Origin of the sequence: Mesotoga sp. H07.pep.5.3, assembly GCF_002752615.1 — a bacterium.
GTDB classification, from domain to species: domain Bacteria; phylum Thermotogota; class Thermotogae; order Petrotogales; family Kosmotogaceae; genus Mesotoga; species Mesotoga prima.
Genome location: NZ_AYTV01000012.1, coordinates 461,373 through 517,701, shown reverse-complemented (window position 1 = coordinate 517,701; position 56,329 = coordinate 461,373). Strand labels below are relative to the sequence as shown.

The following is a 56,329-nucleotide window of genomic DNA, read 5'->3' as shown; positions in this document are numbered from 1 at the left end:
GATTATCTTTAGGGCCGCGATAGGATCTACATCCTCAACAGTTAGCACTGCCGTTGTACCGCTTATCGAGTCCTTCCATTCGCTTTCTTCGAATCCGGCCTTGTTAAGAGCGAGTCTTACCAGCGTATTCTTTTTTATCGTGAACTGAGCTCTCTCTTTGTAGTTTTCATAGAGCTTGTCTCTAAAAGTAGTTATGTTCTCTACTTTCATGCCTTTATAGTCCGCGAATAGAATCAATGATGAATCCTTGTAAGCTTTTGTAAGACTCTCGACGATTTCTTCTTTTCTCTCTCTTGTTAGCACTTTCGCACCTCCTTTCAGAAAAGCGGCCCCAAAACGAGGCCGCAGAAGGGTAGATCTTCTACACGCCTCGGTAGGTGGCTTACGCTCTTAAATACCTACTGTCTCTGGCACTGAAAATATATCTCAGTTTAGACTAGTTATTTCTCGGTTTCTCTTGCAAAATCGACTTTTATACCTGCACCCATCGTTGTGGTCAGGAATACCCTCTGCACAAATCTCCCCTTGGAACCAGCCGGTTTCATCTTCATAATCTGATTGAGTGCAGAGACAAAGTTCTCGCGCAGTTTTTCCTTGTCAAAAGACTTCTTCCCTATGGGAAGATGAAGATTTCCAGTCTTGTCGTTCTTCACTTCTAATCTTCCCGCCTTGAAACCCTTAACGGCATCTTCAACGTCAGCGGTCACAGTTCCAGCCTTGGGTGACGGCATTAGTCCGCGTGGCCCTAGGACTTTTCCAAGTTTTCCAATATCTCTCATCATGTCCGGAGTTGCTATTGCAACATCAAAATCAGTCCAACCACCTTGAATCTGCTGAACAAGATCATCTGATCCTACAAAATCCGCACCACACCGTTTTGCAGTCTCAGCCTGTTCCCCCCTGGCGAAGACCAAAACCCTGACGTCTTTCCCGGTGCCATTTGGCAATGCAATCGTTCCCCTAACCTGCTGATCAGATTTTGCGGGGTCGATGCCCAACTTCAAATGCATCTCGACTGTCTCGTCGAATTTCGTCGGTGGAAAGTTTTTCAGTAAATCTATGCTCTCATCCACTGAATAACTAACGTTTCTATCAACGGACTTTCTTGCCTGAATGTACCTCTTTGATCTAACCGGCATTCAGATCCCCCCTCAACCTATTATTTCGATGCCCATATTACGGGCTGTACCTGCAATTATCTTTGCAGCGGCATCGACTGTTCTGGCATTGAGATCGGGCATCTTAATCTTAGCAATTTCCTCAAGCTGAGCACGGGTAATCTTACCTACTTTGTCTCGATTGGCAACTCCCGAGCCTTTCTGAATACCCGCAGCCCTGAGTAGCAAGAAGCTTGCTGGCGGGGTCTTGAGGATGAAACTGAAGGATCTGTCTGCGTAGACAGAGATAATTACTGGAAGCACCATACCGGCCTTGTCGGATGTTTCCGCATTGAACTGCTTACAGAAACCCATAATATTCACTCCATGCTGACCGAGAGCCGGTCCAACAGGAGGTGCCGGTGTAGCCTTTCCCGCTTCAAGCTGGAGCTTGATTTGGGCTATCACTTTCTTAGCCATATTTGCCTACCTCCTTGTGGTCAACGGGCTTAGCCCTCCCACTCTTTCTCAGAATCAAACAATCTTTTCTACCTCAGATAAACTGAGAATAACGGGTGTTTCTCTTCCAAATATGCTGACAACAACCTTAAGTTCCTGTCTGTCCGGATCTAGATCCGTTACCTTTCCAACGAAATCTTCAAATGGGCCAGAGTTTATCCTTACAACTTCGCCAACGTCAAATTCGACTTCAATCTTTACCGGCCCGCCCATGTGTTCTTCATACTCTTCAATGCCAACCAATCTAAGAAGAGCCTTGATTTCCTTTTCCTTAAGTTGAACGGGTTGACCGCCAACTGAAACAAAATTGACTACGTTCGGAGTATTCTTGACGAGATTCCATGTTTCCTCGTTCATTATCATTTCAATAAAAACATATCCGGGATAAAGCCTTGTCCTGGTTATTTTGAAGATCTTGATCTCTTTGCGTCCTGGAAGGTCGGAGATCTCTACTCTACCTTCCGTCTTAGAGAATATTCTCCTCGTCTCACCAAACATCTGACCACGCTTCACATGGTTGCCTTTCTTTGCGACTTTGGCGTCATAGCTATCCGGATGAACAAGATAGACGTCTTCTTCTCCGTTCTCTTTGTCGACAACAATCCGTTTCATCTTCTGCGTATAGACGATCTTTCCGTCAAGCTCACAGAAATATTCACCCTGCTTTGCCAGAGGCATCCCTTGCCTTATTCTTGCGCCCGCCTTAATCCCGGTCTCTATCTTTGCGCTCTCAGGAATGTAGTAAGTCTTTGTGTAACGCCTGTCGGCAGTTTCAATGAATATCACGCGATAATTCTTGACTTCAGCGACTGTACCATCATTCTTGACCTTTATCTCAACTTCTTCGGCGACGGGATCCCCCTTGGCCACATCTTCATTATCCTTAACGAGAAGCCTTGCGTTTGCGGGAACTATGTATTTTTCTGCCGCGACATTCGTTCTATCAAGCTTCGTCTCCTCTGGAACTAGGATTTTACCAAACATGTGCGAAAAACCGAAAGACTCTATCTTAATCTGAATTGCCTCTCTGATAGAGTTTTCAAGGCCTGAGTATGTTTGAATTATGAACCATTTCTTTCGCACAATTAATCACCAACATCGAACAGCATTAAGCGCCGCCTGTCAAAAAATTCAAAAGTGATCCGATCGCATTAGTGAAGAGAACATCTAGAAGTGCTAAAAACGCACCTACTGCAATCAGTATGACGAGCACGGCACCGGTAGAAGAGATCATCTGCTCCCTATTAGGCCATGTCACCTTCTTAACTTCGTTCTTCACTTCGGAAAGGAACTTCCAAAACTTTGCCTTGGCCATGGGATTCCTCCTGACTCAGTTGAGCCGACTCAACCTTACTTGGATTCTTTGTGCTCGGTATGTTTCCTGCACTTTGGGCAGTATTTACTCGAGTCCAATTTGTACTTTTTTTGGCGGTTCTTGAACCTGTAATAGTTTCTAGTACCACACTCGGAACACTTCAATGTTACAAGGACCTTATTTCCCTTTGTTTTCTTTGCCATTGCATGCACCTCAACAGTAGCAAAATTAATGGTGGTAAGGGGTGGGTTTGAACCACCGAAGGCGTTCCGCCAGCGGATTTACAGTCCGCCCCCTTTGACCACTCGGGCACCTTACCACCGATAGTTAACCTATGGAGCCAACGAAGGGACTTGAACCCCCAACCTGCTGATTACAAATCAGCCGCTCTTCCGATTGAGCTACGTTGGCCCGACGCACGATACCTATTATATCTAATCACTTTATCCCTGTCAACAACTCAAATAAAGAATCTCTTTATCTGCGAAGCGAGTCCACACTACTAATAGTTTACTTAACCTTCGGGACGAGAATCATTAGCATTTCTTCATTTCTTATTCTAATGTAGCCTTCTTCAAGTTCCTTCAGGGCTATCGTGATCTTATCCCCGGCAGCCCTTACAGTAGAAGGATCAAGCTTCGGTCTACCGAAGTCCTCCAGATCCTCCGCTCTCTTGGCAGCGGCTACTGGAATAGCGTACTTGTGCCTTATTCTCTTAAGAAGCAAATCGTAATTAATTATCATATGTTTTCTCCTCAAACAAGAATCTTTCTCCCTTTTCTCTGACCATTCTATCAACACGCAACCTTTCGGCGGTGATGATTGCTTCAAACTGACTTACCGAATGCTTTAAATTATCATTAATAACGAGATACTGAAAGTTCTTCACCTGTTCAAGTTCCCATTTTGCATCTTCAAGCCTTGTTCTTAGAGACTGAGTGTCTTCTGTTCCCCTTGACTGAAGGCGACTGATCAGCTCTTCGTAAGATGGCGGTGCGACAAATATATAGACGGCGTCTCGGAGTTTGCTCATTAATGACATGGCCCCCTGAATGTCCACATCAAGCAGAATATCTCTGCCCAAATCTACGCTCTTGCTGACCTGATGTCTAGAGGTCCCATAATAATTCCCATGGACTTTTGCCCATTCTAAAAACTCATCTTCTTTCTGAAGTCGTTTGAATTCCTCCAGAGTGACAAAAAAATAATCCTTTCCCTGAACTTCCTCAGGTCGTCTTTCCCTCGTAGCATAAGAAACTGAAAAGTCGAGATTATTGTTGGATCGGAGTATTTCTCTGAGTATAGAGGTTTTTCCGGCCCCTGAAGGACCGCTCATCACAAAGACTATACCTTTCATTCTTCGAAATTCTGTCCAGAAACTCTGATATCTTCCAGAAGCTTCTCGATATCGCTGAAAGTCTGCATAAATCTGGAAGCAATTGTCTCGGGCTGAATCGCAGAAAGTATTATGTGATTGCTATCAGTTATTACAATCGCTCTGGTCTTTCTTCCATATGTAGCATCAATCAGTTTTCCTTCGTCCTTCGCAACTTCCTTCAACCTCTTCAGTGGCGCCGATTCGGGGTTCACTATCGCAATGACTCTGTCTCCGATGATAACATTCCCGAACCCGACGTTAATGAGTCCGTACAAGTGAAACACCTCCTACTCTATGTTCTGAACTTGCTCCCTAATCTTGTTTACTAGCGTCCTTCCTTCAACTGAGAGATTTGTTATGGCCAGCTTCTTTGACTTTGAAGCAATTGTCGAGAGTTCACGATGCATTTCCTGACAGATGAAATCGAGCTGCACACCGCTTTCCTTCTCAGAAGCCATGACTTCTCTAAATGATTCAATGTGTGAGATAAGCCTTACAATTTCCTCAGAAATATCTGCCCGTTCTGCAAGGAGCGCCACCTCTTGCTCCAGTCTGTTATCGTCGAGCTGACTATCAGAAATCTGCTCTACCTTCTTCTTCAGAAAGTCACGATAATAGAGAACCATATCCTTAGAACTATCCTGCAGTTCCCTTCCAATGGACTCGAGCTCGCACAGGTATTCATTCAATGCTGAGGCGAGATTCTCACCTTCTCTTTCTCGATCACTGTTGAGGACACTAATTGCCTCCATTAGGAGTTCTTCAATTACACTCCAGATTTTCTTCGCGAGATCTTCCGATGGCTTGCTTCGCATAATTTCTTTGAACCTCGCCATTGAATCAACAGTCACGTCCCCCGCAAGCTCAAAGCGCTCTTTTATTGATTTCAAGGAATTATAGACAGAGGAGGCTATTCCGAAATCTGGTTGAAGAAGATCATCACTGTTGACCAGAGAAATATCGATTCTCGCCCTTACAGTTCCCCGCTTGAGATTCTCTTTAATAACCCTGGTAACATTCATTTCAAGCTCAGAGAAAGCATCTCCTATGTTCACATCCACGTTCAAGTACTTTGAATTGACTGTCTTCAACTCAACAAATACATTTACATCGCGAACGGTCTTCTCGACCCTCGCAAATCCGGTCATGCTTCTGAGCAATTATTATCACCTCAAAGGCGTTTAGGTCAAACTACAGTCAATTATAACCGTTTGTGGCTAAAATTTCAAAAGAGGAACCGTTTTCTTCAGTTTTTCTATCAAAAACGCCACATCTTCCTCGGTTGTGAACCGTGACATGCTGATCCTAATTGAACTGGAGGCAAGTGAGAAATCAAGTCCCATAGAATCGAGAACGTACTGGCCTCCATCTCCTCTAGAAGAACATGCCGAAGAAGTACCAACAAAGACACCTTCTTCAGAAAGCGCGTTAACCAGAACCTCGGATCTGATTCCTGCGAAAGAAGCGTTGACTGTATTGGATATAGAGTTTTCCGGTGTATTCACAACTCCATCTAGTTCCTCAACGGTTTCTTTTATCCTATGCTGATACTCTCTCAACCTGGAAGATGACTCTTGTGTGCACTCAACGGCTCGCTGCAAGGCTGTAGCGGCTATAGCTGTACCGGGGACGTTCTGTGTTCCCGAACGCATTCCCCTCTCCTGACCGCCACCGGTAATTAATGGTCTAATGGGCGCTCCCTGCCTAATATAAGTGACTCCGACACCTTTGGGACCATGAAACTTGTGCGCAGAAAAAGAGGCGTAGTCACAGAAGCAGCTAACGAAATCAATGGGGATCTTCCCAATCGTTTGAACGGCATCCAGATGAAAGAGAACGTTCCGTTTCCTAAGCTCTTCGCCAATCTCCTCATAGGGTTGAATAGCGCCGGTTACGTTATTTACTGCCATCAAGGAGACAAGAAAAGTCTCTTCGTCAACCTCGTCGAGAAGCTTTGCAACTTTGACAATTCCGTTTCTCTCGGGTCCGACCGTTGTATAATCAATGTCTGAACTTGCTTTTAAGTCTTTCAAAGTATTCAGAACTGCTTTGTGTTCGATCGATGTAGTAACGATTCTCTTTTTTCTTCCTTTGAAAAGAACGCTGGATCTTAGAATCCAGTTAATGCTTTCCGTTGCGCAAGAAGTGAAATAGATTTCCCTAGGATCTGAAGAAAGCGAGCGGGCAATCTTTCGGCGTGCTTCCTCGAGGTACCGAGCCTCTCTTAGCCCAAAAGAGTGCATGGAATTCGGATTAGCATACTCTTCGACGCACAGTTTTGCGAATCTCTCCGCGAGATCACTTTCCATTTTGGTAGTGGCATTGTTGTCGAAATAACGCATTAGGATTTTATCATCTCCTCGAAATCTCTTTCATCAATGATCTTGATTCCGAGGTCGCGCGCCTTCTGTTCTTTTGAACCGGGATTTTCACCTAAGAGCAAGAAATCGGTATTCTTTGAGACCGACGAAGCAACTTCTCCACCCAGTTTGATAATTTTCTCCTGTATTTCCTTTCTAGAGTATCCCGGAAGCGTTCCCGTAACCACAAACTTCATTCCCTTCAACGGTTTTGACCCACGTGAATCTTCATCCTGAATGTTAACGTATTTCAATAGCTCCTCGACCTCTTTTTTGACTTCCGGAGAAGAGAAGTACTTTTTGATATCTTTGGCCAGCTGGTCACCGATGCCTGAAACGTTTCGCAGTTCCTTTTCGTCTGCAGAGACAAGTCCACGAAGACTGCCAAAGTAGTTCGCAAGATCTTTTGATGTCTTTGATCCCACTCCTGGAATACCCAGGCCGGTTATCAGCTTGAAGAGGGGATTGCTCCTGCTCTTCTGGATGGCTTCAATCAGATTGCTTGCCGTCTTCTCACCAATGCCCTCTCCTAGACTAAGAAGATCATCCTTGTTAAGCTTATAGAGATCCGATGGGTTTTTCACAAGGCCCGCCTCAACAATTCGCTCGACCAGTTTCTCGCCCAGTCCCTCGATATCCATCGCATCCCTGGAACAGAAGAACTGTATTCTTCTGCTTAATTTCGCTGGGCAGGTGGGGTTCAGGCACTTCAGAGCAACATCCTCTTCTTTCTCTCTCCCCACTTCTCCGCCACAAACAGGACATCTAGAAGGCGGGGTTATCCTTTTTTCTTTACCCGTCCTCTTTTCCGGAATACTTTTAACGATTTGCGGGATGATCTCTCCAGCTTTTTGGACTATTACTGTGTCAAAGAGTCTTATGTCCTTCTCACTAATAAAATCGAAGTTGTGCATGCTTGCTCTCTTTACGGTAGTACCTGCAAGTTGAACCGGTTCGAGCTCAGCAACCGGTGTTATAGTTCCAGTCCTGCCAACCCCGAAGGTAACATTAATCAACTTTGTCATAGCCTGCTCGGCAGGGAATTTGAACGCTATAGCCCATCTAGGTGCTTTTGTCGTGTATCCTAATTCCTCCTGAGCATGGAGATCGTCAACTTTTACTACCGTGCCGTCTACCGCGTAATTGAGACTAGATTTCGACTCCGACCATTTCTTCCAAAACGCTATCACACCATCTGTACCTTCAGCTAATTCACTGTTTGGCTCAACTCTCATGCCGATACTCTTCAAGAATTGGAGCTGTTCGCTCTGACTTTTCAGTTGAAACTTTGATGGCTCAACGACATGATAAAAGAAGGCATTTAATCGTCTCTTAGCGACCTCTCTGGGATCGAGTTGTCTCAGAGTTCCGGCCGCCGCATTCCGAGGATTGGCGAAGACCTGAAGTTCACCTTTCGAACGAGCTCTGTTGATCTCGTGAAATACATCCTTTGGAAGATAGACTTCACCCCTCACTTCAATTGAAAGATCTTGCCTGAGACGCAAGGGAATAGATTTAATAGCCCTGATATTCTCGGTGACATCCTCTCCAACAAAGCCATTTCCTCTTGTGGCACCTCTCACAAGAAGGCCATTATCGTACTTCACTGAGATTGAAAGGCCATCGATCTTCAACTCGCACATATAGCGTACTATCTCGATCTGGAGCTCTTCCCTTACTCTTTTGTCAAACTGAAGCACTTCCTCTTCCGAGTATGTGTTATCGAGAGAAAACAGTCTATATTCATGAACTACTTCCTTGAAAGAAGCAACGGGTTTCAAACCAACTCTAATGCTTGGCGAATCAGGCGTTTTAAGCTCAGGGTACTGCTCTTCAAGATCAATGAGTGTTCTAAGAAGGCTATCGTATTCGGAATCAGGGATTTCGGGATCGTCCAAAACGTAATACCTGTAAGCATGATAATCTATTTCCTTTCTCAACTCGTCGATTCGCTTTCTAGCTTCTTCAAACGTTATCATTTTGATCCCTCCCGAAAAGAATAACAATCGAGACCGCGTACTCGCGTTCATGGGATATGCTTACTGTAAGGTCAGAGTTCTTTATCAATTGCTTCAGTTCATCGGACGGAATTGGTCTCCCTCCTTCATCAGTGAGAAACTGAATCTTGGAGAATTCGATGTCTTTTCTACCAAGAGCCTTTACAAAGGCTTCTTTAGCCGCAAAACGACCGGCGGCAAACTCCATTCTCCTCCGTTCTCCGCCTAGAGAATCATAGATAACTTTTTCATCTTTACCGAGAATTCTTTGTGCTATAGATTCAGTCATACGAGAGATTTCTACTATGTCGATTCCTGTTCTAATATTCAGGTTCAAACCTCCACAACTGTCACACCGCTTCCGCCTTCTGAGGGTGTTCCGATCCTGAAACTCTTCACCCCTTTTGAACGCCTAAGGTAAGCCCAGACACCTTCGGCAAGTTTGCCCGTCCCTTTCCCATGAATTATGTAGCCTTGTTTCTTCCCGCTGGCTTTTAGCATCTGAAGAAAATCATCAATGAGAATTGGAACATCCTCAGTGATATTGCCTCGAATATCTATCTCCTGGCTCGAGTTTCCACTATCTAATTCAAACGAAGACATTTCTGATTCGACTACCGGCTTTCCGACCAATCGGACACGTGATAACGGAACTTTCAGGGTAATCTTGCCCGAATCTATCACTACCCTGTCACCATCTATTTCGCTAATGATCCCTTCAGCTCCGCTTTCCAGAAGCTTAACTTTGTCGCCAACTTCCGGAATCTGAGAATCGGTTTTTTCTGGATAAGATGCCCCAAAATTCCTGACCTCTCTTCTCAGGTTGTTAAGTCTCTTCACAGCTTCAACTTTCTCTCTTTCACCGGGAGCCCTTGAAAGGCTTATAGCCATCTCAACATCCTTAATGATCGATTCCAGCTTTTTTTCCAGTTCATCGATTTCCTTACTTACTTCTCTGTATCTCTTCTCCTTTATCATCGATAATTTTTCTTCGAACTCCTTTGTCCTTCCTTCTAGTTCTCTTTTAGTTTTGCCGAGATCTCTTCTTTCCTCTTCCAGTAAAGATCTCTCTCTATGGAGCTTTCCAATTACAGCTTCGAGATCTCTGGCTTCACTATCGATATAGGAGCGGGCTCTATCAACTATTTCTTGTGGGAGGCCAAGCCTGCTCGAGACTTCAAGAGCATTTGAAGAACCGGGAATACCCATTAATAAACGATAAGTAGGTTTAAGAGTGGATATATCGAATTCAACACTGGCATTAACAACATCGGGACGCTCCATTGCATAAAGCTTGATTGGGGTCAAGTGAGTGGTAAGGATCAGCCTGGATCTCTCCAGTAGTCTTTCAATGATTGCTATTGATAGAGCCGATCCCTCAACGGGATCGGTACCTGCACCCAACTCATCGAGCAAAACCAGCGAATTTTCATCGGCGTTTCTAATTATTCTGATTATTCTGGATATGTGTGATGAAAATGTACTCAAACTCTGCTCAATCGATTGCTCGTCTCCAATATCGGCGAATAGTCTACTAAAGAGTGGAATCTTCGACAACCCATCTGCAAGAACAGGAAGACCGCATAGCATCAGGAGGACCGAAAGACCTATCGTCTTCATTGCAACAGTCTTTCCTCCAGTATTCGGTCCGGTAATAAAAACACCGTTAACCCCCTCTTCCATGGTGAAGGTGATCGGTACCACCACTTCATCATCGATCAACGGATGTCTCGCATCTTTAAGAAGAAAATGTCTTGAAGGGGACGGCTCTATGAAGACACCCCGTCGACTCTTTGAGTATCTACATGCTGCGTAAAGACCGTCAAGAACGCCAAGTGCCTCAAGCGAAGGCTCAAGCCTTTCAAATGTGCTAAAGAAAAGAGTCGTCAATTCTCTCAGTATCCTTCTGATTTCCTCCTCTTCCCTGGATAACAGAATCCTCATAGAATCATTTAGAGTGATAAGCTCCTGAGGCTCGAAATATACCGTCGCACCGCTACCGGAGGCACCATGAATAACTCCTTGATGCTCATTCTTCTTGCTCGCCGAAAGCGGCAAGACATAGCGGCCTTCTCTGGTCAAAATAAGACTATCAGTTAAGCTATCTTTGTATCTGTTCATTATTGAATCAAGTCTTCCCCTGAGGTTTCTGTTAAGGTTTTTCAGTTCGTTTCTGATTTCTTTTAGTAAAGGAGAAGCATTATCCTTGATCTGACCATCCTCAGAAATCTTCTTTCTTACCTCACCTATAAAACCACGTTCGCAGGATAGAAGAGCGGCAACCTCATAAACTGCGGGGAAATCTGGAGAGACCCGATCGAAGAACTCTCTTAAACGGCAAACGTTATCCATAGTCACGGCGCTTCGGAAAAGCTCTTCGGCACCAAGGCTGAATCCGCGTTTCACTTTTGTAATATAGTCGCTGAGATCGTGAAAAACCGTGAAAGGCGGTTCCGCTTCCCTAAGAAGTATTTCGTTAAACTCACTAGACCTTGTGTATAGAATTTCTGCGTCCTCAGCCTTAGGTCGCAGAGATTTCACTCTCTCTTTGCCGTATTTGGAAGTTGCCTTCTGAGCGATGTCAGCAAGAACTGAATCGAATTCCAGCAGCCGGATCGAATCATCGAACAATGAATCCATCGGGCAGTTCCACCTTTCTGACAATCTTTGGCATCAGTTTCTCTCTGTTCTTTCTATCGTAGAGTGCGATTAAAGCATAGACAACGGCAATAGAAGCAAAGGCAACTACAAGAGCCAATCCTTCAGACTTCAAGACCATATTCATTACTATCAAAGTAACGAGAAAGACTGCCAACGGAATACCGTAAACTATCATGGATACTCTAGTAGCACTCATGTTGCTCATCTCAATCTCAACGGTGTCACCTGGATTAACCTCCACACCGTTATGCAAAGCCCTTATCGTAATCTTTTTGTCGCTCGAAGAAATACTGCAACTGCTCCTTGATCCGCAAGTAGAACAGGCCTCTGTACGAGCTTTTTCAAGGAGCACGACATCTCCCTTAAGCTCCTTCACAATAGCTAACTCTCTCATGTCCACCTCCGCTAGAAGCGGTAACTAATCTCACCACCTGCGTGAAAAACTGGAAGTGTTTCCATTCCGAAGAACTTCTCCAGTTCCAGGCCAACTGCTGCTCCGAAGGAGAGAAATCCGACCCGAACGTATGCAATGGGAGTAATCGAGAAGAAAATACCAAACTTATCAACGTTAGTTGTTATCAGACCCGCTCTTGAAACAACTCTTAGTCCGACAGCCGACTCCTCTGTCAAATCATATGCTTGACCGGCAAAGAGCTTGAGCAATGTATTGAAGTGACCATTTATGTAGAAATCCTCTGATGAAACTGGAGAAACAAAGGAGAAATTGCCTCCCAGCTCAAGAGAATTCTTCCCTGTCTGGCTTAATACATAAGCCACATTGATTCCATCATATACCAGTTTATCTTCAGAGCCGAACCCCGAATAGTGAATTCCATCTATAATTAACGAAGCTAGACCTAAAGAGCTCATCAGAAATACTATCAGCAAAGAAATTACAGCCTTCACACGACACCTCCAGTTCATCGAAATTATAGCATGCTATTTGGTGGTGTTGCGAAGGCAACGCGTTCTCTCTTACCATTTCCAAAGTATTAGCTGAGCAGGGCCGCAACATATCCCACGGTCCTGTACCTGTCTCCCATCACCTCACCGCTCGTTGTACTACAAAGCACTTCCATCGATTCAAAAGAATTTCTCACTGCTACAATTGGTCCAAGCCCACAAGCCGTTATCCTCTTTTCTTGCGAGAGTTCGTAGGACTCTCTGTACTTCCCATCCAAAATTAGGCTTAAAAGCTCATTGTCCTTTTCCATCGTTACCTCATGGGCCTCGTAGTGGTTCAAATCAGAAGAGGCAATCACCAAAACATCATTCCTCCTACTCAACTCTTTCTTTATGATCTCCGACAGACTCAAAGCAACTTCTACTCTCTGATCCGTCATTATCAAAGGAACAATCTTGAAATCCGAGTAAAGAAACTGCAGAAATGGTAGCTGGACCTCAATAGAGTGCTCATATAAATGAGCAGAAGTATCTGGCATTATCATTCCATTTGACTCAGCCATCAGTGATCTGCCAAACTCGTGATCTATCTCGACGCTGCCCAGAGGCGTTTCCCAAGCCCCTTCGAGCCACAACGACAGCTTCGTACCCAAGCCCGTGTGGTTTGGTCCAACAATCAAGACCGTTGATGGTTTAACGAGCGCGCCCGCCCTCCAGTATGACCATGCGGCTACCGGACCACTAGCCATATAACCGGCGTGCGGCACAATCAGACCGATAGGTCCTTCATTCTTCTCCCAGCCATGTGGAAGACTTCCCGGTCCAACAGGATAGAAAAAGCAGTTCCTTATCTGACTTTTGAGTTCCTCTTCGTTATCAGCGTAGAACTTACCGCTAACAACGGGTCTCCTTATCACGGCTCAACCACCTCCGCTGTGATGAAGATAACCAGTTCTCTCTTATCAGAGGTCTTGTTCTCGGTGGTGAACAGCTTTCCAATAAAAGGTAGATCACTAAGAAAAGGCATCTTGTTGACCGTAACGGTATCCTTATTTGCAACAAGACCTCCAATTGTCAGTGTGTTTCCGTCTGAAATAATCAGCCTGCTGTTTGCCTCTCTAGTCTTCTCACCATAAAGAGTTCTAGTCCCGTCAACGTATTTCTCCGGTTCGCTTACCTTAATGAAAAGATCAAGGAGTATCTTCCCATCATCATTTACCGTAGGAGTTATTCTCAGCTCCACCCCTGTATTCAGGTATTCAATAGTCTCTATCTCCACTGGGTTACCATCGACATACTCAATTGTGCGCACGAGGTAAGGAATCGTATCTCCAATGTGAATCTTGGCTTCTTCACCACTCATCGAAACTATAGAAGGACTTGATATAAGGTCAGAATCGTTGTCTCTATCGCTGAGATCAGCCTCTATCTTCACAGTTCCGGTATTCACAAGATCATCGATCAGCTGTGTGATATCTAGATAATCGATAATGCCAAAATCAAGATCGACGGAACCGTTTTCGATGAGGATCTCGGGAGCGTTGATTCCGATAGAAGTTTTGATCTCTCGCTGTATTTCGTCAATCAGGGACTCATCAACAAGCCTTGTTTCTATTCTCACCTGCTTCTTCGGCTGTGAAAGGGCTGAACCGATTTCATCGAAGATGTTGTCCACTCTAGACTTTGCAAGCCCTCTGACGACTATATAACCGTTTACGGGATCGGAAAGGACTTCTCCCCCATAGAACTCAATGAGTCTCGTTAACTCTTCGACATTATGATAGACGCGGTAGACGAGCTCGACATCCGTCGGTTCCTCTCCGGCTTTCTGCTCCTTCTTGGTTACAGCATAAATATCATCGATTCTGACTATTTCGACTGGCTTCGTGGCATTGATCACCTTGACCAGTTTATCCCAGCTGAGGTCTTCTATCGACATAGTGATATTCTCGACGATTTTGTCAACGAAAAGAAGCGATATTCCCAGTTTTTCAGAAACAGTTCTCAGAAGTGCTTCCAGATCTTGATCAGTCACCCTTATGCTCACCATCGAATCTTTAACAACAACGCCTTTCTCGAGAGGATCGATCGCCTTTCTAGACTCCTGAACGTCTCTTACCATCTCTTCGGCTGCGTCTAGCAGGGCCGAACTCTTTGACTTGATAAGCAGCATCTGGAGATCTGCGAAGGTCTGAACGGTGATTCCTTCGATTGACTCTCTCAAAAGATCTGCAAGTTCTTGCGGATTGACGGTCAGATCGGTAATATATCTCGAGATCTCTCTATCGGCGGCAGCCTCTTCAATCGTCCTAGTAATTATCATCAGCGACTCGGGATCGCCTATAAGTAACCACTGTCTGTCGAGGTCGATGTAATCAACTTCAAGACTGAGCTTTGAGATTATCTCCTGAAGCTGATTATCTGAAACAAGGCTCTTTTCGACTCTCACCGACTCTCTCTTCGAATCAACTGCAAGTATACTCAAAGCCTCTCTCGCATTTTCCAGACCCACCTGCGTTCCTATTCCGATAAGCCTTCCAGAGTATTCGATAATCGATCTCAGTTGAATCTCTGCAGCCTCAAGGAACTGTGTTATCTGTTCTATGCTCCAACCGCTGACGGGTGGAAGATCTTCGATCCTCACCTTTTCAGTTCCTTCAGTGCTACCAATGGTCTGATTCAACTCCGTTATCAACTGTCTTGCAAGATCGACATGTACGCTTTCTCCAACCACTAGAAGCCTATTGTCGAATTTGCCTATGAAAACCGATACTCCAATGCTCTCCAGTGCGTCTTTCAGATCGTCCATTCCAGACCTTTGACTGCCTTCAGGTCCATACACTCTTGACAAATCGTCATTAAAGGCTTGCCCGACGACTACAATTGAATAAGACAGGAATTTAGTATCCTCTGTCACCGCTTTGGCAAGTATGTCCCTGAAACTTTCTACATCCTCCATATTTCCGACAAATAAATACCTCGTTGGCGTTATCTGGGCAAATGAGATCTCAAGTAGAAGGTCATTAGCGATCGCCTGGAGGATCTCAGGAGTTATGCTTGCAGGTAGATCGATGTAAGCGAAATGGACCTGCTGGTTATCCAGCAAGTAGTCGATTATGCTTTGTGCACCGTCCAATGAGTCTGCGCTTCCTATCAGGAGGTATCCTCCACTCACATCAAAAACCCCCGAAAGCTCAATCTCTCTTGCTAACAAATAAGTCTTCAGTGTCTCTGCATCGACACCGGATAGTTTCTTCACAAATCTGAACTCGTTGACGATTCCCGATCTTTCGTTAACCAAACCACTGAGAACCTGTTCGAATTCACCTATGTCTTGAGCCGTTCCGATCATAAAGACTCTCTCTCCAACAGGCTCGAATTTCAGTTTAAGCTCCATCAAACCGGCAATTGATTCGAACTGGTTGATCTCCGTGCCCTCGGGCAGCGCAAAGGTTATGTAAGAGACGGAACCGTCGGCAGAAGTCCCGCTCGCATCGATTCCTATACGAAGAGAGGAAACCAGCTCTTGCGCTCTAGCAAGTGACGCTTTCGTCCCGACTATTATTGCATAGTCACCCGCCTCGATTACACCTACAGGTATCTGAATCGATGTGAAGGCGGTTTGGAGCTGACTGGGAGTAAGATTCTTCGGGAGAATCGTTATCGTGTAAGAGAGCGGTCCTTCGTCTACACCGGCACTCTCTCCAAGAGAATCATACACATCTACGGCCATCTCTACATTGGCTTCGCTTCCGACGAAGACAAAGACCGTTTCGCTTTCCAGAATCTCTACCTCCACCCCGATCAATCTGAAGAGCTGACTCAAAAGCTCGGAAGAGACTCCCTCCTTTGATTCAAGGACTTTGAAGACGTTTCCTTCACCAGAATCGCCCGTCGATACCTGTACGAGTTTTTCCATTATTGTAACTGCGTTTTCTATCGATTCTCTCGTTCCAATTATAAGGAGGACGTTGCCAACGGCGTTTATGTCGACTCTTAGATCGAGCTTTTCGAAAACAGTTGTGAGAGAGTTTATGTCAAACCCCTCAGGGAACGAAAGAGCTTCGAACTCAATCTCCTCAGATTCCGGTTCTGTATCCTTCGTCTCAAATCTGGTGAAAAGCTCAGCGGCTTCCAAATTGTCCTCACCTGAACCTATGAAAACGAGATAATCTCCAACCTCCACAATCTTTACCGAGATATTGAGGGAGGCTAGCAATTCTCTGAACTGATCCAGTGAGATCTCTTCAACGAACTCAACGATTGTGTATTCGGGGCTTTGGACTTCCTCTATCCCGAGGGTCGCCGAAATGGAATTGACTAACTCCCTGAAGCTATCTACGTTTCTTTGAGTTCCAATCACGAATAGGTCTTCACCGACTGGAAGGATCTCTACATTAAGCGAAAGCTTTTCGACCAGAGCTGCGATCTCCGTCATTGAAAGCTCTTCACTGATAGGAATCACAGAGTAGACTACTTCATCCTCAATAGGAGTACCTTCCGGAGTGAGATACTCAACTATTTCATTGGCAGTTCTCAAATCACTGTCGGAACCAATAAGCATAACTTCTCCATCTACCTGAACAGAGGATATGCCTAGCGCCATATCTCCCATGATTTTCTCAAACTTTTCCAGTGTCAAATCTGCAGGAAGCTTGATTAGCCTATAAGAGATCCCCTTGCCAAGATTGCTTCTTATCACTTCGTCCAGCAGGGCAACTGCAAGCTCGACGTCTTCTTCAAGACCGGAAATCGACATACTCTGTCCAAGTTTTGTATAGGAAAGATTGAACCCGGCCGAAATCAGTATCTCTCTCAGCTCTTCGAATGTCATACCTGAAGGAACAGGGTAGAGAGTTGTAAGCTTCTTCGTCTTGAGTTCGAGGCCCTCCATGATATCGGGCAGCTTGGAAAGCTCAGATTCCGGTCCAATCAACAGGTATCCCTGACTGTTTTCGTGAAATACCTGAACCGCCAGATTCATAGCCTCAAAGAATCCGGAGAGTGTCTCTCCCGTCCATCCTTCAATTCTGGGGTAGAACTGCGCCGTCAGTTCTTCAGTAGACGGGGCAGATCCAATCTCTTTCAAGAGACCTTCAAACATCTCAATGTCATCTTCGGTACCTACAGCAACTAATTTGTCTCCCTCTCCGTAAATTGTGAGCGAGGAATTCATACTGGAGAGGAGCTTATTAAGGAAGTCGGTGCTAAGGGAGATTCCGGTGAATATCCTCGAATGGCGAACTTCCTCAGAAGGTTTTTCGGAAACAAGCTCGGAAAGAATAGCCCTGATCTGCTCGATGTCTTTTTCTTTCCCGTAGACAACGAAGCTGTCCCTGATCTCTAGAACGGAAATCTCCATTTCCAGAGTATCTACAATCCCTGTAAGCTCCTCGAGAGTGACCTCGCGGGGAACAATCACCGTTACTCTATGTTCGCTGATTATATCTTCTCTTATTTCTGCGAACCTCATGATCTCGTTCTCGCTCCCGATTACTACTAGCTTCCCTGCAACCGAAAGCGGGAAGACGTTTATATTGAATGCCGAAACAATTGACTGTGCTGCAGCCAGGTCGAATCCGTCCGCGACTTCAACTACCAGGTAGCTCTTCTCACCATCAACCACCTGAACCTCTCTCCTTGAAAGTATAGAAGTTATAGTGTCAACGGCCTTAGCTACTTCTTCACCCTGACCTACAGCGATTACGCCCGTGGGGGCATTCAGTAGATCAACGCGTATTCCTAATCTCGAGAATATTGCTCTAAAGCTTTCGACTTCTTCGGTGGGGATTTCTACGAAGTTAAATACATCGGGTTCCTCTCCCTTGGGCAAAACAACTCCCTCGGAAAGCTCGCTGAAAATCCTCACAGTCTGAATAACGTCATCTTCCGGTCCAATGACCATCGATCTCCCATCTACGATAACTACAGTTACCGCAAGTCCCATTTTTTCGAGCATGCCCTGAAGATTCTGAATCGAGGGAACAGTATCAACTATTTCGTAGTGTGGCTTCTCCAATCCTGATAACCTGACCGTTTCAGAGTGCATTCTGTCCAATATGGCAGTTGGACCCACTATTAGATAACCGGACTGAACCGGAGTCACACTGATTTTTGCCCAATCCTTCTCTCCGAGGAAACTTCTCAGGTAAGTGACAAGTTTTCCATCTTCCCAGCCGGCAGGGTTATTGAAGAACCTTGATTCAACCATCTCATCCTCTTCGGCCTTAGAAAGCACTGATAGTATGACATCATTAGCTTTAGCCGACTCTTCTTCGGTCCCCACCAATACTACTCCGGATGGCGAGGAAAGTAGCTGCACATCCATCTCAAGACTATCGAGAATGGCTGAAAACTCATTTATTCTATCATTCGGTATTTCCGTAAAAGAATACTTCAGTTCTTTATCCGTTTCGAGAGTTACCGTTCGTTCATTAATAGAATTCACGACCTTCGCGGCACTTTCGAGGTCCTCATCATAGCCGACAAGGATGACGTTGTCTCCAAAGCTAAGCGCAGTTGCTTCAATTTTCAGCTCTGCTAATACTTGCCGTATAGTATCAAATGCTCCCTCGCTTGCAGGCATTATTTGGAAATCATATTTTCTTGAACTTGATGGCGCTTCCAGTCCGTTACTCAGAAGTCTTATTAGCTCAACAGCCTCTTCTACGCTCTCTTTCTTGCCAACTACGAGGAATTTGTCTTCAACAGGCAGAATCGTTACCTTCAACCCAAGCCGTTCAAGAAGTGAATCCATTTGCTCGACTGCGGGAAGCGAATTCTCGATAACAAAGAAGGGATCCTCAATTCCAGCCAGCCTCGAAGCCTCTTTGACCAGTTTTGATACAACTTCCTGGGGACCGACAACAATGTAACCACTGGAAGACGGTGTAATGGTTATTCTAGAGAAGTCGTCCTTGCCGAGAAAGTCAGCAAAGTAGCTTGCATATTTCTCATCGTTCCAGCCAGGGACGATGGCTGCAACGTTTGAGACCCTGTCTGGTTGACCTTCTGATTCGTCAAACAACGCTTCTCTCTCAAGAATCGCATTGACTGTCTTGACCGCTTCTTGCACCTTGTCTCCTTCACCGATCATGATAACTCCAGTAGCGGATGGCAGAAGCTCCACTCCCGAGTCAAGTTTGTCCAGAATCGTCTGATAAATGGCAATATCTGCGCTTTGTATCCCAGTGAAGGCGTATGTCGGTTCATAAACCTGCGGAGTCGTTCTCCTGCTGAGAATATCTTCAACAACCGTCTTTGCTCTAGCCACTGCTTGATGTGAGCCGATCGCTATGGCACCAGAGGGCGATGAAATAAGGGAAACATCTATCGTGAGGCTTTCAAGAATTGCACTGAAGCTTCCGATATCGTCTTGAGCGATGTCTAGAACGCTGTATTCCATTGCTTCCGGTGAAGCAACATCGAATTTCACACTTTCCATAAGCTGTTCTATTATTATTCCGGTTTGTCTTACGTCTTCCCCCGACCCGATAACGATCGTCGAGCTACCCATTTCTACCAGATCAACGAGTACTCCCAGTCTAACCAGCAGCCCTTCCAGATCATCTACAGGAGGCACTCTTTCAAACACTGTAAATGCAGGGTCTTCGAATTCTCTCAGCCTTGATATTTCAGCCTCCACAACGTCTGCCAGAGCTCTTGGAGTAAGAGCAACGAATCCTGTGGAAGATGAAACAATGGAAATCCTCTCAAACTCATCGGCTCCAAGAAAGAGTCTCAGATATTCATTCAAACGAGTAAGATCCCAGCCAGGTATCATTTTTATTTCCAGAGAAATCCGTTCTTCCCTGTCTACTTCCTGAGATTGAAGCTGCATGTAAAGTGCCTTGAACTTCAGCAGGTCTTCTTCGCTGCCTATTGCAATCAGTTTGTCTGCAACGCTTACCGCAAATACTCTGTAAGCTAGAAGTTCTAGCGCAGGTTGTAGTGATTCAACTGTAATCCCGGCTGAAAGAGGCAGAAGAAGATAACTCTCATATTTCTCTTGAAGAGGAACTTCTTTCGTATCTCTAGAGGTGATTGCTTTGATCAACTCTTCCGCACGATCCAAATCTTGTTCGGCTCCGATCGCAACTACTCCGGCAGGAGTGTCAAGCAGTTCAACTCCAATACTCAAGCGTTCAATTATCGGCAGAAGCTGATCTATGGAGTCCTTCAGAACATCAACAAACCTGTAATCCATTTCCAGTTCAGCCGTTACACTTTCAGAATGGGCCATCACCGATTCGACAACATCAAGAGATCTTGAAAGCTCTTCCGTCGACCCTACCGCAATGACTCCATTTGAGATCTGAACAAATTCGGAGATAATACCGAGTTTCTCCATAACCGTCTCGAGTGGCGCAATATCTTCTGGTTCGATCGGGAGGAAAATGAATGTCTTCGAAGTTGCAGTCTGCTCTGTGGGCTTTCCCTCCGGGTATATAGCATCGATGAGCTGATCAATCAACTCACCCGTTTGAACAACACTGTCATGATTTCCGACGATCAAGTATTTGTCTTCAACGGGGATAATTTCGACTCTTATTCCTAGCGCTTCAATAAGCAGTTCCAGCTGATCGAGAGGAGTCAATCCCTGCTTCACAATGAAGTAGGGGTCCTGAATTTCGTTCAGTCGCGCAACCTCGGCTTCAATAGTTTCAAGAAGATCAATGGGTCCGACGGCGATGTAACCACTTACTGTTGGAGCAATAGAGACTCGAGAATATAAATCTTCGCCCAAGAAGTCGCTGAGATAACTGGTGAATACCTCGTCGCTCCAGCCTGCAACTCTTCGGACGAAGGTAGACACGTTCTTGGAATCTTCAGTACTATCGAATGCCTGTTTCTGATCATGAATTGTCTGAACTGCCGTTCTAGCTTTAGAAACCTCTTCAGACGATCCAACTACGATGACACCCGACGGAGATGGAAGCAACTCCGCATCGATGCCCATTTTCTCCAGTATTAAGGAGTAATCTCCTATTTCCTCGAAAGCTGCCGGCACGAATTCAAACACAGCCTGTGCTAAAGCCGTAGAAGGTCTCTTCTGGAGAATCGATTTGGAAGTTTCTATTGCTTTCGAAACCTCTTCTTCTCTACCTACTACAAGGACCCCGGAAGGGGATTCAAGCAACCTAACATCGATCCCAATGCTTGAGAAGATCTCACCAAAAACCTGGGAATCCTTGCTTTCGATTGTAGAAAGCTCAAATACAGTTTCTTTAGATTCCGGGTCCTCTCCGATCGCCTCAACTAATTTCGATATGAGTTCTTTTGCTCGTGCAACATTGTATTCCGATCCAACAACGACAAAATAATCGTCGACTTCCAGAATATCGACAATGATGCCGAGCCTCGAAAGAAGTGAATTGATCTCATCAATCTGAGGCATCTTGCTTTCTATCGAATAGGATGGACTCTCGATTCCCCTCAGCCTCTCGAATTCGTTCTCTACTCTTTCAATGATCGACTCGGGGCAACTGATTATGTATCCTTTGGCCGTCTGGACGAAGGAGATATTTGCAGTCTTTTCTGGTCCAAGAACTACGCCCAGATAAGATAGAAGACGTTCGGAATCCCATCCAGGAACCCCTGCAATCTCCCTTGATACAAAGGCTCCTTCAACGCTCTCGGTAGTAAGTATCTGATCGTACAATCCGTTGAAAAGCTTTAAATCCTCGCTATCTCCAACAACGACAATCTTGTCATAGATTGGCGTGATAACAAGATCCATACCGAAAACATCTATCATTGAGTTGAGCGAGGCAATTTCCACTTCAGGCTTCGAGAAAATGATCAGATATGATTTCTCGCTTTCAATGTCTCCCTGCTGAGGAAGTATTGATGCCTCCTTATTCATAATCTCTTCGACGATCTTCTTTGCCTTTGCGAGCTGCGCCTCTACACCAATCCCTATGACTCCCGCCGGTGACTCTACAAGATCTATTTCGTACCCTAACAGCGAAAGTATCTCGTCAAGGCTATCGACTAGGGATGGCTCTATATCTATCAAACTGTAACTTCTAGGCCCCGTCTCGATTGTCTCGATTCTAGAAAGAATCGAATCAATCACGACCATCGCTTCTTTCAGCCTATCTTCAGTGGCTACAATCGCGACTCCAGATGGCGTGTTGACGAACTCAACTGACAGGTTTAGTTTGTCCAGAAGATCACTTATTCCCTGCACTTCCGAATAAGGAATGTCTATAAATCTATACTCGTAAACAGTCTCACTTTCCGAAACTTCCCCTTGAACGGGTAGTCCGCTGCTAAGCTGTCTTACAAGCCTGGAAGCCTCTTCGACATTGACTTTTGAACCTACAATCATGAACTGGTTGTCGACAGGAACTATTGTTACGGCTATTCCAAGCCTCTGCAAAAGAAGCTCGAACTGAGCAAGTGACGGAATGGAAGTTTCCAGTCTGTAAGAAGGTTCTTCAAATCCTCTAAGTTTTTCAGCTTCAGCGGAAATTGCTTCCAAAACAGACTCCGCTGCAATGACTATGTAGCCGCTTCCCGATGTGGTGAGAGTAATCTCTGAAAAAAGCTCAGTTCCAAGAAAGTCGTTGAGATATGTCCTGAATTTCTCAATATCCCAACCTGGAATAGCTTCGATCTGCAGGGATAACCTGTTCTCCTGACTAGACATTCTATTCTCAAGCATTTCTTTGATTCTAGGTATTCTCTCTTCGATAATGGTTTCTATCTCGGCGAGTCTCTCCGGGTAAGCACTGACTACCAGCAATCCTGCCGACTGAATGAAGTCTGCCGTTTCATTCTCCACGAGAATCGTCTGGAGTAACTCGCCCAGGCCTGAAGAATAGATTTCGGGAGCGATTTCAAGAATGGATTCTTTTGTTACCCTGTATATCTGCCTTTCGTGCTGTTCCAGTTCAAGAACAGCCTTTTCCATTATTTCCGAAGGGGCATACATGAAGACCAATCTATCTGCAATCTGCTCAACTGTGTACTCATCTTGGACAAGACCTTGTGCCGAGTAGAAGGTTCTGAGAAAGGCCGAGACTTCCTCAAAGGAATCATTAGCTTTTAGTTCAAGATATGTGCTGGAGTAATCTTCGAAAGTGATCCCAGTGAAAAGTGAGAGGAGATATTCTGCTGTTCCTATTGAACTCTTGGAGCCTTTAAGAATGTAGCCCTTCCTTTCGCCCAAGGGCTCGATCAGTGCTCCAGTTATTCGCTCCACCTGAGATCTCACAGATTCCTCTATTGTTAAGTGATAATTCACTATCGTGTAGGAAACCTCCGCAGATATTCCCGAAAAAGAATCCACAGTCTTTTCTAGAACTGGAACTAGATAGTTTGGCAACTCGAATGTTACCTTTCCGATAGGCTCAAATGCTCTATCTACAGCTATCTCTTCATAAGGGGCGTAACTTTGAAGAATACTCAGTATGGCGCCAACAAGAGTATTGCCTTCTGTCAAGCCGGACCCGCCAACACTGCCTAGTTTCAGCACATCTTCGATGAGAAAGAAGTTGTCCGGTAGCGTTATTGTTTTTCTCGCTTTACTTGAATCTAGATCCTCAGATGTAACATTTTCTCTATACAGCTCTAGATATTCATAAAGAGCATTTACCTGAGAATCATTCCCGGAAAGAATAAGTTTGTTAAATTCAGGAATGCTTATTATTGTCAGACTCTCAGAAAAAAGCGTTGCATTCAATTTCCTTGCAAGGTCTAAATAAGAGTTGAGAGGAGTGCCTTCCACATCTGTTATCTCCCACGGAATGGTAAATTCCTTCGTAACCGTATTAGTTGTAAGAGCAGCAGAAAGACTCATATGGGTTTGGAGATCTCCGAAAACCATGAGAGAAGCTTCATTTGGGAGATACTCAATAAAACTGTTCACGGGAAGAGTCTTTCTCAATCTCTCAATCTGCTCAGAAACGGTTTCACCCTCCAGTTTGAACTCCACACCAATATAAGTTTTCCAGAACGCGTTTACCAGACTCTGTACTTCTTCAGGTGTCCCGAGGTAGAAGGTTCCATCTGTCAAATAAGAGTAAGCGACCCTGTCTCCAAGAGAAGTGAGAATGTTTCTGAGGATGTCCTCTGGCATCGCAAGTGAAAAACCGACAACAACCTCCTCATCTCTCACACTTGGAGATATTATGTAGGAAAGGTCTAGCATTTCCTCGGAAAAGAGATAGGTCATGGCAGTTGACAAAGTCATTCCGTATGTTGTGAACTTCTCGATGTCAACGTCAATGTTAGATCTGAAAAATCTGAGCGTTACGATGTTCTCCCTGATTGTGACTTGCGGCTCGTCGATTGCAGGAATCAGCAAGGCGACATTCACTGAAAGTCGCTTCGGGTCCTGGCGGGTCCAGAGACCCTCAACGGGTCCCATTCTTAGCGGCAGATTCATATCACGGCCGCTTACTCCGTCCAGCGCCAGAGAATATATTGTCTTGGAAGGATTAGACTGAATGTTATAATCGGTGACTTCGTTCATAAAAATCAAAGTCACCGTCACTGATTCAGCATCCATAGAAGGTATGACTGAATTCAGTTGATTAGAGAAACCGATACAGAAGAAACCCAGAACCAGGAATAAGACCGCTATTCTTCTCACTTGAATCACCCCATATTCACCCTCGAGTTTACGACCTGAAATACTTGACAACAACAAAGCTGTTTGTGCTAGTGTCGTTCAGCAATACAGCAAATTCCGTAATCCCATACACGATGTAGGAGGGAGCAACCTGTTCTCCCACTCTTACAGTAACTTGAGACTGCCCAGATTCAAGAACAGCATAATCAATCTTGTTTAATCTATAGTATGCGACATACCTTACACCTTCAGCTTCCTCACCGACTTCTAGCATGGAACTGATTACTTCAGAAGGACTGGCATACAGAGGAAGAAAATGATTCTCCAAACTTACGCTACTAACAACTCTATCAGTGTTTATAGGATCAATCTTGATCCTGCTGGCCGCTACGTCTGCAATTTCAACGGGTTCGAGGAGAAATGTCAGAATAACCCCACCTGTTACGATAAGGAAAATCGCGATAACTATTACCATAACGTACTTCTCCATAGATTCAGCTCCCCCTAAAAGATTCCAGTCACGTTTAGATCAATTTTCAGTTCAAGAGAGAGATTCGAGGGAATGTTGGACTCCGGGAGAATCGGAAACCCAAGATTAGATCTTAGCTCTAGCTTTTTGACAAGTATTCTGGGTTCATTTACAATCATTTCTACGAGATCGAGAATATCCCTTGAGTTTCCCGAAGCAATTATCCCATTGTAGTCGCCGGGCTTCGACCCTATCGGAATTTTCTCTTCAAGATCATTCAAATAGCTTCTAGTGCTCATTGAACCAAGTGCCTCGTTTCTCACCCTTGAAAGGAGCTGAACTTCAAGATAGGCGCTTTCTAAACCATTTACTTCATCAATGAGCAGAGAAGTGTTCTCAAAAGTGCTGTAGGAGTACAGAATAACCAAGAAGAGAAAACCCAAAACAGTCAAGGCAATCAGTGACCAGAAGGCAAGTTTTGAGTTTATTCCTTTCTTGTCAAGAAAACTGAGCCTTCTATTCAGCTTATTTGCGTAGTCTCTGTGGATAAAAAACGAATCGCTACCCTCAAAAGGCTCTGCTCCTGCGGGTGCTTTCATTTCTTCGAAGTTGAATCCGTTCTTCTCATTCATTGAGGTCACCTACCTCAAGATCAACTAGCTGAAGAGAGTACAGCTCGGCAAAATCCAAATTACCCCTGACGCTTGGTCTTGCGAGAAGCGTTGGAGTCGTATGCGGTGTCGGGAAAAACATCTCTTTTCCTTCAAAAATGAGATAGTAGAAAGAGTTTCCTACCCCGCTTTCGAACTGTATTCTGGAGGCAATTGTTTTCATTGCGTTCTCGTCCTCAAGATAGGCCTCTATTGTCCTGAAGACATCCATTTCAACTGACTTCAAATCAACATGTTTACGGAGATCATTTACCTGTCTGCTTAGTTTATTTCTTATCGCGATGTACTCCTGCTTCTTTTCATACATCATGTCTATATCTTCTTTCAGATTCCCTGTCAAATAAGTCCCGGTATTGTCAAACAAGTACCCTTTCATTCTTGAAACCTGTCTCAATCTGATTTCGAAAGCCTGGGTCACAAAGAAACGCGACCCAAAAATCAGCAAGATAATTATCAGCAGAACTATCAGAGAGTACTTAAGTCTTGAGACCCGCCTCTTCCTTGAATACAAGTTTACGTCGACCAAGTAACTCACCACCTCTCATGAGTAGTCCTGCCGATGTATATGTTATACCGCTTGTCTCCTTCATCTTAAGAGGCATGCTCGCTACCTCAGTCTCAGTGCCCAGGATTTGCTGAAAGGCTCTTGAATAAACAGCTGTCGAAAGGCTTGACTGACCTGCAACAAAAAACCTGTTGAAGAGTGATTCGTCGGCTGCAGATGTATTGGGAGAATTAGACAGAGTGTTTGTGAGGTACATTCTCAACTGATACGATATCATACTCTCGAGTCTTTCCGACGCTTCTTCAATCAAAGAGTCATAATAGGCTTTGGAGCCTATAAGAAACTCTCGTTGCATATTAGTGTTTGGAGACAGAGAGTTATCTTCTTTGAAGTCGCTCGCCACTTCATCAAACCCGTCATTGATGTAATTCAAGCCTACAATTTCCTCTCCTCTTAGTGTCAATAGAAGCGAGTAGCTCTTATCAACGATAAAAACGATATTATTCCCTTCAAAGACGCTGGTCTGAGCAATTTTGAAAATCGAAAAGGGTTTCACATCAACTATGTTAGGTTCAGGGAAGTTCTTTCCCGTCAGTTCTCCAATGAATTCGTACAGAGCTCTCTTCTTAGTGATAATAAAGGCCGGGACAAGACCCGTTCGAAGTGAAGACAATGAGTTCAAGCAGGCAACATTGACTTCGTCGGGCGGTAGAGAAAACTGAGATGCTGCCTTGAAGCTAGCTACACTTACCAGATTCTTTACTGATTTGACCCGTGGAACTTCGAGATGCTGAAAAACAACATCTTTTGGGTGGAAGGCAGTCACAAAAATCTCGTCGGCAGGAAGAGAATTGTTTTCCTCGAATACTCGTGATGCTTCTTCAAGCGAATCCGAACCCAGCTTAAGTACAGAAAAAACGGGCTTTAAATAACGACCTTCAACGACAGCCCTGACGATTTCCGTATAACCCTCGTCTGAATTAACGGCAGTAATCATACTTTGAAACATAATTTACCCCCAAGTCTCAATAACTGACTTTCCCCGTGACCGGCTGGATTGTCAAAACACTGCCATCAGCAAAGTTCAATGTTGTCGACCCGCTAAGTATAGCTATAGAACCATCCCCATTAAAACGAATCCTGAAGTTTTCAGGGTTCTCCCAGAGACAGTCTTCAAATACCATCCCAGTTGTGGATGATACTCTTCTTGATCTGAAATCATAGAATACATCAACGGGCCTCGAACGAACAACTGCTTCGAGACGCTGGCTTTCAATAAACGAATCAAAAGCAGTTTTGCTTAGAACAATTTTCAGACTAGCTATGATGTCAGATGACACAAGTACCACGCCGCTGATACACAGAGAGACCACGACCAGACAGCACAATAGTTCGGTAAAACTCATCCAATGCTTTGCTCCATTGCAAATACAGCACCATAAATCGTTATTGCCAGGAAACCAATAAATCCCCCAATAAATAATATCATTATTGGCTCGACGAGCGAAACAAGTTTCTTAAGTGCATTCTGGACTTGCATGTGATAGAAGTTTGCCACTTTAAACATGACTTCGTCAAGTTTTCCAGTTTCTTCGCCAGTTGCAACCATGCTAACCACGATTGGAGGGAAGACCTTTTGCCTCTCAAGAGCGGCGTTGATGCTTTCCCCTCCCTTTATACTGACTATCGCATTGCCAACGGCTTTCATAACTCTAGGGCTTTGAGAAACCTCTCCTGCAAGTTCCAGAACTGTAGGAAGATCCACACCGCTTGCTACAAGAACAGCCGTCGTCCGTGTGAATCTCTCCATAGCCGTCATGTTTCTTAGGTTTCTGACCGGAGGAATCAATTTGCCTAGAGTCTCCTTGACAATGTTGCCGTACTTACTCTTGAAAAAGAAGAAGCCCCCTATTGACAATGCTAAAAACAGGACAAGAAGAATTGGCCAATGATTTTTCAGGATGTCGTTCATCTTAAGAAGAATAGCCATTGTTCCTTCAGGCTCGTAATTTCCTCCAAAAGCACTTATCAAATTTGGGAGGATGAAGAAGGAGATCATCCCTACTATTCCCACCGCGAAAACCATCATGAATAGAGGATAAGCCATCGCCGATTTTACCTGATTCTGAAGCTCAACCATCCCCTCATAGAAATCTGCAACCCTTTCGAGAGACTCGTCGAGAACACCACCCGCCTCGCCTGCTTTTACGAGATTGGTAAACAATGGCTCAAACACGCCCGTCTTCTCAAGCGATTCGCTAAAACTCATACCGCCCTCGATATCAAGAACAACACGGGAGATTATCTTCCTGAATCTTCTTGAAAAAAGAACTTGAGTCGAAAGCACTTGCAGCGAGTCTCTTATCCTAACACCGGAAGAAACCATCGTTGCAAGCTGTCTGGAGAAGATACTGACTTCCTTCTGAGAAGCAGGAAATAGAGAGGCCTTCGTATAATTGCGTGCCGTCGATGACTGTTTGATCGAGCTGACAATAAATCCCCTGCTCGAAAGAATCTGGAGGGCCTCAAGTTTAGAATTGGCAGAAAGCTTGCCTTTCTCGGGCTTTCCCTTGATGTTTATAACTTCATAACGGAATTCCGGCATCTCTTACCCCACCTTCTCCAAAAGACAAACAGCATGAACTTGCACGAAACCAGGGCTGCTGCCATTTCCGGATTTGGGCTTAACGTTCACCTGCTCGCTTTCGATCCCAAGCGCTCTGGCAACATTCTCAGTCATTGAACTGACAAACCCTGCTAGTCTAACCTTTTCGATCACGACAACTGCGTCAACATTTAGAATTCGCCACCGACCTCTTATCGACTCAGCTACCTCCATCAGAAACTCTATACTTCTTCGATCTCTGTTTTTTTCATCCTCTGGAAAACTGATGCCGATGTTTCCCGAAGAAGTGCTCCCAAGAATCGCATCGACAATCGCATGACATAGGGCATCTCCGTCAGAATGGCCCACAAGATAGAATGTATCAGATACCTTAACTCCTCCCAGATACATACCTCTGTCTCCGGGCTTGATCGAATGAATGTCGTAACCGATTCCCACCCTGATTCTCATATGAGTCTAATAGGCATAATAACGTATGTATAACCCTGGACATCTACTGGATTCATTTGAAGAGGGCTATTGGAATCAACGAAATTCAACTCCACAGTATCGGAATCAATCTTCTTAGCCGATTCAGAAAGGAACCTGGGATTAAAGGCTATGACAATGTTGTCTCCTTCCTTGTTTGCATCAAGAATCTCTATGGATTCCCCGTGATCAGGGCTTCTAGCAACTATCTTAAACTGCTCATCGTCTATTTCAAACTTGACCGAATCCGATCCGAGCCTTGCGGCAATCGATGCCCTTCTTACAGCATCTGAAAAGACCTCGGTAGAAAGAACAAGTCTCGCCTTGAATGATTTGGGAAGAACCTTCTTGTAGTCCGGAAACTCAGCATCCACAACCTTTGTTACTATCTCAGTGCCGTCAAAAAGGAACTGAACACGCGAACCATCATAGGTTACCTTCAACAGATCAGACATTGCAGCTTTAAGACTGTTTTGCAAATCCTTCATGCTCTTAAGCGTAAGCAGAAAGTGGTCATCGATGCTAAGGTCAATTCTTTCTTCGGAGAGCGCCATCCTGAATCCATCCGCAGCTACAAGTCGAAGGTAACCATCCTCGAATTCCCAGTAGACACTGTTCAGATTTCTCATGAATTCATCCCTAGCAGCACAGAAAATCACTCTATCTATCATCAGTTCAATCGATGAAACCGACACTGTGAATTCAAGTCCTCCCGAGGTTGGTTCAACAATGGGGAACTCGTCGGGATCCATTGTTGGAAGAGTGAAGCGTGCACTTCCCTCCCTAATGATAACGTTTGTGTCTTCCGTTTCAAAAACAACTTCTCCTTCTGGAAGATTTCTGACTATTTCGAGTACCAGACGCGCATCTATGACAAAATCGCACCTTCCATCTATGTGCTTTGGTCTCAGCTCTGTAGTAATTGCCGTTTCTAGATCGGTGGCCTGAAGCTTAACCGTTGAGTCATCCTTCATTGAAAAATATATGCCCGAAAGAATTGGCTTCACGCTTTTCGGAGCAACTGCCCCAGAAACCGATTCTAATCTTGTGAGGATTTCTGAACGAGCTGCGACGAATTTCATCATACACCTCCACTTGAAGAGCTTTTCATAAATTATAACATCTATGTGGCATAATCATTGTCAGAAGCAACAGCGATAGATTTCTTCCTTTGGGAGAGAACAACATGAATATCGAATATATTCATTCATGGTCGATGGAACCGGTTCAAGCTATAGACTTACAAAAGAAACTCAGGGACAAGCTTACATTTGAGGACTACTCTCGGGAGCCAAGACTAGTGGCAGGAATAGACGTTTCTTTTCCTTTTAGAGAGATTGCGCTCGCCGTAATTGTGATTATGGAGTTTAACTCTCTATCCATAGTTGACCATTTCTTTTCTCTTAAAAAGGTTGAGACGCCTTACATCCCCGGTCTATTGTCATTTAGGGAGGGGCCCGCTATACTTGATGCGCTGTCTAGATCACCGGAAGTTGACCTGCTCTTCTTTGATGGACACGGGATAGCTCATCCCAGAGGGATTGGTATAGCTTCCCACATTGGACTTTTCGTAGAAATACCGACGATAGGCGTTGCGAAAAGCCTTCTCTATGGAAAGGTCGAAAGCCTCCCGAGAGAGAAAGGACAAAGCAGCAGAATCCTCTCACCAGGCGGTAGATTGCTAGGATATGCGCTATGTACAAGAACGAGTGTAAAACCGGTTTTCATTTCACCGGGAAATAGAATAACTGCGGAAAGTGCTCTCAGGTTATCAATAAGAACAATTGGAAAGTACAGAATTCCGGAACCTACTAGACAAGCACATATCCTGACTCAACGATTGAAGAATCAACTAGTCCTGTAAAAGACTATCGACGCGGCACCTGTTATCCCTGCATTCTCTACCAATTTGCTCAGAGTGATGCTGAAGGTCCCGTTAAAAGAAGTCATTACGAAAGCCGGGAGTTTTTCCCTTATCCCGTTTATTAGCAAATCTCCAGCTCTGCTGATCCCACCGCCAATGACAATATGTTCGGGATTGAACACATGTATGAAATTTCCGATTGCAATAGCCAGGGCTCTGGTTGCTCTTTCTACGATCAGAGTTGCTGCGAGATCACCCTCCCGTGCCGCGTCAAAGACCACTTTAGCGTTTATTTCAGGCGACGCAAATATCGTTGACTGCGGAAATCTCTTCGAATATTCCCTGGCCAGATTTATTATGGCAGTCGCCGAAGCAAGAGCTTCAAGACATCCGTGAGAGCCACAACCGCAAACTGGTCCTTCCGGTTCAACTATAGTGTGTCCAAGTTCCCCTCCATAGCCTTTGCTACCTGTCATCAAAATACCGTGGGTTATCACTCCCCCTCCGACTCCGGTACCTAATGTGAGGCCTACCATGTGTTGGCTGCCTTTGAACTCGCCGAATGCCCACTCTCCTAGAATAAAGGAATTTGCATCGTTCTCTACAAATGTTCTTATTCCAGTGACTCTCTCGAGCATAGCTGCCAGCCCGAACCCCGACCAATCGGGAAGATTTGGAGAAAACAGCACAGTTCCCGTGTCGTGGTCGATCGATCCAGGTGAACCAACTCCGATTCCGATAATTTGCTTTGAGTCGATACCCGACTGAACAAGGAGCTCATTTATCGCTTCACCAATTCTTGTGACGACAGTAGTTCTACCTTCTGACACTCTTGTGGGGATCACCTTTTTTTCGACTATCTTGCCGTCTTCCTCAACTATCCCTATCTTTGTCTCTGTTCCACCCAGATCAATTCCTATTACGCGTCTGACCATCATTATCTCCCATCTAGTACTGCTTCTTTTCCATTTCAATCAAGTCCAAGAATTCGTCATTTGATCCGGTGCCACGAAGTTTCTCCATGATTAGTCTCAATCCCTCTTCTTCCGACATTGAAGACAGCATTCGTCTTAGAATCCAGATCTTTCTCAGAATATCTGAAGGAAGAAGTAGTTCTTCTCTTCTAGTACCGGAAAGAGTAAGATTGATCGATGGGAACATCCTCTTGTTGGCCAGCTGTCTAGATAGAATCAGTTCCATATTTCCAGTACCCTTGAACTCTTCGAAAATAACTTCATCCATCTTGCTCCCCGTTTCAACGAGCGCTGTAGCGATTATCGTAAGGCTTCCACCCTCTTCTATGTTTCTAGCCGCTCCAAAGAAGTATTTGGGCTTGTAAAGAGCAGAAGGATCCACACCACCGGAGAGAAGCTTTCCGCTGGGCGGAACATATAGATTGTAGGCTCTTGCTAGTCTAGTAATACTGTCGAGCAGAATGACAACATCGTAATTGAATTCGACCAATCTTTTTGCCATTTCGATAGTCATCTCCGCGACTCTAATTTGCTTCTCTGGATGCATATCAAATGGGGCGGCTATTACATGAGCATTTGTGCTTCTTCTGAGATCAGTGACCTCTTCAGGTCTCTCGTCGATTAACAGAATTATTCTTATGGTGTCTGGGTGATTCTCGGCAATTCCGTTAGCAAGCTCCTTCAGCAGTATGGTCTTCCCCGCTTTGGGAGGTGAAACTATCAATCCTCGCTGTCCCTTTCCAATTGGGGAGAAGAGATCAACCATTCTTGTGCTCATTATATGAGAATCTGTCTCGGTAATCAACCTGTCTTCAGGGTGGATTGGCGTAAGATTCTGAAAAGTAATTCTTTCTGCAGCGAAGTTTATCGCCTTGTGATTAATAGCCTCTATTCTCAAGAGCGCAAAGTATTTCTCGCCTTCCTTCGGGGGTCTTACCTGCCCGGCCACTGTATCGCCACTTGTAAGGTTGAATCTTCTTATCTGAGACTGGCTCACATATATGTCGTTAGAGCTCGGAAGAAGGTTGTTATCCAGAGTTCTTAGAAAGCCATATCCCCCGTCAGTGATTTCAAGAACTCCCTGATCGAAGAAGTAACCATAAGATTCCGTTTGGGCTTTAAGAACAGCGAATATCAAGTCTTTCTTTGCCATCTGCGTATAGCCTTGGACATCATACTTCCTAGCAAGCTTGTAGACTTCTCTGATAGGCATTGCCTGGAGCTGTGAGATATCGATTTCGACTTCCCTTATGTTGTCTTTGTCCTTGTCTTTGTCCTTTCTTGGAAGCTCCTTCGATTCATCTGTAGCGCTCTCACTAGTTGATTCCTGAAACTCAGATTCCGAATCCATCTTCTTTTCGGCATCTCCTTTTAATGAAACCTCATTTTCTTTCATGCTTCTTTCGATCTCATTAGAAGTAGCGCTAAGTGTTTCCTCCTTTTTTTCGGGCTTCTTGACTTCAGTCTTCTTTCGCGTAGTTCTCTTTCTGGTCGGCTTCTTCTCACTCACGACACTTTCATCAAGTTCGTTCGGTGTTTCTTCCGTTTTCTTCTTTCTTGGGCTCAAATTTGACGGTACATTCAATCACCACTGGAAGAATGTACCTACCCTCCTTCCGTATCTTTAGGAATTATAAAGAATATGAAGCTAGCAATATTTGTAAGAAAGCATGGGAGACCTGTCTCCGGTGAGCTACAAGTTCTTTCAGAAATAATATACCACTTACGCGGAAAAAATCAAAGCTTATTTGCCTTGCTGTTTCTGATAGCGTTTCCAGTCATCCATGAATCTTTCAATTCCTATATCAGTGAGCGGGTGATTGAATAGTTTGAGAAGTACTTCATAGGGAATCGTCACGATGTCAGCTCCCATGAGAGCTGCTTCAAGAACATGCATAGGATGTCTCACGCTTGCCACAATTATCTCAGTGCTGTAACCGTAGTTCGCGAATATCTGGACAATCTCCTCAACTATTTCCATTCCGTTGCTTGCAATATCATCGAGCCTTCCGACAAATGGGCTTACATATGTTGCGCCTGCTTTGGCAGCAAGTGTTGCTTGAAGAGAATTGAAGATTAAAGTAACATTTGTCTTGATTCCCTCGCCACAAAGTGTCTTTACTGCTCGCATTCCATCTCTTGTCATTGGGATTTTCACAACCACATGCTCATTAAGTGACGCGAGTTCTCTCGCCTGTAATACCATGTTTTCGTAATCAGTGGACGTTACTTCCGCCGATACAGGGCCCTTAACCGTTTCACAAATCTCCACAACTCGGTCTTCGAACTTAACTCCTTCTCTGGAAACCAATGTTGGATTGGTAGTCACGCCATCGACGAGGCCAAGCTTCATTCCCTCACGAATGTCTTCAATGTTTGCCGTGTCAAGAAATATCTTCATTGCCACACCTCCGAAGAATGGCTACCTTGCGGTAGCCATCACTTTTTGTCCTGTTTCTTTTCAGCTTTCTTCTCGGGCTTCTTTTCCTGTTTTTCTTCGTTGTCTATCAACTGAAGAACGGCCATTTCACTTGCGTCGCCCCTTCTCATACCCAATTTTACTATTCTGGTGTATCCCCCGTTTCTTTCGTGGTACTTAACTGCAACTTCATCACAGATCTTTTTGACAAGCTTTCTGTCGTTGAAGTTCCTGTTTATCTCTCGATGCAAAGCAAGGTTCCTTGACTTCAGTGCCTGTGTTTCTGTACTGTCAGGACCCTTAGAAGAAATCTCGACTGAGAGTAGAGAAGCCTTCTTTGCCTTAGTAATAATGCTTTCAACAAAGGGTCTAAGCTCCTTTGCTCTAGTGACTGTAGTAACGATTGTTCCATGTTCGAAAAGCTCCCTGGCCAGATTTCGCATTAAAGCGACTCGCTGGCTGTGGGGCATATTTAGTTTGCTTCCACTGACTCTATGGCGCATAGCTAATAGGCCTCCTCAAAATCATTCTTTCTTGAGTACGATGTTGAACTTTTCCCTCAGTTTCTTGACAACTTCCAGCATGGACTTCTCTCCGAAGTTCCTGATCCTCAGAAGATCAGCTTCGCTCTTGTCGAGAAGATCACCAATTGTGTTGATTTTGTCGCGCTTGAGACAGTTAAGAGATCTGACCGAAAGATCGAGTTCCTCAACCTTCTTCGCTCCAAGGGAATTCGAGTCCTGTTCTTCCACCTGGGGGGTTTCGACAGTGACTTCGGCTTCTTCAGAAATGATTTCCTCTTCTTCCTGTTTGAGCGCTGAGCTTGTAAGACCTTGACCCGGCTTGCCTAGACCGTTGGAGAAGACCTCGAAGTGCCTAATAAGTATGTCAGTTGCTCTCAAAAGCGCATCAGAAGGGGTTATCGATTTTTTAGTCCACACATCCAAGATAAGCTTGTCGTAGTCTGTTCTCTTTCCAACCCGGACGTTCTCGGTCTGGAAGTTGACTTTTAACACAGGGCTGAAGATCCCATCGATGTAAATCATCTCAACGTCGTGCTCTACCTCCATTTCTGACACGGGAACAAACCCTCGTCCAATTTCAGCGAAAAGCTCGATATAAATAACTGAATCTGTGTTCAGAGTAGCTATGTATTGAGACGGGTTGACTACCTCTACCCCAGTAGGAGTTTTAATATCGCCGGCTGTAATGACTCCTGGTCCTGCCGTCTCAAGTGTGAGTTTCACCGCATCAGAGAATTCAAGTGCGGGTTTTAACTGGACTTTCTTGAAATTAAGGATTATTTCGAGAATATCTTCCTTTACTCCGTCAATAACATCGTATTCGTGATATTTACCAGGTATCTTTAGTCTTGTGATTGCCATACTCGGTATCGATGAGAGGAGAACCCTCCTAAGCGAGTTCCCGATAGTAGTGGCATATCCTCTTTCCATTGGAGAAAGGATGAATCTTGTAAAATAGCTGTTATCATCCTCTCTTTCTTCTTCAATTCGCAAGTTTTTTGGCATTATTGATGTCAACATTGTTTCGCCCAGAATTCGGGCACACACCTCCTTCCAAGAAGGTAAGAATCGGATTTACTTAGAGTAGAGCTCAATAATCGACTGCAGATCAACTGGAATCTCTACTTCTTCAGTTACAGGATATCTCAGGTAGGTACCTCTAAATGTCTCGTAGTCTACCTCAACCCATGGATAGGCTGTTCTCTCTTTTGCAGCTTCTGCCGCTTCTTTGATCGGTAAAACACTTCTGCTCTTCTCTTTGATCTCCACGATGTCACCGACTCTCAAATTGAAGGAAGGCTTGTTCACCCTTCTACCATTAACAAGAACGTGTCCGTGGTTAACCAGCTGTCTCGCCTGCCTCCTGCTCGAGGCGAATCCCATTCTGAAAACGATATTGTCAAGTCTTGATTCAAGAATCTTCATCAGAGCAGTTCCCGTTTCTTCGTTCTTTTTCAAAGCCGCTTCAAAATATCGTCTGAACTGCCTTTCAAGAACACCGTAAATCCTCTTTACAACCTGTTTAGATCTCAACTGCATGCCATATTGGGTGAGCTTTCTAGTGGAGGCTCCGTGTTGTCCAGGGGCGACAGGCCTCTTCACCTGAGAACACCTTGGTGAAAAACATCTTTCACCTTTCAAATACAGCTTAAATCCTTCACGACGACAAAGTTTACACACTGGTCCTGTATATCTGGCCATTCAACTCCCTCCTAAATCAGACTCTTCTTCTTCTGCGTGGTCTGCAACCGTTGTGAGGCAGTGGCGTGATATCTTTGAGCGTCTCCACAGTAAGACCTGCCGCTTGAATTGTCCTGATTGCAGCTTCCCTTCCAGAACCTGGGCCCTTGACTTCTATTCCAACTCTCGTGATCCCTAGCTTGATGGCCTCTTTAGCAATCTTATCTGCGCCCAGTTGAGCCGCATAGGGTGTTGATTTTTTCGATCCAGAGTATCCGGCGGTTCCACCTGACGTCCACATCAGAGTGTTCCCTTCTGGGTCGGTCAACGTAATTATTGTGTTGTTGAAAGAGGACTTTATATGCACTACTCCCCTATCAGTTGTCAGTTTCCTTTTTTTCTTGGCTGCTGGTCTCTTTGCCATTCACTTTTACCTCCCGTTTAGCTCTTCTTACGAATCTTACTGGCTCTAGAACCCTTTCTGGTCCTTCCATTTGAATGCGTCTTCTGACCGCGTACCGGAAGCCCGTTTCTATGCCTGTAACCTCTATAACTTCCTATCTCGATTAGTCTCTTAATCGACCTGTCGACTTCAGTTCTGAGCTCGCCTTCAACCTTGTAATGCTCATTTATGTACTTCGCAATTTTACTAACTTCTTCGTCAGTCAGGTCTTTTGCTCTCTTATTGCCATCGATTTCCGTTCCTGAAAGAATCTCGTTCGATCTTGTATAACCTATACCATAGATATAGGTCAGGGCAACGAAAGTCTTCTTGTTATTAGGAAGTTCAACACCAAGGATACGTGCCATCTATATCCCTCCTTAACCCTGACGCTGGTTGTGCTTTGGATTTTTTTCGCAGATGACTCTTATTCTGCCATTGCGTCTTATCACTTTGCAGTGTTCACATCTCTTCTTGACCGAAGCGCGGACTTTCAATTCGTTTCTCCTCCTTTGTCTATCCTTTTACGATAAACAATTCTTCCTTTGGTCAGGTCGTATATTGACACTTCCACAACGACCTTATCACCCGGGATCAACCTGATGAAGTTCTTGCGCATTTTTCCAGAGATGTGAGCTAGAACAGTGTGATTGTTCTCAAGTTCGACCTTGAAGGTCGCATTAGGCATCGATTCCACAACTGTCCCATCCATCTTAATGATATCGCTCTTATCCGACACCAGTGATCCTCCTCACAAACTAGAAAGAATCTTTGGACCATCTTCAAGAATCGCAATGTCATGCTCAAAATGAGCAGCACGCGATCTATCCGCAGTTACTGCAGTCCATCCGTCTTCCAGAATCTCTAAGCTATAGTGTCCGCTTGCGACCATCGGTTCAATCGCAAGGGTCATGCCAGTTCTTAAAAGCATCCCGCTTCCCTGTCTTCCGTAATTCGGCACCTGTGGATCCTCGTGAAGGCTGAGGCCGACTCCGTGCCCAACGTAATCTCTTATTACAGACAGCCCAGCGCTTTCTACACAATTCTGAACGGCATAGCCGATGTCGCCGACTCTGTTTCCTGCGACAGCCATTTCTATACCCTTTAGAAGCGCCTCTTCCGTTCGCTGTAGAAGCAGTTTGTCCTTTTCACTCCTGTAACTACCTACTACGAAAGACTTTGCCGCATCTCCAATGAATCCGTCTTTGTTCACCCCACAATCCACGGAGACTATGTCGCCATCGACAAAGATTTTTTCCTTCAAGGGAAATCCGTGAATTACCTCCTCGTTTACCGAAACGCATAGAGTATAAGGATAACCACTATATCCCTTGAATGCGGGGATGCCGCCTCGTTTATGAATCAACTCTTCTGCCGCTTTTTCCATATCGAGAGCAGAGGCTCCTTCAACTGCATAAGACTCCATCTCAGCCAAAACCTCTGCGACAATCTTCGCAGCAATTTCGATTTTACATATTTCTTCTGGAGATTTCAACCTAACCATTTCTAGTTGACTCCAGATGTTCCACAATTTTGTCAGTCACAACATCAATCTCTCCGGTCCCGTCCACTTCCAAAAACTGGCTCTTGTTACTCGAGTAATACTGGATCACTGGCTCCGTTTTCTCCAAATAGACTCTGTACCTTGCTCGAACTGTCTCAGGCATATCGTCATCTCTCTGAATCAACTCGGCGCCATCGTTATCGCAGCGGCCTGCAACTTTCGGTCTTATCGTCAGCAGATTGTAGACCTTGCCACACTCTGGGCAAACTCTTCTGCTAGAAATCCGTTTTACGACTTCTTCTTCATCTGCATTAACGAGCAAGGCTACATCGATTTTTCTCCCTAGATCCTCTAGCATTTCATCAAGCGCAGCCGCCTGCTCAACTGTTCTTGGGAAACCGTCAAGAATGAACCCATTCCTGGTATCCTCTCTCGACAACCTTTCTCTCACAAGGTCGATCATCAAATCATCGGGGACGAGAAGCCCTTTATCCATAATCTCTTTGACCTTCAGCCCAAGGTCAGTGCCAGCAGCCACGGCTTCCCTTAACATATCTCCAGTCGATATGTGAGGAATCTTAAATATCTGGGCTATCCGCTTTGCCTGTGTCCCCTTCCCTGCTCCGGGAGGACCCATTAGAATAACGTTCATCTTATCTCCTTCCTCGTAACTTGCCTTTCTTTACGAACCCTTCATAATGCCTTACCATAAGGTGTGTTTCCATCTGCTGCAATATATCAATAGCTACGCCAACAGCAATTAGAGTCGACGTTCCTCCAATTGCGAGGCCGCCAATACTGAAAATCCCGCCTATAACTAATGGAAGCAATGCAATCACAACCAGGAATACGGCTCCCATGAAAACAACCCTGTTAAGGACTCTCTGAATATACTGCTGAGTTGAAAAGCCCGGTCTTATTCCGGGTATGTAGCCTCCGTAGTTACGTATGTTATCCGATACTTCTCTGACATCAAAAACAAGCGAACTATAAAAGAACGTGAAGAAGAAAACCATTCCTCCATAAAGCAATATGTAGAGGGGTGATGTCTGAGCAAAGAGACTCTGCATAATATTCCTACCGCCACTTCCCTCGGGGAAAGCCGTAGCAATAAACTGTGGCAACATCATAATTGCCGAACTGAATATTATCGGTATGACTCCACCCTGATTAACCTTGATAGGAATGTGCGTGGAAACTCCTCCATACACCCTTCTACCAGTAACTCTCCTTGCGTACTGAACTTCGATCCTTCTTTCTCCCATCTGAACATAGATAACCGCCACAACCGTGAACAGAGCGATCGCAAGTAATATCCCCCACTGTAACGGCGATAAAGCTACCACTACCTGCATAATGGAAGCAGGATATCTTGCAACGATGCCTCCGAAAATCAGAACTGAAATACCATTTCCAATTCCCCTTTCCGTGATTCTTTCTCCCAGCCAAAGAAGGAACATTGTACCACCGATAAGGGTGGTTGTTGCCAGCAACACAAAGAGCAACCTGCTGGGAATCGCCAAGATAGCCGTGTTCGAAGAGAGACCGAATGATATCAGGAATCCTTGAAGACCCGCGAGTCCAATCGTCAGCATTCTTGTGTATCGAGCATACTTCTTCTTTCCCTCTTCGCCTTCCTTAAGCATCTCCTTCAAACTAGGAACAACGGCAGTCAGCAGTTGAAGCATAATCTGAGCGTTTATGTAGGGAGTAACGCTCATTAAGAATATCGAAAACTGCTCAACGGCTCCACCGGTGAAAACATCAAAGAAGCCGATGAAGCCTCCGGCACCGCCTGTAGATAGAGTGCCGAAGTACGCAGACCAGGCTTGGATATTAATTCCGGGAATCGGTATGTACACACCAAGTCTGAAGACTGCCAATGCGAGGAACGTGAAGAGGATTCTATCTCTCAGCTCAGGAATCTTGAACGCGTTCTTCAGGGCATTCCACATTGTCAGATCACCTCTGCCTTTCCACCAGCAGATTCAATCTTCTCCTTGGCAGTAGCGCTAAAAGCATTTGCCTTGACAATAAAAGACTTTGTCAGTTCACCTCTCGCAAGTATCTTCACTCCGTCTTTAAGATCTTTGAGTATCTTTCGCTGAACGAGTATCTCGGGTGAAATCTCACTGCCACTTTCGAATCTCTCCTCGAGAGTCGAAATGTTCACGGTAGCATAAACAACTGCTCCTCGGTTCTTGAACCCTTTTATCGGTGTTCTTCTGAATAGGGGTGTCTGTCCGCCCTCGAAGCGTGCAGCCACCTTACCTGTCGCTCTTCCTTGACCCTTATGGCCTCTGGTGGCGGTTTTACCCATTCCCGAACCTATACCGCGTCCTATTCTTTTTTCGCTTGTTCTAGAACCGGGCGTCGGACTTAGATCTTCAACTTTAAAAGCCATCTTCCTACCCCCTTCAGTCATCAAGTTCTTCGACAGCAAGAAGATGTCTTATGGAATTCACCATGCCCCTGATCTGTGGAGAATCGGGCTGAACAATCTCACTGTCCAGCTTTCCAAGGCCTAATGCTTTAACCGTCTTCAGCTGTCTTCTGTTATAGCCAATCGGACTTTTGATTAATTGTATTCTTAAACTCTTTGCCATTACTGACCTGCCTCCTCGCTGAAACCGTGGAAGACTGTCTTTAGGGGTATGTCCCTGAGTTTTGCGAAGTCCTGAGGGGATCTCAGACTTAGTAGTCCGTTCAAGGCCGCTCTAGCCATATTAAGTGTGTTAGATGATCCAAGCGACTTCGTCAGAATATTCTTCACACCTGCAAGTTCGACAACGGCTCTTACAGGCGAATTCGCAATAATCCCAGTTCCGGGACCAGCCGGCTTTAACATTATTCTTGCTGAATCCTGTCGTCCGACTGTCTCGTGAGGAACAGTCTCATTTCTCACCGCGACCTCCGTGACATTCTTCTTGGCTTCAAGAACGGCCTTTCTTATTGCAGTCGGAACTTCCCTTGCGCTCCCTATACCAAGACCAACCTTCCCATCACGGTTACCAACGACGGCGACTACTCTAAAAGAAAGATTCTTTCCTCCTGCAACTACTTTTGTAACTCTTCTTATTTCAATTATTCTTTCTTCAAATTCGTTGTCTTCAACCTGTTTTTCCACAGGAGCGTTTCTGGAAGCTCTGGGGTTTCTTCTTCCTTCACGTGAAGATTTCGAATTGCGGTCGTTCTTCATCTCTTCAGCCATCTTCTTCACCTCCTCAGAACTGTAGTCCGCCTGCTCGAGCGCCCTCGGCAAGTGACTTTATTCTTCCATGGAACTTAAAACCCCCACGGTCGAAGACTACACTGCTTATTCCCTTATCTTTCGCCTTCTTTGCGAGGAGCTCCCCAACTTTCTTAGCGGCATCAACATTCCATGACTTCTCTATTGAAGCCTTGACGTCTTTATCTACAGTCGATGCAGAAACAAGGGTAATTCCCTTTGAATCATCAATAAGCTGGGCATAAATATGCTTCTCACTTCTGAAGACTGCCAGTCTTGGTCTCTCCGGTGTTCCGGAAACTGTAGACCTGACGCGAAGATGCCTCTTTCGCCTTTGTTCCTTCTTGTCTTTATGTTTGAACACTCCAGCCGCCTCCTTGATTAGACCTTCTTACCGACTTTCGTTCTGACTTGCTCTCCCTTGTAACGAATACCTTTTCCTGAATAAACAATAGGGATTCTCCAGCGCTTTATGTTTGCCGCTACCTGACCAACCTGATACTTGTCAATTCCCTTGACAACTATTGCTTGAGGTGCGGGCACTTCAAACTCAACTCCTGTCGGAGGTTCAATCTCAACTGGATGTGCATACCCAAGGTTCATTACAAGCTTCTTTCCTTGAAGTTGTGCTCTGTATCCCACTCCCACTATTTCCAGCTCCTTGACAAAGCCTTGAGTAACGCCAACAATCATGTTATTTATGAGCGACCAGAAAGTACCAGCATACTTAGCCAATCTCTTGTAATCACTCTTTCTAATAACAACTTCTTCGTTTGACTTGACCCATATCTCTTTTTCATCGGCCTCGATCTTAACCAGAGGAAGGAGTTCTTGTTTGAGCTCACCTTTCGGTCCCTTGACAGAGATAACACTTCCTTCAATTTTGCAGGACACACCAGCAGGGATTTTTATCGAATGCTTAAGTAATCTAGACATTTGAATTCCTCCCTACCATACGTAGCAGATGACTTCGCCGCCGACGCCTTGAGAACGGGCCTGCTTGTCTGTCATCACTCCGCTGGAAGTACTAACTATTGCTATTCCCATTCCTGACTTGACTTTTGGAAGTTTATCCTTATTCACATAAACTCTTTTGCCAGGTTTGGAAATTCTCACGATTCCGGATATGACGTTGCTCTTGTGCCTTCTGTCTCCCTTGTATTTAAGAAAGACCTTAAGAACACCCTGTTTGCCATCCTCTATATATTTATAGTCGTCTATATAGCCCTCCGCCTTCAAAATATCCAGAAGCTTCTTCTTCAGGTTAGAAGCCGGTATGTCCACACTCTCCTTGAAGGCAGCGTTGGCGTTTCTTATTCTAGTGAGCATGTCGGCTATGGGATCACTCCACATTACACTTCCCTCCTCACCAGCTTGCTTTCTTCACACCGGGGAGTTTTCCCTCGGAAGCCAGCTGTCTAAAGCACACTCTGCAAAGACCGAACTCTCTATAAACTGCTCTAGGTCTGCCACAAAGATTGCATCTGTTATATTTCCTTACTTTGAACTTGGGTTCTCGTTTCCATTTTTCGATTAATGATTTCTTCGCCATGCACCTACCTCCTTAGACCATGACTCTCTTGAAAGGAAGTCCAAGAAGGGCTAACAATCTTCTTGCTTCCTCATCAGTCCTGGCCGTTGTAACAACTATTATGTCCATTCCCTGAACTCGTTTTATCTGATCCGGTACAATTTCGGGAAAGACCAGCTGTTCGGGAAGCCCCATTGCATAATTACCTCTACCATCAAATGAGTCGGGATCAACGCCTCTGAAGTCTCTTAGCTTAGGGAGCACAACATTAATCAACTTGTACAGGAAGTTGTACATCCTGGGCCCTCTGAGGGTAACCTTCAATCCCACCGGCATTCCATCACGAAGTTTAAAGTTCGCTATGCTCTTCTTGGCTCTCGTCACCACTGGCTTCTGCCCGACAATCGTCATCAGCTCTTTGCCATGTAGATCGAGAAGGTCGGCATTTCTTGAACCTTCGCCAATCCCCATATTGACAACTATCTTCGAAACCCTAGGTACCTCTAGCTTGTTCTTGTAGCCAAATTCCTTCGTCATGGTAGGGACTACTTCACTTTCAAATTTATCTTTCAAAGGGACGTATTCGTATGCCATCAACAATTCCTCCCCATCAGACCTTATCGATTATCTCGCCGCACTTCTTGCAAGATCTGACCTTTTCACCATTTTCAAGAATTTTGTGGGCGACTCTCGTAGGCTTATCACAGTTGGGGCAGACAACCATTACTTTGGAAACGTATATTGGGGATTCCCTTTCAATGATTCCACCTTCACGGTATTGATTAGTTGGTCTCTGATGCTTTTTTGTGAAGTTGACTCCCTCAACTATTATCTTATTCTCCGAGGGAATTGTCTTAAGAACTTTGCCTTTCTTGCCCCTGTCTTTGCCCGATATTACCATTACTGTATCTTCTCTTTTCACTCTACTCATTTTGCTCACTCCTCACCAGACTTCCTGGGCTAGAGAAGCTATCTTGGAGAATCCCTTATCCCTTATTTCTCTAGCAACAGGTCCAAAGACGCGTGTCCCTCTGGGCTGGTTCTGCTTGTCGATAATGACCGCAGCATTGTCATCGAAGCGAATGTAGGTACCGTCTGGTCTGCGAATCTCCTTCGCCGTTCTGACAAGAACGGCCCTTACGATATCACCCTTTTTGAAATCTGTGTTCGGTGCCACATCCCTCACTGCCGCAACAACTATGTCACCTATCGTTCCCGATCTCTTTCTGTACCCGCCGGTGACCTGTATCACCTTGATCATTCTCGCACCGGAGTTGTCTGCGATCTTCAGGTATGATTCAGACTGGATCATTTCTGGTCACCTCCGGAACCTTCAACGGTCTCGGGAGTTTCGGGTATTTCTCCCGTGTAGATATCCTTCTTGAGAACCTTCACGAGTTTGAACTTCTTCATCTTGCTGAGGGGCCTGCACTCTTCAATTTCAACTGTATCGCCCATTCCAGCAAGACCTTCTGGATCATCTGCATGATACTTCTTAGTAGTTTTCATGGTTTTCCCGTAGAAGGGATGTATGTGCGTCCTTGTAACACTCACTACTATCGTTTTGTCCATCTTGTCACTTACTACCGTTCCTACTAGTGTCTTTCTTGGCATGGCGGATTACCTCCTTATCCCCAGTTCACGACCGCGAAGGATGGTCTTTATCCTTGCTATGTCGCGCTTTACAACAGTTATCTGGGAATGGTTCTTCAACCTGTTCATTTCCAGCTGGAACCTGAGGTCCATCAGCTTTCTCTTAGAATCCTCGAGCATCTGAGTGAGTTCTTCGTCTGTGAACTTCTGGAGTTCAACTGCTTTCATCAGAGCTCACCTCCTATCTGATACCTCGGTACTATCTTTGTTCTGATAGGTAGTTTTGAAGCCGCTTTTTCAAGAGCCTCTTTCGCAAGCTGGTCAGATACTCCGCCTATTTCGAACATGATCTTCCCGGGCTTGACAACAGCTACCCAGCCTTCGACATCTCCCTTTCCCTTCCCCATTCTCACACCGATTCCTTTTGAGGTAATAGGTTTGTCAGGGAAGATTCGAATCCAGAGATTACCATTCCTCTTAAGTGTTCTCGTAATCGCAATTCGGCAGGATTCAATCTGCTGAGCAGATATCCAGTGTGGTTCGAGGGCCTTTATTCCCCACTCTCCAAAGTGAACAATGGTCCCACCTTTTGCCTTACCGTTCATCTTACCTCTTTGTTGCTTTCTGTATTTTACCCTTTTGGGCATTAACATTATGAACTACCTCCCCTCTTGCAATTACACCTGTACGTCGCCTTTGTAGATCCATACCTTCACGCCAATTATTCCCATTTTAGTGAAGGCTGTGGTGTAACCGTAGTCCAGATCAGCTCTGAGGGTCTGGAGAGGAAGTCTTCCTTCCAGGTACCACTCTGTCCTGGCAATATCAGCTCCGTTCAGTCTTCCGGAAACCATTATCTTTATGCCTTTAGCTCCCTTTCTCATTGCTGTGAATATTGCTCTCTTCATGGCTCTCTTATAGGAAGCTCGCTTTTCAATTCTTGACGCGATATCCTCAGCAACGAGGATCGCATCGGTCTCGGGTGTTTTCACTTCTTCGATATTTAACTGGAACTGCCTCGTTATAAGCTTCTCCAGCCGCTGCCTAAGCAGCTTGACTTCACTGCCCTTCTTTCCAATCATCACACCAGGTCTGGCGCATTTGATGGTAATAACCACCTTACCTGGCTCTGGTCTTTCGATGTAAATGTCGGAAACTCCAGCAGCCATGTAATTCTTCTTGAGAAAGTCCCTTATCTTCAGATCTTCGAGAAGATATTCTTTGTAATTCTTCTCGTTGATCCATCGGGCTTTCCAATCTTTACTGACACCAAGCCTGAATCCATAAGGATGTACCTTCTGACCCACTTATGTCACCTCACTCCTGAGGATTGCTAATCTCTTCGCGGTTTGCTACAACAACGGTTATGTGGCTAAATCGTTTCTGCTGAATATCAGCTCTTCCTCTTCCTCGCGGCCACAGCCTCTTCATTCTCGGACCGTCATCGACGACAGCTTTCTCGACATAAAGACTATCGATATTCAGTCCAAAATTGTTCTCTGCATTTGCCACTGCAGAGCGCAGAACTTTGTAAACCAAACGGGAGGCCTTCTTAGGTGAGAACTCTAGAATCTGAAACGCCTCGCCAACTTCCCTATTTCTTATTGCATTTACAACTGATCTCGCCTTTCTAGGGGAGATTCTCACAAACTTTGCAACTGCCTTTGCCTGAGTGACAGGAGTTGCTGCCTTTTCTTCTTTGCGCTTCCTATGGAGAACTGAACGCTTGTCTCTCTGCGTCGCCTGCGCCATCTCAGCATCCCCCCTCATCTTACTTCGCCTTTCTTACTCTTCTTGTCAGCATGCCCACCGAACCTCCTGGTGGGAGAGAACTCACCCAGTCTGTGCCCAATCATATTCTCTGAAATATAAACCGGTATATGCTTCATTCCGTTGTAGACAGCTATTGTGTGTCCGATCATTTCAGGAAGAATCATGGATGCTCTGCTCCAAGTCTTAATGGGTTTCTTTTCTCCCTTTTCATTCAGCTCTCTAATCTTTCTCAAGAGACTCGGGTGTACGTATGGGCCTTTCTTCTTAGATCTCGACATTTTCAACTACACCCCCTGATCAATTCTGATTCCTGCGCTTCACTATGAGGTTATCTGAAGGTTTCTTGCTCCTTCTGGTCTTGTAACCTCTGGCCGGCTGTCCCCAGGGGCTCTGAGGAAGGTGCCCCTTAGAACGTCCTTCTCCTCCACCCATCGGGTGATCGACCGGATTCATAGTCATGCCTCTTACCGATGGCCGAACTCCAAGCCATCTCTTTCTGCCTGCTTTTCCATGTATCTCATTCGAATGTTCCTCATTTCCGACCATGCCGATCGTCGCCATGCATTTCACCACTACTCTTCTCAACTCACCAGAAGGCATTCTAAGAAGAGCATATCTTCCCTCTTTAGCCATCAGCTGGGCATAGGTTCCGGCTGCTCTCGCAATCTGGCCGCCTTTGCCGGGTAAGAACTCGATGTTGTGGACGATCGTACCCACTGGGATTCTCTCAAGTGGCAAGGAATTACCAACAGATATTTCGGCCTGGTCTCCGTTCTGAATACCATCTCCGACCTTCAGACCCTTCGGCGCCAGCATGTATCTCTTCTCACCATCGATGTACTGGAGAAGAGCAATCCTTGCAGTTCTGTTTGGGTCATACTCTATCGATATGACTTTCGCAGGAACACCTATCTTGTCTCTCTTGAAATCGATAACTCTGTAACGCCTTTTGGTTCCCCCACCCTGATGCCTAACTGTTATTCTTCCATGATGGTTTCTACCAGCGTTATTTTTAATTGGCTCCAGAAGAGACTTTTCCGGTTCAGTCTTCGTAACTTCCTTGAAGTCTGGAAGAAGCATAGACCTTCTGCTTTTGGTGACGGGATTAAACTTTCTCAATGCCATGTCATCTCACCTCACCTTAGTGTTGGCCTTCGAGTTCTTTAATCCTGTATCCAGTCACAAGCGTAACGATTGCTTTCTTCCAGGACCTCGACTTGCCAATGAAGACACCACGTTTCTTTGGTTTTCCCTTCATGTTCATGATATTTACCTGTTCGACCTTCACATTGAAAAGCTTCTCAACGGCGTCTTTGACCGCATGCTTATTGGCATCTCTATGTACTTCAAAAATGTACTTGTTCATCTCACCAGAAGCAACTGTCTTTTCAGTGATCAGCGGTCTGAGGAGAACGTCTCCGTAATACTTCTTTTCAGTCATTAACCGAGCACCTCCTCGATCTTACGAACAAGATCAGTCGTGATCACAAGTTTTTCATGATTTATTATGTCGTAAACGTTAAGTCCGTCGATATTTGTCTTGCTGGTGACGGCTGTATTTCCAGGATTATCAGCTATTATTACCTTCACACCATAAATGTTTTTCCCGGAGAGTCTAACGTTCTGATACTCGTCTTTCTGCCATGGCAGAACGAAGAGTGTCTTCTGCGACTTATCGAGTCCAAGATTACTCAAGACCTCTCTGAGCTGCTTTGTCTTTGGGTTGTCAAACTTGAGATCATCCAAAACTATTAGATTGCCTTCATTAAGTCTGAGACTTAGAGCAGATCGTAGCGCAACCTTCTTCATTTTCTTGGTCATATTGAACGACCAGTCTTTTGGCTTCGGTCCATGAATTACTCCACCGTGTCTCCAAAGCGGACTTCTCGTTGAACCTACTCTTGCTCTTCCTGTGTGTTTCTGGGCCCAGGGTTTTCTTCCCCCGCCCCTAACCTCTGATCTTGTCTTAGCCGAAGCCAGTCCGGCACGTCTTCCTGAAAGCTGCATATTAACGTATCTAAACATCAGATCTTTGTTCGGTTCAACGTTAAAGACGCTTTCTATCAGTTCTACTGTGCCAACTTTCTGGCCGGCCATATTCACAACGTCGGCTTGAGCCATTGTTGCGTCCTCCTTCCAACACATTTTCGGGGCTATCTGTTTGCGCTCTTAATTACTAAGAGGCCGCCCCTCGCTCCTGGAACAGCGCCATAAATGGCCAAGAGTCCATTCTCTGCATCTACTTTTACTACGGTTAGATTCTTCACAGTCTTCTTTTCGTTACCGTACTGACCGGGCATCTTCTTACCTTTCCAGATCTTCGCAGGATCAGTGTGATTACCCACTGAACCCAGTTCTCTGTGAAATTTCGAACCATGAGAAGCCTCTCCACCTCTGAAGTTCCATCTCTTCATCGCGCCGGAAAAACCTCTGCCCTTCGAAAATCCAGTTACGTCTACCTTTTCGCCTTCAGAAAAGACGCCAGCTTCTATGATATCACCAACATTGAAGTCATTGATGTTACCAACCTTGAACTCTTTGAGAACTCTATGTGGTTTGACCTTTACCGCTTCAAACTTCTTCACCAGAGGCTTTGTCAGTATTTTTTTTGCTCTTTCCGGTGTAAGCTCTTCGAATCCAACTTGAATGGCGTCGTATTCACCACCATCACTTGTCTTTTTTTGTACAACAGTACATGGACCGGCTTTCACTACGGTAACTCCGAAGGCTTTCCCGTCTTTGTATATAGTTGTCATACCGAGTTTTCTACCCAATATACCTTTCATCTATCACACCTCCGAAGTCTCTTTACAGTTTAATCTCCACGTCTACACCTGCGGGGAGGTCGACTTTCATAAGAGAATCTATAGTCTTTGGCGTAGGATCTAGTATCTCAATCAACCTCTTATGAACAAGCTTCTCAAACTGCTCTCTAGCATCCTTGAACTTGTGTGGCGAAGTTAGAACAGTATAGAGCGTCCTCTCCGTTGGCAATGGCACCGGACCCGATACCTTGGCATTGGTGAGCTTTACAGCTTCGACAATCTTCTTGGCCGACAAGTCAAGCAGTTTATGATCGTAAGCCTTCAAGCGAATCCTGATTTTTTGCTTGGCCATGCCTAAATGTTCCCTCCTTCTGTTAACAGGGAAGGGAGATTGCTCCCCCTTCTCCTGGAAAGACCGTTAATCACTCAATTATTGAGCTGACGACTCCGGCGCCAACTGTCCTGCCACCCTCACGAATTGCAAATCTCAAACCCTTTTCAATCGCAACGGGGTAGATAAGCTGGATAGTCATTTCAACGTTATCGCCAGGAATAACCATTTCAACACCCTCGGGAAGATCCGCGATTTCCCCAGTAACGTCTGCTGTCTTAATGAAGAACTGCGGCCTGTAACCCTTTGTGAATGGAGAATGGCGGCCTCCCTCTTCCTTCTTAAGAACATAGACGTTTGCCGTAAATTTCTTGTGAGGTGTTATTGATCCTGGTTTTGCTAGTACCTGACCTCTCTTGACTTCTTCCTTTGCCACGCCTCTCAGAAGTGCCCCGATGTTGTCGCCGGCCTGCCCTTCGTCTAGGAGTTTTCTGAACATTTCCACACCGGTACATACGGTTTTCTTCGTCTCATAAGAAAGGCCAATTATCTCAACTTCATCGCCGACATGAACAGCTCCGCGCTCAATTCTTCCAGTAACTACCGTTCCTCTTCCCGTTATTGTGAAGATATCCTCCACCGGCATAAGGAAAGGCTTGTCAGTTTCTCTGACAGGATCCGGGAAGTAATCGTCGCAGGCATTCATAAGTTCGTATATGCTCTCTGTCCATTCATTTGGACTGTCTGCTTCGAGCGCCTTAAGCGCAGAGCCCTTGATTACTGGAAGCTCGTCGCCAGGGAACTCATAGGAAGAAAGAAGCTCTCTTACTTCTTCTTCAACCAATTCGACTAATTCTTCATCGTCGACTGCGTCAACCTTGTTTATGTACACCACCATTGCGGGAACGTTGACCTGTCTCGCTAGGAGAACGTGTTCTCTAGTCTGAGGCATAACACCGTCGGTAGCAGCGACAACAAGAATGGCTCCATCCATCTGTGCAGCTCCGGTGATCATGTTCTTGATATAGTCAGCGTGACCTGGACAGTCGATGTGAGCGTAATGCCTTTTGTCAGTCTGGTACTCGATATGAGCAACGTTTATTGTGATTCCTCTTGCCTTTTCCTCCGGTGCCTTGTCAATTGAGTCAAACGGGGAGAAGTCAGCAAGACCCTTGAATGCCAGACTCTTCGTGATTGCCGCGGTAAGAGTAGTCTTACCGTGGTCGATGTGTCCAATCGTACCGATGTTAAGATGTGGTTTTGAACGTTCGAATTTTTCCTTAGCCATGGTTTCCCTCCTCCAAATACTTATTTGGGATCTCTATCTTCCAAGAATCTTATCTGCAATTTTCACTGGAACTTCCGAATAGTGGGAGAATTGAATAATGTGAATTGCTCTTCCCTGCGAGAGAGATCTGCAAACTGTCGCATAACCGAAAAGCTCGGAAAGGGGAACGTGAGCCTTAATAATTTTAAGACCAGCCCTGGTTTCGAAGCCCTCGATCTTGGCTCGCCTGGAATTCAGATCGGCAATCAAGTCTCCCATATATTCTTCAGGCGTATTAATCTCTACAGCCATTATCGGTTCAAGCAAAGAAGGACTCGCTTTGCGGACAGCTTCTTTGAAAGCCATTGATCCAGCTATACTGAAAGCAATCTCCGAAGAATCCACCTCATGGTACGAACCGTCAAGCAAAGAAACTCTCACGTTGACCATTGGGTAACCGGCAAGATAACCGGAATCCATCGCCTCTCTTACCCCACGTTCCACAGGTTTGATAAATTCCCTGGGAATCGTTCCACCGACAGTCTTGTCTTCGAAAACAAAGTTTGAGCTCATGTCGGTTATGGGCTCAACGCTAAGAACCACATGTCCGTACTGTCCCTTCCCACCTGTTTGCCTAATATACCTTGCTTCGCCAGTTGCTTTGGTTCTTATCGTCTCTCGATATGCTACCTGAGGATTTCCAACTCTGAGTCCAACATTGAACTCCCTTTTTATCCTCTCAACGATAACTTCCAAATGGAGCTCCCCCATACCGGACAAAATAGTCTCTCCCGTCTCGCTGTCAACGTAACTCTTGAGGGAAGGGTCCTCCTCAACGAGAGCGACAAGAGCCTTTGTCAGTTTCGAAGCATCATCCTTTGTCTGGGGTTCTATGGCAATCGAGATCACCGGCTCAGGAAACTCAATCTTTTCCAGGATTATCTTCTCATCGCCAGAAACCACTGTCTCGCCAGTCATTGAATTCTTCAAACCCACTACCGCAACTATATCTCCTGCACGAATATAGTCGACTTCTTCTCTCTTGTCAGCATGCATGAAGAGCAGTCTCGAAATTCTCTCTTTGACATTCTTATTTGTGTTGAGCACGTACGACCCCTTTTCTAAGGAACCTGAATAGACTCTTAAAAAGGTCAGCTTTCCCACAAAAGGATCGACCATGATTTTGAAAGCCATCGCAACAAACGGCCCATTCTCATCCGGATAGACCTCAATTTTTCTCTCGCTATCGACGATCTCGCCAACCACCGGAGGCAAGTCTTTCGGAGACGGCAGATAGTCTACTATTGCATCAAGAAGTGGCTGGATTCCCTTGTTCCTGAATGCCGAACCACAAAGCACAGGGGTAATTTGTCCCAAAAGTGTTGCCTTTCTGATTGCCGCTTTCAGTCTATCTACTGGAAGTTCTTCACCCTCGATATACAATTCCATAAGCTCTTCATCGAACTCTGCTACATGTGTAACCAGGTCTTCACGAGCTTCATCTACCTGAATGAGCATATTTCCAGGTATTGGAGAAGTACTGAACTCTGTCCCTTCCTGATTCGTCCATCTGAAGGCCTTCATTTCAACAAGATCAATAACACCTTCAAAGCTTGACTCAGATCCAATTGGAAGCTGAATTGCTACAGGGTTTGCTTTCAGTTTGCTAACCATGGTGCCTATGGCGCTCTCAAAATCTGCACCGATCTTGTCCATTTTGTTCATAAAGGCAATCCTTGGCACATGATACTTGTCTGCCTGTCTCCAAACTGTCTCCGATTGAGGCTCAACACCGGCCTGGGCATCGAACACCGCAACGGCGCCGTCAAGAACCCTTAAAGATCTTTCAACTTCAACTGTGAAGTCAACGTGCCCGGGCGTATCAATAATATTGATACGATGATCCTTCCAGAATGCCGTAGTTGCAGCAGAAGTGATAGTGATACCTCTTTCCTTTTCCTGGTCCATCCAGTCCATTGTTGCCGTTCCTTCGTCAACGCTTCCGAGCTTGTAATTCTTACCTGTATAGAAAAGAATGCGCTCGGTAGTGGTAGTCTTACCGGCATCTATATGGGCCATTATTCCTATGTTCCGAGTCTTGTCTAGGGTTGTGGCTCTTTCTTTCACTATCTTTCCTCCCGCTGAATCAACTTCACCATCTGAAATGGGCGTATGCTTTCCCTGCCTCCGCCATTCTGTGTACGTCTTCTCTCTTCTTCACTGCGTTGCCCTGTCCATTATAAGCATCTATTAGTTCAAGCGCAAGCCTTTCCTTAAGAGGTTTTCCAGACTTTGCTCTGGCAGATGTGACAATCCATCTTATCGCAAGAGCTACCGCTCTTCTTTCAGGAACCTCAAAAGGTATCTGATAAGTGGCCCCTCCAACTCTTCTTGGTCTTACTTCCAGAAGAGGCTTAACATTACCCAGAGCCTTCTTGAAAGCTTCCATAGGAGGCTGCTTGGTTCTTTCAGAAAGAACTTCAAGTGCTCCATAAACGGTAGCTTCTGCCTTGCTCTTCTTTCCACCTATCATGATCTTGTTTATTAGTCTGGTGACTACTGTGTCATTGTAAATTGGATCAAGTACCACTTCTCTTTTCTCAGACTGACGTCTTCTCATCTAGAACTGCCTCCTTATTTCTTCGGCCTCTTGGCGCCATAACGACTTCTCGACTGCTTCCTGTTTGCTACTCCCTCGGCATCTAAAGTGCCTCTTACAATCTTGTATCTTACGCCAGGAAGGTCTTTAACTCTTCCACCTCTTACAAGAACAACGGAATGTTCCTGAAGATTGTGTCCTTCACCAGGAATGTAGGCCGTGACTTCTGTCCCGTTTGAGAGACGCACCCTTGCAATCTTTCTCAAGGCTGAGTTGGGTTTCTTGGGTGTCATTGTAGAGACCCTTACGCAAACACCGCGCTTCTGTGGATTATTCTCAAGCGCCGGAGAAGCAGATTTCTGTTTCAACTGTTTTCTTCCGTGTCTTATCAACTGATTTATCGTGGGCATCTGGTTGCGATTCGCCTCCTTCTAAGCATTTTGCCGAAAGCAATTGTACAATGCAACGATGGCACTGTCAATTGAAGCATTCTAAACGGGATGTTTCAGGTGGAAATTGTTACCCAAGAGTTACCTGAAGTTTTAAAGACTCTTCATGTAGTTTGAAGAAAGCGATTTCGCTATCGATTTTCCCATTTTTGATTGACTCATCAATTTCCTGAAGAAGATCGATCAGGCCTTTGAGACTTTCAGCTGAGTACAGCCTGGTAAGATCATTTCTTTGTTCTTTAGTACTGGAAAAACTGTATCCAACAAGCCTGGCAATTCGAGCAGTACCAATGCTAGTAGTATTTGAGAGTTTTCTTATCTCTGACCAAGAAATATTCATTTTGCCTTTTTTCGTATCAATTATCGTTCCCAAATCAATTATGATATTCAACAGAACCGACGCAAAATATGAGAATGGGATCATGCATTTCCTCGAAGAACTTAGAAAGTCCTCTTTGTGATTAAGAAAATCAAACGCCAGTGATTCGACTTCGACTTCCTTGTCAAAATCAATTAGTCTTTCAACCATGAGCTGGTCGATTTCATTCGAAAATACGGAAAGCTTTTCAAGCTCTCGAAGTATTCTGTATTCTCTTCTTCCAACTTTTCTGAAAAGCGATTCGGCCGCAGCTCTAGAAATCTTCATTCCTGCACGTTCACTTATCGTGATGATGTGGTCATTCCATTTCTCTTCTTCCCAGGGCTTTGGAAGATCAAAAAACCTTTTCTCACTCTTTACTTTCGGACTCACTTTTCCATCCAGGAAGACATCGATTTCGTCTTGAAAGAGAGGAAGTAGTTTCTCTATCTGAGTTTTCTCTTCCTTTTTCCAGCTATCAAATCCGGAAAGCCTAACTGGCTTTCTTCCGAACATTCCCGAAGTCGAAACGGCCATTTTGAATCTGTTTACTTTGTCGGGCATGTCTTCACTAATTGTTAAATACCCCTCTCCTCTTTCAAGGATGAAGAAATCTTTCAGTACCTCACTGTCCCCCAACATCTCGTATATCATAGTTCAGCTCCCCTAACCAAACTTCTAACTGATCTCCAAGGGGCCTTCCTGCCTCTGGAATTTGACTCACCACGCCGCCCGAGCCATGTATTATAATATTGTCTAAACCATAGATCGCGGCGATCTCTTTCAAATCTAGCAATGAATAACCGCTCAGGTCAGGTGCTTTCCAACTGTAAACGCCCTCATATACTTCCTTTTCAACTCCAATACCGTAGATGTTCTTTACAACTGAAGCAAACATTGGAGCTGCGACAAAACCTCCATAGTATGCCCCCGCTTTTGGAGTATCTATCATTATATATAATGTATACGTTGGATCTTCCACTGGAAAGAAACCATAGAACAATGAATAGTAGCTTTCTTCATTGTAGCCATCGGGACCCGCTTTTTGAGCAGTTCCTGTTTTTCCCGCTATTCTTACTCCGTCGACTTTGGCCATTGTGCCAGTACCCTCAATAACTACTCCCTCAAGAATGGGAAGCATTGTAGAAACAAGCTTCGGTGGAAACAAATCACCTTCAACCTTCTTCGGTATGTTGATCAGGCCTTCTTCATTTCGTATGGCACTGACAAAGGTGGGAGTAATAAACTGACCACCAGCTGGGAAGACATTCAATGCCTTAACCATCTGGAAGATGTTTACTCCTAAGCCCTGTCCGATTGGAAATTGATAAGGAGATATCAGGGACCAATCTTTCGCCTCGGGAAGAATTCCCGGTGTCTCGCCGGGAAGGTCAACCCCCGACAATTTCCCAAATCCAATTCTCATTAACTGCCTATACATCTCTTCTTTTCCGAGAGTATTCAAAATTCTACCGCCA

67 protein-coding genes, 2 tRNA genes and 1 other annotated feature (2 of these 70 only partly in view) are annotated in these 56,329 nt (G+C 45.1%); of the genes, 1 reads left to right on the top strand and 68 read right to left on the bottom strand.

The window, feature by feature from the left end; translation table 11 throughout:
* The 28 genes from rplJ to dnaN all read right to left on the bottom strand — a co-directional run.
* Positions 1 to 303, bottom strand: the 5' portion of a protein-coding gene (gene rplJ, locus V513_RS06200; RefSeq protein ID WP_099772057.1) for a 50S ribosomal protein L10. It extends 240 nt beyond the left edge of the window; only the first 303 of its 543 coding nucleotides appear in the window; its start codon is at positions 301 to 303; the stop codon falls past the left edge of the window.
* Between the two features lie 7 nt (positions 304 to 310).
* Positions 311 to 429 (bottom strand) — a sequence feature (ribosomal protein L10 leader region).
* Positions 430 to 440: 11 nt separating this feature from the next.
* Positions 441 to 1,139, bottom strand: a complete 699-nt coding sequence (gene rplA, locus V513_RS06195) for a 50S ribosomal protein L1 (protein ID WP_099772056.1) — start codon at positions 1,137 to 1,139, stop codon at positions 441 to 443.
* Between the two features lie 12 nt (positions 1,140 to 1,151).
* Positions 1,152 to 1,577, bottom strand: a complete 426-nt coding sequence (rplK, locus tag V513_RS06190; protein WP_099772055.1) for a 50S ribosomal protein L11 — start codon at positions 1,575 to 1,577, stop codon at positions 1,152 to 1,154.
* Between the two features lie 54 nt (positions 1,578 to 1,631).
* The gene (gene nusG, locus V513_RS06185; protein ID WP_014730506.1) at positions 1,632 to 2,699 is read right to left on the bottom strand and encodes a transcription termination/antitermination protein NusG; all 1,068 of its coding nucleotides are present in this window, start codon (positions 2,697 to 2,699) and stop codon (positions 1,632 to 1,634) included.
* A gap of 25 nt (positions 2,700 to 2,724) precedes the next feature.
* Entirely contained in the window at positions 2,725 to 2,931 is a 207-nt protein-coding gene (gene secE, locus V513_RS06180; RefSeq protein ID WP_099772054.1) for a preprotein translocase subunit SecE, read from the bottom strand.
* Positions 2,932 to 2,966: 35 nt separating this feature from the next.
* Positions 2,967 to 3,134, bottom strand: coding sequence for a 50S ribosomal protein L33 (gene rpmG, locus V513_RS06175; RefSeq protein ID WP_014730505.1), 168 nt, complete (start codon positions 3,132 to 3,134; stop codon positions 2,967 to 2,969).
* Between the two features lie 29 nt (positions 3,135 to 3,163).
* Positions 3,164 to 3,250 (bottom strand) — tRNA-Tyr (locus V513_RS06170).
* A gap of 16 nt (positions 3,251 to 3,266) precedes the next feature.
* Positions 3,267 to 3,342 (bottom strand) — tRNA-Thr (locus V513_RS06165).
* 99 nt (positions 3,343 to 3,441) lie between these two features.
* On the bottom strand, positions 3,442 to 3,675 hold the full coding sequence (locus tag V513_RS06160) for a DNA-directed RNA polymerase subunit omega (RefSeq protein WP_006492408.1): 234 nt from the start codon (positions 3,673 to 3,675) through the stop codon (positions 3,442 to 3,444).
* On the bottom strand, positions 3,665 to 4,288 hold the full coding sequence (gene gmk / locus V513_RS06155; protein ID WP_099772053.1) for a guanylate kinase: 624 nt from the start codon (positions 4,286 to 4,288) through the stop codon (positions 3,665 to 3,667). The genes V513_RS06160 and gmk overlap by 11 nt, the downstream gene beginning before the upstream one ends.
* Entirely contained in the window at positions 4,285 to 4,584 is a 300-nt protein-coding gene (locus tag V513_RS06150) for a DUF370 domain-containing protein (RefSeq protein WP_014730503.1), read from the bottom strand. The genes gmk and V513_RS06150 overlap by 4 nt, the downstream gene beginning before the upstream one ends.
* A 12-nt stretch (positions 4,585 to 4,596) precedes the next feature.
* Positions 4,597 to 5,469, bottom strand: coding sequence for a YicC/YloC family endoribonuclease (locus V513_RS06145; RefSeq protein WP_099772052.1), 873 nt, complete (start codon positions 5,467 to 5,469; stop codon positions 4,597 to 4,599).
* Between the two features lie 57 nt (positions 5,470 to 5,526).
* A complete protein-coding gene (locus tag V513_RS06140; RefSeq protein ID WP_099772051.1) occupies positions 5,527 to 6,651 on the bottom strand; it encodes a cysteine desulfurase family protein in 1,125 nt (374 codons plus the stop codon).
* Positions 6,651 to 8,648 carry an NAD-dependent DNA ligase LigA gene (gene ligA / locus V513_RS06135; protein WP_099772050.1) on the bottom strand — a complete coding sequence of 666 codons (1,998 nt, stop codon included), beginning with the start codon at positions 8,646 to 8,648 and terminating at the stop codon, positions 6,651 to 6,653. Before ligA ends, V513_RS06140 begins: the two co-directional genes overlap by 1 nt.
* Positions 8,635 to 9,003, bottom strand: a complete 369-nt coding sequence (acpS, locus tag V513_RS06130) for a holo-ACP synthase (RefSeq protein ID WP_014730499.1) — start codon at positions 9,001 to 9,003, stop codon at positions 8,635 to 8,637. The genes ligA and acpS overlap by 14 nt, the downstream gene beginning before the upstream one ends.
* On the bottom strand, positions 9,000 to 11,306 hold the full coding sequence (locus V513_RS06125) for an endonuclease MutS2 (RefSeq protein WP_099772049.1): 2,307 nt from the start codon (positions 11,304 to 11,306) through the stop codon (positions 9,000 to 9,002). Before V513_RS06125 ends, acpS begins: the two co-directional genes overlap by 4 nt.
* On the bottom strand, positions 11,287 to 11,721 hold the full coding sequence (locus V513_RS06120) for a SoxR reducing system RseC family protein (protein WP_014730497.1): 435 nt from the start codon (positions 11,719 to 11,721) through the stop codon (positions 11,287 to 11,289). Before V513_RS06120 ends, V513_RS06125 begins: the two co-directional genes overlap by 20 nt.
* A gap of 11 nt (positions 11,722 to 11,732) precedes the next feature.
* Positions 11,733 to 12,233 (bottom strand): hypothetical protein, encoded by a 501-nt coding sequence (locus V513_RS06115; RefSeq protein ID WP_014730496.1) that lies wholly within the window; start codon positions 12,231 to 12,233, stop codon positions 11,733 to 11,735.
* An 86-nt stretch (positions 12,234 to 12,319) separates the two neighbouring features.
* Positions 12,320 to 13,147: an AmmeMemoRadiSam system protein B gene (gene amrB / locus V513_RS06110; protein ID WP_099772047.1), complete on the bottom strand. Its 828-nt coding sequence runs from the start codon at positions 13,145 to 13,147 to the stop codon at positions 12,320 to 12,322.
* Positions 13,144 to 24,831: a type II secretion system protein GspD gene (locus V513_RS06105; protein ID WP_257211974.1), complete on the bottom strand. Its 11,688-nt coding sequence runs from the start codon at positions 24,829 to 24,831 to the stop codon at positions 13,144 to 13,146. The genes amrB and V513_RS06105 overlap by 4 nt, the downstream gene beginning before the upstream one ends.
* Before the next feature lie 28 nt (positions 24,832 to 24,859).
* Positions 24,860 to 25,300, bottom strand: a complete 441-nt coding sequence (locus V513_RS06100) for a hypothetical protein (protein WP_014730493.1) — start codon at positions 25,298 to 25,300, stop codon at positions 24,860 to 24,862.
* Positions 25,301 to 25,314: 14 nt separating this feature from the next.
* Positions 25,315 to 25,911, bottom strand: a complete 597-nt coding sequence (locus V513_RS06095) for a hypothetical protein (RefSeq protein WP_014730492.1) — start codon at positions 25,909 to 25,911, stop codon at positions 25,315 to 25,317.
* The gene (locus tag V513_RS06090) at positions 25,904 to 26,485 is read right to left on the bottom strand and encodes a hypothetical protein (protein ID WP_257211973.1); all 582 of its coding nucleotides are present in this window, start codon (positions 26,483 to 26,485) and stop codon (positions 25,904 to 25,906) included. The genes V513_RS06095 and V513_RS06090 overlap by 8 nt, the downstream gene beginning before the upstream one ends.
* The gene (locus V513_RS06085; RefSeq protein ID WP_014730490.1) at positions 26,427 to 27,464 is read right to left on the bottom strand and encodes a hypothetical protein; all 1,038 of its coding nucleotides are present in this window, start codon (positions 27,462 to 27,464) and stop codon (positions 26,427 to 26,429) included. Before V513_RS06085 ends, V513_RS06090 begins: the two co-directional genes overlap by 59 nt.
* 16 nt (positions 27,465 to 27,480) lie before the next feature.
* Positions 27,481 to 27,795, bottom strand: a complete 315-nt coding sequence (locus tag V513_RS06080; RefSeq protein WP_257211972.1) for a hypothetical protein — start codon at positions 27,793 to 27,795, stop codon at positions 27,481 to 27,483.
* A 62-nt stretch (positions 27,796 to 27,857) separates the two neighbouring features.
* Positions 27,858 to 29,060, bottom strand: coding sequence for a type II secretion system F family protein (locus V513_RS06075; RefSeq protein ID WP_099772044.1), 1,203 nt, complete (start codon positions 29,058 to 29,060; stop codon positions 27,858 to 27,860).
* A gap of 3 nt (positions 29,061 to 29,063) precedes the next feature.
* A complete protein-coding gene (locus V513_RS06070; protein ID WP_257211971.1) occupies positions 29,064 to 29,519 on the bottom strand; it encodes a 2-C-methyl-D-erythritol 2,4-cyclodiphosphate synthase in 456 nt (151 codons plus the stop codon).
* A gap of 8 nt (positions 29,520 to 29,527) precedes the next feature.
* Positions 29,528 to 30,631, bottom strand: a complete 1,104-nt coding sequence (gene dnaN, locus V513_RS06065) for a DNA polymerase III subunit beta (RefSeq protein ID WP_099772042.1) — start codon at positions 30,629 to 30,631, stop codon at positions 29,528 to 29,530.
* A gap of 104 nt (positions 30,632 to 30,735) precedes the next feature.
* Between dnaN and V513_RS06060 the strand changes: the two genes are divergently transcribed.
* Positions 30,736 to 31,413, top strand: a complete 678-nt coding sequence (locus V513_RS06060; protein WP_014730485.1) for an endonuclease V — start codon at positions 30,736 to 30,738, stop codon at positions 31,411 to 31,413.
* On the opposite strand, the gene V513_RS06055 is transcribed toward V513_RS06060, so the two are convergent.
* The 40 genes from V513_RS06055 to V513_RS05860 form a co-directional block, all read right to left on the bottom strand.
* Entirely contained in the window at positions 31,398 to 32,351 is a 954-nt protein-coding gene (locus tag V513_RS06055; RefSeq protein WP_041928071.1) for an ROK family protein, read from the bottom strand. The two genes, V513_RS06060 and V513_RS06055, sit on opposite strands and share 16 nt — an antisense overlap.
* 10 nt (positions 32,352 to 32,361) lie before the next feature.
* On the bottom strand, positions 32,362 to 33,738 hold the full coding sequence (rho, locus tag V513_RS06050; RefSeq protein WP_373561610.1) for a transcription termination factor Rho: 1,377 nt from the start codon (positions 33,736 to 33,738) through the stop codon (positions 32,362 to 32,364).
* Between the two features lie 393 nt (positions 33,739 to 34,131).
* Positions 34,132 to 34,788 carry a fructose-6-phosphate aldolase gene (gene fsa / locus V513_RS06045; protein ID WP_099772040.1) on the bottom strand — a complete coding sequence of 219 codons (657 nt, stop codon included), beginning with the start codon at positions 34,786 to 34,788 and terminating at the stop codon, positions 34,132 to 34,134.
* A 38-nt stretch (positions 34,789 to 34,826) separates the two neighbouring features.
* Positions 34,827 to 35,309, bottom strand: coding sequence for a 50S ribosomal protein L17 (rplQ, locus tag V513_RS06040; RefSeq protein WP_014730481.1), 483 nt, complete (start codon positions 35,307 to 35,309; stop codon positions 34,827 to 34,829).
* Between the two features lie 21 nt (positions 35,310 to 35,330).
* Positions 35,331 to 36,350, bottom strand: coding sequence for a DNA-directed RNA polymerase subunit alpha (locus V513_RS06035; RefSeq protein ID WP_180274836.1), 1,020 nt, complete (start codon positions 36,348 to 36,350; stop codon positions 35,331 to 35,333).
* Between the two features lie 54 nt (positions 36,351 to 36,404).
* On the bottom strand, positions 36,405 to 37,031 hold the full coding sequence (rpsD, locus tag V513_RS06030; protein ID WP_014730479.1) for a 30S ribosomal protein S4: 627 nt from the start codon (positions 37,029 to 37,031) through the stop codon (positions 36,405 to 36,407).
* Between the two features lie 16 nt (positions 37,032 to 37,047).
* Positions 37,048 to 37,434, bottom strand: a complete 387-nt coding sequence (rpsK, locus tag V513_RS06025; RefSeq protein ID WP_006492374.1) for a 30S ribosomal protein S11 — start codon at positions 37,432 to 37,434, stop codon at positions 37,048 to 37,050.
* 17 nt (positions 37,435 to 37,451) lie between these two features.
* Positions 37,452 to 37,820: a 30S ribosomal protein S13 gene (gene rpsM / locus V513_RS06020; protein ID WP_006492373.1), complete on the bottom strand. Its 369-nt coding sequence runs from the start codon at positions 37,818 to 37,820 to the stop codon at positions 37,452 to 37,454.
* Positions 37,821 to 37,832: 12 nt separating this feature from the next.
* The gene (gene rpmJ, locus V513_RS06015; protein ID WP_014730478.1) at positions 37,833 to 37,949 is read right to left on the bottom strand and encodes a 50S ribosomal protein L36; all 117 of its coding nucleotides are present in this window, start codon (positions 37,947 to 37,949) and stop codon (positions 37,833 to 37,835) included.
* A complete protein-coding gene (infA, locus tag V513_RS06010; protein WP_006492372.1) occupies positions 37,946 to 38,191 on the bottom strand; it encodes a translation initiation factor IF-1 in 246 nt (81 codons plus the stop codon). The genes rpmJ and infA overlap by 4 nt, the downstream gene beginning before the upstream one ends.
* 12 nt (positions 38,192 to 38,203) lie before the next feature.
* Positions 38,204 to 38,956, bottom strand: coding sequence for a type I methionyl aminopeptidase (map, locus tag V513_RS06005; RefSeq protein WP_014730477.1), 753 nt, complete (start codon positions 38,954 to 38,956; stop codon positions 38,204 to 38,206).
* Positions 38,949 to 39,608, bottom strand: coding sequence for an adenylate kinase (locus tag V513_RS06000; protein WP_099772038.1), 660 nt, complete (start codon positions 39,606 to 39,608; stop codon positions 38,949 to 38,951). Before V513_RS06000 ends, map begins: the two co-directional genes overlap by 8 nt.
* A 1-nt stretch (position 39,609) precedes the next feature.
* Positions 39,610 to 40,911, bottom strand: a complete 1,302-nt coding sequence (gene secY / locus V513_RS05995) for a preprotein translocase subunit SecY (protein ID WP_014730475.1) — start codon at positions 40,909 to 40,911, stop codon at positions 39,610 to 39,612.
* Positions 40,912 to 40,913: 2 nt separating this feature from the next.
* A complete protein-coding gene (gene rplO, locus V513_RS05990; protein WP_014730474.1) occupies positions 40,914 to 41,360 on the bottom strand; it encodes a 50S ribosomal protein L15 in 447 nt (148 codons plus the stop codon).
* Positions 41,361 to 41,373: 13 nt separating this feature from the next.
* The gene (rpmD, locus tag V513_RS05985) at positions 41,374 to 41,562 is read right to left on the bottom strand and encodes a 50S ribosomal protein L30 (protein WP_099772036.1); all 189 of its coding nucleotides are present in this window, start codon (positions 41,560 to 41,562) and stop codon (positions 41,374 to 41,376) included.
* Entirely contained in the window at positions 41,562 to 42,167 is a 606-nt protein-coding gene (rpsE, locus tag V513_RS05980; RefSeq protein WP_014730473.1) for a 30S ribosomal protein S5, read from the bottom strand. The genes rpmD and rpsE overlap by 1 nt, the downstream gene beginning before the upstream one ends.
* A 13-nt stretch (positions 42,168 to 42,180) precedes the next feature.
* Positions 42,181 to 42,549 carry a 50S ribosomal protein L18 gene (gene rplR / locus V513_RS05975; RefSeq protein ID WP_014730472.1) on the bottom strand — a complete coding sequence of 123 codons (369 nt, stop codon included), beginning with the start codon at positions 42,547 to 42,549 and terminating at the stop codon, positions 42,181 to 42,183.
* Positions 42,550 to 42,566: 17 nt separating this feature from the next.
* Positions 42,567 to 43,121 carry a 50S ribosomal protein L6 gene (gene rplF / locus V513_RS05970; RefSeq protein ID WP_099772035.1) on the bottom strand — a complete coding sequence of 185 codons (555 nt, stop codon included), beginning with the start codon at positions 43,119 to 43,121 and terminating at the stop codon, positions 42,567 to 42,569.
* Between the two features lie 12 nt (positions 43,122 to 43,133).
* A complete protein-coding gene (gene rpsH / locus V513_RS05965; protein ID WP_099772034.1) occupies positions 43,134 to 43,538 on the bottom strand; it encodes a 30S ribosomal protein S8 in 405 nt (134 codons plus the stop codon).
* A gap of 13 nt (positions 43,539 to 43,551) precedes the next feature.
* Positions 43,552 to 43,737 (bottom strand): type Z 30S ribosomal protein S14, encoded by a 186-nt coding sequence (locus tag V513_RS05960; protein WP_099772033.1) that lies wholly within the window; start codon positions 43,735 to 43,737, stop codon positions 43,552 to 43,554.
* A gap of 12 nt (positions 43,738 to 43,749) precedes the next feature.
* Positions 43,750 to 44,310, bottom strand: coding sequence for a 50S ribosomal protein L5 (rplE, locus tag V513_RS05955; RefSeq protein ID WP_099772032.1), 561 nt, complete (start codon positions 44,308 to 44,310; stop codon positions 43,750 to 43,752).
* 16 nt (positions 44,311 to 44,326) lie between these two features.
* A complete protein-coding gene (rplX, locus tag V513_RS05950; RefSeq protein ID WP_099772031.1) occupies positions 44,327 to 44,647 on the bottom strand; it encodes a 50S ribosomal protein L24 in 321 nt (106 codons plus the stop codon).
* A 12-nt stretch (positions 44,648 to 44,659) separates the two neighbouring features.
* The gene (rplN, locus tag V513_RS05945; protein WP_099772030.1) at positions 44,660 to 45,028 is read right to left on the bottom strand and encodes a 50S ribosomal protein L14; all 369 of its coding nucleotides are present in this window, start codon (positions 45,026 to 45,028) and stop codon (positions 44,660 to 44,662) included.
* Entirely contained in the window at positions 45,025 to 45,330 is a 306-nt protein-coding gene (rpsQ, locus tag V513_RS05940; protein ID WP_099772029.1) for a 30S ribosomal protein S17, read from the bottom strand. The genes rplN and rpsQ overlap by 4 nt, the downstream gene beginning before the upstream one ends.
* Positions 45,331 to 45,336: 6 nt before the next feature.
* A complete protein-coding gene (gene rpmC / locus V513_RS05935; RefSeq protein ID WP_099772028.1) occupies positions 45,337 to 45,537 on the bottom strand; it encodes a 50S ribosomal protein L29 in 201 nt (66 codons plus the stop codon).
* Complete coding sequence (gene rplP, locus V513_RS05930; protein ID WP_099772027.1) at positions 45,537 to 45,962, bottom strand: 50S ribosomal protein L16; 426 nt, start codon at positions 45,960 to 45,962, stop codon at positions 45,537 to 45,539. The genes rpmC and rplP overlap by 1 nt, the downstream gene beginning before the upstream one ends.
* 24 nt (positions 45,963 to 45,986) lie before the next feature.
* On the bottom strand, positions 45,987 to 46,616 hold the full coding sequence (gene rpsC / locus V513_RS05925) for a 30S ribosomal protein S3 (protein ID WP_099772026.1): 630 nt from the start codon (positions 46,614 to 46,616) through the stop codon (positions 45,987 to 45,989).
* 10 nt (positions 46,617 to 46,626) lie between these two features.
* Entirely contained in the window at positions 46,627 to 47,061 is a 435-nt protein-coding gene (gene rplV, locus V513_RS05920; RefSeq protein ID WP_099772025.1) for a 50S ribosomal protein L22, read from the bottom strand.
* Positions 47,062 to 47,075: 14 nt separating this feature from the next.
* Positions 47,076 to 47,360, bottom strand: a complete 285-nt coding sequence (gene rpsS / locus V513_RS05915; protein WP_099772024.1) for a 30S ribosomal protein S19 — start codon at positions 47,358 to 47,360, stop codon at positions 47,076 to 47,078.
* Positions 47,361 to 47,379: 19 nt separating this feature from the next.
* Positions 47,380 to 48,207, bottom strand: a complete 828-nt coding sequence (rplB, locus tag V513_RS05910) for a 50S ribosomal protein L2 (RefSeq protein WP_099772023.1) — start codon at positions 48,205 to 48,207, stop codon at positions 47,380 to 47,382.
* Between the two features lie 16 nt (positions 48,208 to 48,223).
* Positions 48,224 to 48,523 (bottom strand): 50S ribosomal protein L23, encoded by a 300-nt coding sequence (gene rplW / locus V513_RS05905; protein ID WP_099772022.1) that lies wholly within the window; start codon positions 48,521 to 48,523, stop codon positions 48,224 to 48,226.
* Positions 48,523 to 49,203: a 50S ribosomal protein L4 gene (gene rplD, locus V513_RS05900; protein WP_099772021.1), complete on the bottom strand. Its 681-nt coding sequence runs from the start codon at positions 49,201 to 49,203 to the stop codon at positions 48,523 to 48,525. Before rplD ends, rplW begins: the two co-directional genes overlap by 1 nt.
* 32 nt (positions 49,204 to 49,235) lie before the next feature.
* Positions 49,236 to 49,868 carry a 50S ribosomal protein L3 gene (gene rplC / locus V513_RS05895; RefSeq protein ID WP_099772020.1) on the bottom strand — a complete coding sequence of 211 codons (633 nt, stop codon included), beginning with the start codon at positions 49,866 to 49,868 and terminating at the stop codon, positions 49,236 to 49,238.
* A gap of 22 nt (positions 49,869 to 49,890) precedes the next feature.
* Complete coding sequence (gene rpsJ, locus V513_RS05890) at positions 49,891 to 50,199, bottom strand: 30S ribosomal protein S10 (protein ID WP_006492343.1); 309 nt, start codon at positions 50,197 to 50,199, stop codon at positions 49,891 to 49,893.
* A 70-nt stretch (positions 50,200 to 50,269) separates the two neighbouring features.
* Positions 50,270 to 51,466, bottom strand: coding sequence for an elongation factor Tu (tuf, locus tag V513_RS05885; RefSeq protein ID WP_099772019.1), 1,197 nt, complete (start codon positions 51,464 to 51,466; stop codon positions 50,270 to 50,272).
* Positions 51,467 to 51,499: 33 nt separating this feature from the next.
* Positions 51,500 to 53,524 carry an elongation factor G gene (fusA, locus tag V513_RS05880; RefSeq protein ID WP_373561609.1) on the bottom strand — a complete coding sequence of 675 codons (2,025 nt, stop codon included), beginning with the start codon at positions 53,522 to 53,524 and terminating at the stop codon, positions 51,500 to 51,502.
* Positions 53,525 to 53,597: 73 nt separating this feature from the next.
* Complete coding sequence (rpsG, locus tag V513_RS05875; RefSeq protein ID WP_099772017.1) at positions 53,598 to 54,065, bottom strand: 30S ribosomal protein S7; 468 nt, start codon at positions 54,063 to 54,065, stop codon at positions 53,598 to 53,600.
* 14 nt (positions 54,066 to 54,079) lie between these two features.
* The gene (gene rpsL, locus V513_RS05870; RefSeq protein WP_006492338.1) at positions 54,080 to 54,454 is read right to left on the bottom strand and encodes a 30S ribosomal protein S12; all 375 of its coding nucleotides are present in this window, start codon (positions 54,452 to 54,454) and stop codon (positions 54,080 to 54,082) included.
* Positions 54,455 to 54,563: 109 nt separating this feature from the next.
* Positions 54,564 to 55,505, bottom strand: coding sequence for a DNA polymerase III subunit delta (locus V513_RS05865; RefSeq protein ID WP_099772016.1), 942 nt, complete (start codon positions 55,503 to 55,505; stop codon positions 54,564 to 54,566).
* Positions 55,477 to 56,329, bottom strand: the final stretch of a protein-coding gene (locus V513_RS05860; RefSeq protein ID WP_014730460.1) for a penicillin-binding transpeptidase domain-containing protein. Its footprint extends 926 nt past the window's final position; only the last 853 of its 1,779 coding nucleotides appear in the window; its start codon lies beyond the right edge, outside the window; it ends in the stop codon at positions 55,477 to 55,479. The genes V513_RS05865 and V513_RS05860 overlap by 29 nt, the downstream gene beginning before the upstream one ends.

Coding starts and splice junctions, on each gene's coding strand:
- rplA (WP_099772056.1), bottom strand. CDS start 1,139: ATGCCGGTTAGATCAAAGAGGTACATTCAGGCAAGAAAGTCCGTTGAT.
- rplK (WP_099772055.1), bottom strand. CDS start 1,577: ATGGCTAAGAAAGTGATAGCCCAAATCAAGCTCCAGCTTGAAGCGGGA.
- secE (WP_099772054.1), bottom strand. CDS start 2,931: ATGGCCAAGGCAAAGTTTTGGAAGTTCCTTTCCGAAGTGAAGAACGAA.
- rpmG (WP_014730505.1), bottom strand. CDS start 3,134: ATGGCAAAGAAAACAAAGGGAAATAAGGTCCTTGTAACATTGAAGTGT.
- V513_RS06160 (WP_006492408.1), bottom strand. CDS start 3,675: ATGATAATTAATTACGATTTGCTTCTTAAGAGAATAAGGCACAAGTAC.
- gmk (WP_099772053.1), bottom strand. CDS start 4,288: ATGAAAGGTATAGTCTTTGTGATGAGCGGTCCTTCAGGGGCCGGAAAA.
- V513_RS06140 (WP_099772051.1), bottom strand. CDS start 6,651: ATGCGTTATTTCGACAACAATGCCACTACCAAAATGGAAAGTGATCTC.
- ligA (WP_099772050.1), bottom strand. CDS start 8,648: ATGATAACGTTTGAAGAAGCTAGAAAGCGAATCGACGAGTTGAGAAAG.
- V513_RS06125 (WP_099772049.1), bottom strand. CDS start 11,306: ATGGATTCATTGTTCGATGATTCGATCCGGCTGCTGGAATTCGATTCA.
- V513_RS06120 (WP_014730497.1), bottom strand. CDS start 11,721: ATGAGAGAGTTAGCTATTGTGAAGGAGCTTAAGGGAGATGTCGTGCTC.
- V513_RS06100 (WP_014730493.1), bottom strand. CDS start 25,300: ATGGAGAAGTACGTTATGGTAATAGTTATCGCGATTTTCCTTATCGTA.
- V513_RS06095 (WP_014730492.1), bottom strand. CDS start 25,911: ATGAATGAGAAGAACGGATTCAACTTCGAAGAAATGAAAGCACCCGCA.
- V513_RS06085 (WP_014730490.1), bottom strand. CDS start 27,464: ATGTTTCAAAGTATGATTACTGCCGTTAATTCAGACGAGGGTTATACG.
- V513_RS06075 (WP_099772044.1), bottom strand. CDS start 29,060: ATGCCGGAATTCCGTTATGAAGTTATAAACATCAAGGGAAAGCCCGAG.
- dnaN (WP_099772042.1), bottom strand. CDS start 30,631: ATGAAATTCGTCGCAGCTCGTTCAGAAATCCTCACAAGATTAGAATCG.
- V513_RS06060 (WP_014730485.1), top strand. CDS start 30,736: ATGAATATCGAATATATTCATTCATGGTCGATGGAACCGGTTCAAGCT.
- V513_RS06055 (WP_041928071.1), bottom strand. CDS start 32,351: ATGATGGTCAGACGCGTAATAGGAATTGATCTGGGTGGAACAGAGACA.
- rho (WP_373561610.1), bottom strand. CDS start 33,738: ATGGATTCGGAATCTGAGTTTCAGGAATCAACTAGTGAGAGCGCTACA.
- fsa (WP_099772040.1), bottom strand. CDS start 34,788: ATGAAGATATTTCTTGACACGGCAAACATTGAAGACATTCGTGAGGGA.
- rplQ (WP_014730481.1), bottom strand. CDS start 35,309: ATGCGCCATAGAGTCAGTGGAAGCAAACTAAATATGCCCCACAGCCAG.
- V513_RS06035 (WP_180274836.1), bottom strand. CDS start 36,350: ATGTTGACATCAATAATGCCAAAAAACTTGCGAATTGAAGAAGAAAGA.
- rpsD (WP_014730479.1), bottom strand. CDS start 37,031: ATGGCCAGATATACAGGACCAGTGTGTAAACTTTGTCGTCGTGAAGGA.
- rpsK (WP_006492374.1), bottom strand. CDS start 37,434: ATGGCAAAGAGACCAGCAGCCAAGAAAAAAAGGAAACTGACAACTGAT.
- rpsM (WP_006492373.1), bottom strand. CDS start 37,820: ATGGCACGTATCCTTGGTGTTGAACTTCCTAATAACAAGAAGACTTTC.
- map (WP_014730477.1), bottom strand. CDS start 38,956: ATGGTTAGGTTGAAATCTCCAGAAGAAATATGTAAAATCGAAATTGCT.
- V513_RS06000 (WP_099772038.1), bottom strand. CDS start 39,608: ATGAACGTTATTCTAATGGGTCCTCCCGGAGCAGGGAAGGGGACACAG.
- secY (WP_014730475.1), bottom strand. CDS start 40,911: ATGTGGAATGCCCTGAAGAACGCGTTCAAGATTCCTGAGCTGAGAGAT.
- rplO (WP_014730474.1), bottom strand. CDS start 41,360: ATGGCTTTTAAAGTTGAAGATCTAAGTCCGACGCCCGGTTCTAGAACA.
- rpmD (WP_099772036.1), bottom strand. CDS start 41,562: ATGGCAAAGAGTTTAAGAATACAATTAATCAAAAGTCCGATTGGCTAT.
- rpsE (WP_014730473.1), bottom strand. CDS start 42,167: ATGGCTGAAGAGATGAAGAACGACCGCAATTCGAAATCTTCACGTGAA.
- rplF (WP_099772035.1), bottom strand. CDS start 43,121: ATGTCTAGATTACTTAAGCATTCGATAAAAATCCCTGCTGGTGTGTCC.
- rpsH (WP_099772034.1), bottom strand. CDS start 43,538: ATGTGGAGTGATCCCATAGCCGACATGCTCACTAGAATAAGAAACGCC.
- V513_RS05960 (WP_099772033.1), bottom strand. CDS start 43,737: ATGGCGAAGAAATCATTAATCGAAAAATGGAAACGAGAACCCAAGTTC.
- rplE (WP_099772032.1), bottom strand. CDS start 44,310: ATGGCATACGAATACGTCCCTTTGAAAGATAAATTTGAAAGTGAAGTA.
- rplX (WP_099772031.1), bottom strand. CDS start 44,647: ATGAGTAGAGTGAAAAGAGAAGATACAGTAATGGTAATATCGGGCAAA.
- rplN (WP_099772030.1), bottom strand. CDS start 45,028: ATGATCCAGTCTGAATCATACCTGAAGATCGCAGACAACTCCGGTGCG.
- rpsQ (WP_099772029.1), bottom strand. CDS start 45,330: ATGCCAAGAAAGACACTAGTAGGAACGGTAGTAAGTGACAAGATGGAC.
- rpmC (WP_099772028.1), bottom strand. CDS start 45,537: ATGAAAGCAGTTGAACTCCAGAAGTTCACAGACGAAGAACTCACTCAG.
- rplP (WP_099772027.1), bottom strand. CDS start 45,962: ATGTTAATGCCCAAAAGGGTAAAATACAGAAAGCAACAAAGAGGTAAG.
- rplV (WP_099772025.1), bottom strand. CDS start 47,061: ATGGCGCAGGCGACGCAGAGAGACAAGCGTTCAGTTCTCCATAGGAAG.
- rpsS (WP_099772024.1), bottom strand. CDS start 47,360: ATGTCGAGATCTAAGAAGAAAGGCCCATACGTACACCCGAGTCTCTTG.
- rplB (WP_099772023.1), bottom strand. CDS start 48,207: ATGGCATTGAGAAAGTTTAATCCCGTCACCAAAAGCAGAAGGTCTATG.
- rplW (WP_099772022.1), bottom strand. CDS start 48,523: ATGACTGAAAAGAAGTATTACGGAGACGTTCTCCTCAGACCGCTGATC.
- rplD (WP_099772021.1), bottom strand. CDS start 49,203: ATGGCTCAAGCCGACGTTGTGAATATGGCCGGCCAGAAAGTTGGCACA.
- rplC (WP_099772020.1), bottom strand. CDS start 49,868: ATGAAAGGTATATTGGGTAGAAAACTCGGTATGACAACTATATACAAA.
- rpsJ (WP_006492343.1), bottom strand. CDS start 50,199: ATGGCCAAGCAAAAAATCAGGATTCGCTTGAAGGCTTACGATCATAAA.
- tuf (WP_099772019.1), bottom strand. CDS start 51,466: ATGGCTAAGGAAAAATTCGAACGTTCAAAACCACATCTTAACATCGGT.
- fusA (WP_373561609.1), bottom strand. CDS start 53,524: ATGGCCCATATAGATGCCGGTAAGACTACCACTACCGAGCGCATTCTT.
- rpsG (WP_099772017.1), bottom strand. CDS start 54,065: ATGAGAAGACGTCAGTCTGAGAAAAGAGAAGTGGTACTTGATCCAATT.
- rpsL (WP_006492338.1), bottom strand. CDS start 54,454: ATGCCCACGATAAATCAGTTGATAAGACACGGAAGAAAACAGTTGAAA.
- V513_RS05865 (WP_099772016.1), bottom strand. CDS start 55,505: ATGATATACGAGATGTTGGGGGACAGTGAGGTACTGAAAGATTTCTTC.